Origin of the sequence: Pseudomonas mandelii, from assembly GCF_002251635.1 — a bacterium.
Taxonomy (GTDB): Bacteria; Pseudomonadota; Gammaproteobacteria; order Pseudomonadales; family Pseudomonadaceae; genus Aquipseudomonas; species Aquipseudomonas mandelii_B.
Map to the genome: position 1 here is coordinate 1 of NZ_NMOJ01000095.1, position 57,671 is coordinate 57,671.

Annotated in this window: 49 protein-coding genes and 1 pseudogene (1 of these 50 running past the window's edge); 33 read left to right on the forward strand and 17 right to left on the reverse strand. The window is 60.2% G+C overall.

Features of this window, described 5'->3' with window-relative positions:
* From B7L09_RS32390 to B7L09_RS14260, 9 genes and pseudogenes are all read left to right on the forward strand, one after another.
* A pseudogene (locus tag B7L09_RS32390) lies at positions 1-77 on the forward strand (addiction module antidote protein); the annotation flags it as partial.
* Between the two features lie 98 nt (positions 78-175).
* On the forward strand, positions 176-574 hold the full coding sequence (locus tag B7L09_RS14225; RefSeq protein WP_094469340.1) for a DUF2946 domain-containing protein: 399 nt from the start codon (positions 176-178) through the stop codon (positions 572-574).
* Positions 575-622: 48 nt separating this feature from the next.
* A complete protein-coding gene (locus B7L09_RS14230; RefSeq protein ID WP_094469341.1) occupies positions 623-1,102 on the forward strand; it encodes a copper chaperone PCu(A)C in 480 nt (159 codons plus the stop codon).
* Between the two features lie 21 nt (positions 1,103-1,123).
* Positions 1,124-1,573 (forward strand): DUF2946 domain-containing protein, encoded by a 450-nt coding sequence (locus B7L09_RS14235; protein WP_094469342.1) that lies wholly within the window; start codon positions 1,124-1,126, stop codon positions 1,571-1,573.
* 84 nt (positions 1,574-1,657) lie between these two features.
* Positions 1,658-3,775 carry a TonB-dependent copper receptor gene (locus tag B7L09_RS14240; protein WP_094469343.1) on the forward strand — a complete coding sequence of 706 codons (2,118 nt, stop codon included), beginning with the start codon at positions 1,658-1,660 and terminating at the stop codon, positions 3,773-3,775.
* A 131-nt stretch (positions 3,776-3,906) separates the two neighbouring features.
* Positions 3,907-5,286: a PepSY-associated TM helix domain-containing protein gene (locus B7L09_RS14245; protein ID WP_094469344.1), complete on the forward strand. Its 1,380-nt coding sequence runs from the start codon at positions 3,907-3,909 to the stop codon at positions 5,284-5,286.
* 197 nt (positions 5,287-5,483) lie between these two features.
* Positions 5,484-6,272: an ABC transporter ATP-binding protein gene (locus tag B7L09_RS14250; RefSeq protein ID WP_094469345.1), complete on the forward strand. Its 789-nt coding sequence runs from the start codon at positions 5,484-5,486 to the stop codon at positions 6,270-6,272.
* Complete coding sequence (locus B7L09_RS14255) at positions 6,269-7,216, forward strand: ABC transporter substrate-binding protein (RefSeq protein WP_094469346.1); 948 nt, start codon at positions 6,269-6,271, stop codon at positions 7,214-7,216. The genes B7L09_RS14250 and B7L09_RS14255 overlap by 4 nt, the downstream gene beginning before the upstream one ends.
* The gene (locus B7L09_RS14260; protein WP_094469347.1) at positions 7,213-8,223 is read left to right on the forward strand and encodes a FecCD family ABC transporter permease; all 1,011 of its coding nucleotides are present in this window, start codon (positions 7,213-7,215) and stop codon (positions 8,221-8,223) included. The genes B7L09_RS14255 and B7L09_RS14260 overlap by 4 nt, the downstream gene beginning before the upstream one ends.
* 58 nt (positions 8,224-8,281) lie before the next feature.
* Here B7L09_RS14260 and B7L09_RS14265 read toward each other — a convergent pair whose 3' ends face one another.
* On the reverse strand, positions 8,282-12,829 hold the full coding sequence (locus tag B7L09_RS14265; protein WP_176457706.1) for a hypothetical protein: 4,548 nt from the start codon (positions 12,827-12,829) through the stop codon (positions 8,282-8,284).
* A 294-nt stretch (positions 12,830-13,123) separates the two neighbouring features.
* Here B7L09_RS14265 and urtA point away from each other — a divergent pair, with 294 nt between their 5' ends.
* The 11 genes from urtA to ureC all read left to right on the forward strand — a co-directional run bounded on the left by urtA (position 13,124) and on the right by ureC (position 23,345).
* Positions 13,124-14,389, forward strand: coding sequence for an urea ABC transporter substrate-binding protein (gene urtA / locus B7L09_RS14270; protein ID WP_094469349.1), 1,266 nt, complete (start codon positions 13,124-13,126; stop codon positions 14,387-14,389).
* Between the two features lie 160 nt (positions 14,390-14,549).
* Entirely contained in the window at positions 14,550-16,052 is a 1,503-nt protein-coding gene (gene urtB / locus B7L09_RS14275) for an urea ABC transporter permease subunit UrtB (protein WP_094469350.1), read from the forward strand.
* Positions 16,052-17,131, forward strand: a complete 1,080-nt coding sequence (gene urtC, locus B7L09_RS14280; protein WP_094469351.1) for an urea ABC transporter permease subunit UrtC — start codon at positions 16,052-16,054, stop codon at positions 17,129-17,131. The genes urtB and urtC overlap by 1 nt, the downstream gene beginning before the upstream one ends.
* Positions 17,128-17,997, forward strand: coding sequence for an urea ABC transporter ATP-binding protein UrtD (urtD, locus tag B7L09_RS14285; RefSeq protein WP_094469352.1), 870 nt, complete (start codon positions 17,128-17,130; stop codon positions 17,995-17,997). The genes urtC and urtD overlap by 4 nt, the downstream gene beginning before the upstream one ends.
* A 103-nt stretch (positions 17,998-18,100) precedes the next feature.
* Complete coding sequence (urtE, locus tag B7L09_RS14290; protein ID WP_094469353.1) at positions 18,101-18,799, forward strand: urea ABC transporter ATP-binding subunit UrtE; 699 nt, start codon at positions 18,101-18,103, stop codon at positions 18,797-18,799.
* Between the two features lie 30 nt (positions 18,800-18,829).
* The gene (locus B7L09_RS14295; RefSeq protein ID WP_094469354.1) at positions 18,830-19,669 is read left to right on the forward strand and encodes an urease accessory protein UreD; all 840 of its coding nucleotides are present in this window, start codon (positions 18,830-18,832) and stop codon (positions 19,667-19,669) included.
* A 146-nt stretch (positions 19,670-19,815) separates the two neighbouring features.
* Positions 19,816-20,118 carry an urease subunit gamma gene (locus B7L09_RS14300; protein WP_094469355.1) on the forward strand — a complete coding sequence of 101 codons (303 nt, stop codon included), beginning with the start codon at positions 19,816-19,818 and terminating at the stop codon, positions 20,116-20,118.
* Positions 20,119-20,127: 9 nt separating this feature from the next.
* A complete protein-coding gene (locus B7L09_RS14305; protein ID WP_094469356.1) occupies positions 20,128-20,661 on the forward strand; it encodes a GNAT family N-acetyltransferase in 534 nt (177 codons plus the stop codon).
* 6 nt (positions 20,662-20,667) lie between these two features.
* Positions 20,668-21,201, forward strand: a complete 534-nt coding sequence (locus tag B7L09_RS14310; protein ID WP_094469357.1) for a GNAT family N-acetyltransferase — start codon at positions 20,668-20,670, stop codon at positions 21,199-21,201.
* On the forward strand, positions 21,201-21,506 hold the full coding sequence (locus tag B7L09_RS14315) for an urease subunit beta (protein WP_094469358.1): 306 nt from the start codon (positions 21,201-21,203) through the stop codon (positions 21,504-21,506). Before B7L09_RS14310 ends, B7L09_RS14315 begins: the two co-directional genes overlap by 1 nt.
* Positions 21,507-21,644: 138 nt before the next feature.
* A complete protein-coding gene (gene ureC, locus B7L09_RS14320) occupies positions 21,645-23,345 on the forward strand; it encodes an urease subunit alpha (RefSeq protein ID WP_094469399.1) in 1,701 nt (566 codons plus the stop codon).
* Between the two features lie 65 nt (positions 23,346-23,410).
* Here ureC and B7L09_RS14325 read toward each other — a convergent pair whose 3' ends face one another.
* Entirely contained in the window at positions 23,411-28,696 is a 5,286-nt protein-coding gene (locus B7L09_RS14325; RefSeq protein WP_094469359.1) for an NEL-type E3 ubiquitin ligase domain-containing protein, read from the reverse strand.
* 237 nt (positions 28,697-28,933) lie between these two features.
* Here B7L09_RS14325 and B7L09_RS14330 point away from each other — a divergent pair, with 237 nt between their 5' ends.
* Both B7L09_RS14330 and B7L09_RS14335 read left to right on the forward strand, forming a co-directional pair.
* Positions 28,934-30,061, forward strand: coding sequence for a sensor histidine kinase (locus tag B7L09_RS14330; RefSeq protein ID WP_094469360.1), 1,128 nt, complete (start codon positions 28,934-28,936; stop codon positions 30,059-30,061).
* 245 nt (positions 30,062-30,306) lie between these two features.
* Positions 30,307-31,245: an IS110 family transposase gene (locus B7L09_RS14335; RefSeq protein WP_176457707.1), complete on the forward strand. Its 939-nt coding sequence runs from the start codon at positions 30,307-30,309 to the stop codon at positions 31,243-31,245.
* Between the two features lie 141 nt (positions 31,246-31,386).
* Here the strand turns inward: B7L09_RS14335 and B7L09_RS14340 are convergent, their stop codons facing one another.
* Together B7L09_RS14340 and B7L09_RS14345 are read right to left on the reverse strand one after the other, a co-directional pair.
* Entirely contained in the window at positions 31,387-31,692 is a 306-nt protein-coding gene (locus B7L09_RS14340) for a chaperone modulator CbpM (RefSeq protein WP_094469361.1), read from the reverse strand.
* 23 nt (positions 31,693-31,715) lie between these two features.
* A complete protein-coding gene (locus tag B7L09_RS14345) occupies positions 31,716-32,663 on the reverse strand; it encodes a DnaJ C-terminal domain-containing protein (RefSeq protein WP_094469362.1) in 948 nt (315 codons plus the stop codon).
* Between the two features lie 296 nt (positions 32,664-32,959).
* Between B7L09_RS14345 and B7L09_RS14350 the strand changes: the two genes are divergently transcribed.
* Complete coding sequence (locus B7L09_RS14350) at positions 32,960-34,234, forward strand: Hsp70 family protein (RefSeq protein WP_094469363.1); 1,275 nt, start codon at positions 32,960-32,962, stop codon at positions 34,232-34,234.
* Positions 34,235-34,292: 58 nt separating this feature from the next.
* Here B7L09_RS14350 and B7L09_RS14355 read toward each other — a convergent pair whose 3' ends face one another.
* The 4 genes from B7L09_RS14355 to B7L09_RS14370 all read right to left on the reverse strand — a co-directional run bounded on the left by B7L09_RS14355 (position 34,293) and on the right by B7L09_RS14370 (position 41,276).
* A complete protein-coding gene (locus B7L09_RS14355) occupies positions 34,293-35,306 on the reverse strand; it encodes an AI-2E family transporter (RefSeq protein WP_094469364.1) in 1,014 nt (337 codons plus the stop codon).
* A gap of 237 nt (positions 35,307-35,543) precedes the next feature.
* The gene (locus tag B7L09_RS14360; protein WP_094469365.1) at positions 35,544-35,846 is read right to left on the reverse strand and encodes a PsiF family protein; all 303 of its coding nucleotides are present in this window, start codon (positions 35,844-35,846) and stop codon (positions 35,544-35,546) included.
* A gap of 98 nt (positions 35,847-35,944) precedes the next feature.
* Positions 35,945-40,345, reverse strand: a complete 4,401-nt coding sequence (locus tag B7L09_RS14365) for a dermonecrotic toxin domain-containing protein (RefSeq protein WP_255142021.1) — start codon at positions 40,343-40,345, stop codon at positions 35,945-35,947.
* Positions 40,346-40,493: 148 nt separating this feature from the next.
* Positions 40,494-41,276, reverse strand: a complete 783-nt coding sequence (locus B7L09_RS14370; protein WP_094469367.1) for an AraC family transcriptional regulator — start codon at positions 41,274-41,276, stop codon at positions 40,494-40,496.
* A gap of 97 nt (positions 41,277-41,373) precedes the next feature.
* Between B7L09_RS14370 and B7L09_RS14375 the strand changes: the two genes are divergently transcribed.
* Positions 41,374-42,261, forward strand: coding sequence for a DMT family transporter (locus B7L09_RS14375; RefSeq protein ID WP_094469368.1), 888 nt, complete (start codon positions 41,374-41,376; stop codon positions 42,259-42,261).
* A 28-nt stretch (positions 42,262-42,289) separates the two neighbouring features.
* On the opposite strand, the gene B7L09_RS14380 is transcribed toward B7L09_RS14375, so the two are convergent.
* From B7L09_RS14380 to B7L09_RS14390, 3 genes are all read right to left on the reverse strand, one after another.
* Positions 42,290-43,180 carry an esterase/lipase family protein gene (locus tag B7L09_RS14380; RefSeq protein ID WP_094469369.1) on the reverse strand — a complete coding sequence of 297 codons (891 nt, stop codon included), beginning with the start codon at positions 43,178-43,180 and terminating at the stop codon, positions 42,290-42,292.
* Positions 43,181-43,288: 108 nt separating this feature from the next.
* Entirely contained in the window at positions 43,289-43,594 is a 306-nt protein-coding gene (locus tag B7L09_RS14385) for a DMT family transporter (protein WP_094469370.1), read from the reverse strand.
* Positions 43,594-44,232 carry an FMN-dependent NADH-azoreductase gene (locus B7L09_RS14390; RefSeq protein ID WP_094469371.1) on the reverse strand — a complete coding sequence of 213 codons (639 nt, stop codon included), beginning with the start codon at positions 44,230-44,232 and terminating at the stop codon, positions 43,594-43,596. The genes B7L09_RS14385 and B7L09_RS14390 overlap by 1 nt, the downstream gene beginning before the upstream one ends.
* 117 nt (positions 44,233-44,349) lie before the next feature.
* On the opposite strand from B7L09_RS14390, the gene B7L09_RS14395 reads away from it, so the two are divergent.
* Positions 44,350-45,252: a LysR substrate-binding domain-containing protein gene (locus tag B7L09_RS14395; protein WP_094469372.1), complete on the forward strand. Its 903-nt coding sequence runs from the start codon at positions 44,350-44,352 to the stop codon at positions 45,250-45,252.
* 125 nt (positions 45,253-45,377) lie between these two features.
* Entirely contained in the window at positions 45,378-45,908 is a 531-nt protein-coding gene (locus tag B7L09_RS14400; RefSeq protein ID WP_094469373.1) for a ferritin-like domain-containing protein, read from the forward strand.
* A gap of 91 nt (positions 45,909-45,999) precedes the next feature.
* On the opposite strand, the gene B7L09_RS14405 is transcribed toward B7L09_RS14400, so the two are convergent.
* Positions 46,000-48,075: an AsmA family protein gene (locus B7L09_RS14405; RefSeq protein ID WP_094469374.1), complete on the reverse strand. Its 2,076-nt coding sequence runs from the start codon at positions 48,073-48,075 to the stop codon at positions 46,000-46,002.
* 386 nt (positions 48,076-48,461) lie between these two features.
* Here B7L09_RS14405 and B7L09_RS14410 point away from each other — a divergent pair, with 386 nt between their 5' ends.
* The 7 genes from B7L09_RS14410 to B7L09_RS14440 all read left to right on the forward strand — a co-directional run bounded on the left by B7L09_RS14410 (position 48,462) and on the right by B7L09_RS14440 (position 53,807).
* On the forward strand, positions 48,462-49,016 hold the full coding sequence (locus B7L09_RS14410; protein WP_094469375.1) for a WD40 repeat domain-containing protein: 555 nt from the start codon (positions 48,462-48,464) through the stop codon (positions 49,014-49,016).
* A 175-nt stretch (positions 49,017-49,191) separates the two neighbouring features.
* Positions 49,192-49,824 (forward strand): TetR family transcriptional regulator, encoded by a 633-nt coding sequence (locus B7L09_RS14415; protein ID WP_094469376.1) that lies wholly within the window; start codon positions 49,192-49,194, stop codon positions 49,822-49,824.
* Positions 49,825-50,093: 269 nt separating this feature from the next.
* Complete coding sequence (ureE, locus tag B7L09_RS14420) at positions 50,094-50,594, forward strand: urease accessory protein UreE (protein ID WP_094469377.1); 501 nt, start codon at positions 50,094-50,096, stop codon at positions 50,592-50,594.
* A complete protein-coding gene (locus B7L09_RS14425) occupies positions 50,591-51,265 on the forward strand; it encodes an urease accessory protein UreF (protein WP_094469378.1) in 675 nt (224 codons plus the stop codon). The genes ureE and B7L09_RS14425 overlap by 4 nt, the downstream gene beginning before the upstream one ends.
* Positions 51,266-51,288: 23 nt before the next feature.
* A complete protein-coding gene (ureG, locus tag B7L09_RS14430) occupies positions 51,289-51,903 on the forward strand; it encodes an urease accessory protein UreG (RefSeq protein ID WP_094469379.1) in 615 nt (204 codons plus the stop codon).
* A gap of 29 nt (positions 51,904-51,932) precedes the next feature.
* A complete protein-coding gene (locus tag B7L09_RS14435) occupies positions 51,933-52,505 on the forward strand; it encodes a HupE/UreJ family protein (protein WP_094469380.1) in 573 nt (190 codons plus the stop codon).
* Positions 52,506-52,679: 174 nt separating this feature from the next.
* Complete coding sequence (locus tag B7L09_RS14440) at positions 52,680-53,807, forward strand: AGE family epimerase/isomerase (RefSeq protein WP_094469381.1); 1,128 nt, start codon at positions 52,680-52,682, stop codon at positions 53,805-53,807.
* A gap of 122 nt (positions 53,808-53,929) precedes the next feature.
* Here the strand turns inward: B7L09_RS14440 and B7L09_RS14445 are convergent, their stop codons facing one another.
* The 5 genes from B7L09_RS14445 to livM form a co-directional block, all read right to left on the reverse strand.
* Positions 53,930-54,697, reverse strand: coding sequence for an SDR family oxidoreductase (locus B7L09_RS14445; RefSeq protein WP_094469382.1), 768 nt, complete (start codon positions 54,695-54,697; stop codon positions 53,930-53,932).
* 110 nt (positions 54,698-54,807) lie between these two features.
* Positions 54,808-55,209: a hypothetical protein gene (locus B7L09_RS32395; protein ID WP_255142024.1), complete on the reverse strand. Its 402-nt coding sequence runs from the start codon at positions 55,207-55,209 to the stop codon at positions 54,808-54,810.
* A 329-nt stretch (positions 55,210-55,538) separates the two neighbouring features.
* Positions 55,539-56,255 (reverse strand): ABC transporter ATP-binding protein, encoded by a 717-nt coding sequence (locus B7L09_RS14455; protein WP_094469383.1) that lies wholly within the window; start codon positions 56,253-56,255, stop codon positions 55,539-55,541.
* The gene (locus B7L09_RS14460; RefSeq protein WP_094469384.1) at positions 56,252-57,127 is read right to left on the reverse strand and encodes an ABC transporter ATP-binding protein; all 876 of its coding nucleotides are present in this window, start codon (positions 57,125-57,127) and stop codon (positions 56,252-56,254) included. The genes B7L09_RS14455 and B7L09_RS14460 overlap by 4 nt, the downstream gene beginning before the upstream one ends.
* On the reverse strand, positions 57,124-57,671 hold the 3' portion of the coding sequence (gene livM, locus B7L09_RS14465) for a high-affinity branched-chain amino acid ABC transporter permease LivM (protein WP_094469385.1). 736 nt of this gene lie beyond the right edge of the window; 548 of the gene's 1,284 nt are visible here — the last part of the coding sequence; its start codon lies off the right edge, out of view; it ends in the stop codon at positions 57,124-57,126. Before livM ends, B7L09_RS14460 begins: the two co-directional genes overlap by 4 nt.

Here is a 57,671-nt window from a genome sequence, read left to right on the forward strand (position 1 = left end):
CTGGCAATCCGGAATTCGCGACTATCATGAAGGTTATGAAAGCCTTGGGCCTGCGCTTGCATGCCACGGCTCTCTGATCGCACTGCGACACCACACCGCACGCCGCTTTTTTACTTATCGGCCCTGATCAGGCTAAATAGCCGCGCCTGATCGCCCACCCAACGGATTTTGTCCCATGTCCCGACAACGGCTCGCAATTGCCTGGATCGCCTGCTTCGCAGTGCTGTTCAACATGCTCGCCATGCCGATGACCGGAGCCATGGTGCAGTCGGCGAAATCACCCGCCGAGCAATTGTTGTGGGGCAGTTTCTGTACGTCCAGCGGCACGAAGATGGTGGCGATTTCCCTGGGCGACCTTGAGCAGAAAGCCCCGCAGAACGACGACCATTCCAACATGCAGCATTGCTGGTGCTGTTCAGGTTCCGCGCCATTGGTGGCGCTGCCGGGGCATGTGCCGCAGCTGTATTTCGCTCGCTTCGAGGCCAATCGAAGCGTGCCTGCCAGCACTCTCGACACCCCCACCCCGCGCCAGCAATGGCCGAGCCTCAACCCCCGCGCATCCCCTCTGGTGTGATTCCTTCTCGCAATTGACCTGCGTCTTGAATCGCTCTGGAGAACTGCCATGTTGAACAAACTCATCGTTCTGGTTGCGTTGCTGCTGCCTGCCTGCTTTGCCAATGCCCACGAATACAAAGCCGGCGAACTGGAGATCGCTCACCCGTGGTCGCAGGAGTTGCCGCCCAACGCGCCAACCGTAGCGGCCTACTTTGTCATTCAGAACCCAGGTAAAACCACCGACCGCCTGCTTAGCGTCGACTCGCCGATTGCCGGTGAAGCGCAATTGCATGAGCACATCATGCAAAACGACCTGATGAAAATGCAGCAGGTACCGAGCGTCGAGATTCCTGCCGGTGGCAACGTCACGTTTGCGCCGATGGCCTATCACGTGATGCTCGTGAACCTGAAAGACCGCAGCCTGCTGAGCGACGGCAAGCGTTTCCCGTTGACGATGCATTTCGAAAAGGCCGGTGATGTCACCGTCGAAGTCTCGGTGCAGAAGAAGCCGCCGGAAGACATGCAGATGCACGCCCACGCCCAGTAATCGACTGAGCTGAACACGCCCATGCGCCCGCTTAGCGCCAGGTCATCCGCACACCGTCGTCAGTCGTCAAGCCTGATGCGCGGCAGCTGGATCAGCCTGTTCGCCATGCTGATGATCTTTATCGGTCCGCTGATTTCCCAAGCGATGCCGATGGATCAGCGCGCCTCGTCGATGTCGATGAGCATGTCGATGGACATGAGCATGGACATGTCGGCCATGGAGCACGCCGACCACAGCGCACAAGCCGCCGCCGAACATTGCCCACCCGAAGCCTCGCATCATGCGCTCTGGGAAAAATGTGGCTATTGCAGCCTGCTGTTCAATTGCCCGGCCCTGACCGGCGGCCAGACCTTCGTCACGTTCGACACGCCAACAGCCACCACCTTCACCGCTCCCTCCCCTCGCCTGGGCCATGCCCGGCACACCGTCTTCCCCGGCGCCCGAACCCGCGCCCCGCCCATCGTCGCGTAAACACGCACCTCTGATTTCACACGGTTTTGCAGACAGCCACAGGCTGTCGGCCGTGTCGTTTACGACTGTTCGATGGAAATTGTCATGTCCAGGTTTTCTGCTGACACACGCTTGAGCCCTGCCCAAGCTTCTTTTGCCCCGAACGAATCGAGTATTCGTTTCAGGCACGCCACCGCCGTCCTTTGCGGCGCATTGCTGACACCCACGGTGCTGGCCAACGAACACGCGGGCCACAGTGAAGAACTGAGCCCGACGGTCATCACCGCCATCGCGCCAAGTTCGCCGCTGACCATCGTCACCAACCCCAAGGACCCGCGCCAACCCGTTCCGGCCAGTGACGGTGGCGACTACCTGAAAACCATCCCCGGCTTCGCCCTGGTACGCAACGGCGGTACTAACGGCGACCCGGTGCTGCGCGGCATGTTCGGCTCGCGCCTGAATATCCTCACCAACGGCGGCGTGATGCTCGGCGCCTGCCCGGGCCGAATGGATGCGCCCACCTCGTATATCTCGCCGGAAACCTACGACAAGCTCACCGTGATCAAAGGCCCGCAAACCGTACTGTGGGGACCGGGCGCATCGGCCGGCACCATCCTCTTCGAGCGTGAGCCGGAAAGTTTCGGCGAACTCGGTACCCGTGTGAACGCCAGCGTATTGGCCGGCTCCAACGGGCGCTTTGACAAAGTGGTGGACGCCGCTGCCGGCGGGCCGCTGGGCTACGTGCGCGTGATCGGCAACACCGCGCACGCCGACGATTACAAAGACGGCAATAACCACAGCGTCGCCTCGCGCTACGACAAGTGGAACGGCGACGTCGCCGTCGGTTTCACCCCTGACGCCGACACCCTGCTGGAACTCACCGCCGGGCGTGGCGATGGCGAAGCACGTTACGCCGGGCGCGGCATGGACGGCTCGCAGTTCAAGCGTGAAAGCCTGGGCCTGCGCTTCGAAAAATCCAACATCGGCGAGGTGCTGGACAAGGTCGAAGCGCAGGTTTACTACAACTACGCCGACCACGTGATGGACAACTACAGCCTGCGCACACCGTCGGGCACCGGGATGATGGCTGGCCCCATGGCCTCCAACGTCGACCGGCGCACCTTGGGTGCGCGGATCAAGGCAACCTGGCGCTGGGCCGATGTGCAACTGATCGGCGGCCTGGATGCGCAGACAGACGAACACCGCAAACGCATGGGCATGGGCATCGATACCTATAAGGATGTGCCGNACANCAAGGACGCCAATTTCCATAACTACGGTGTGTTTGGCGAACTGACCTGGTACGCCGCGGACCGCGACCGCCTGATCACCGGCGCGCGCCTGGACCGCGCCTCGGCCAAGGACTTCCGGCAAACCACCGGCTCGGGAACGATGGCCCGGCCCAACCCGACCGCCGACGACACACGCGCCGACACCTTGCCAAGCGGCTTCGTGCGCTACGAGCATGACCTCGCCGACAGCCCGACCACGCTCTACGCCGGCCTCGGTCACACCCAGCGTTTTCCGGATTACTGGGAACTGTTTTCACCCAAGTCCGGCCCCGCCGGATCGGTAAATGCCTTCGATTCGATCAAGCCTGAAAAAACCACCCAGCTCGATTTCGGCGCCCAATACAAAACCGCCGACCTCGAAGCCTGGGCCTCGGGTTATGTCGGCCAGGTGCGCGATTTCATCCTGTTCGACTACAAGCCCGGAATGATGGGCACCACCTCCCAGGCTCGCAATGTCGACGCGCGGATCATGGGCGGCGAACTCGGTACGGCCTACCAACTGACTTCAAACTGGAAAGCCGACGCGACCCTGGCCTACGCCTGGGGCAAGAACAGCAGCGATGGCAACGCGTTGCCGCAAATGCCACCGCTGGACGCGCGTTTCGGCCTGACTTACAGCCAGGATGACTGGAGCGCCGGCGCCTTGTGGCGAGTGGTCGCGGCGCAAAACCGCATCGACCAGAACAAAGGCAACGTGGTCGGCAAGGACTTCGATAAAAGCGCCGGCTTTGGCGTGTTCTCGCTCAATGGTGCGTACCGGATTAACAAAAACTGGAAGGTCAGCAGTGGCGTCGACAACCTGTTCGGCAAGGCGTACGCCGAGCATTTGAACCTGGCCGGCAACGCCGGTTTTGGCTACCCGGCCAATGACCCGCAGGCCATTAAAGAACCGGGACGAACGCTCTGGACCAAGGTGGACATGAGCTTCTAAGCGCTTCGCGAGCAAGCTCGCTCCCACAGGTTCAACGCCGCCCATGTGGGAGCGGGCTTGCCCGCGATCGGTTGCGCAGCAACCGCAAAAACAAACAACTAAAAGATCCAAGCCAAAGCGGAGCACACGTGATGAAACAGCCCAAAGTAAATTTCTACAACCTGGCCTGGCGCTGGCATTTCTATGCCGGTCTGTTCGTCGCGCCCTTCATGGTGATGTTGGCCTTGACCGGCGTCATTTACCTGTTCAAGCCGCAACTCGATCCGTTGATGTACGGCAGCCTGATGAACGTACCGGCCGGGCATCACAGCGTCCCGGCCGACGATCTGCTCAAACGGGTGAAACAGGCGTATCCACAAGCCACGATCAAACAGTACCTGCCACCGGTGAACGCCGAGCGCAGCGCTCAGTTTGTCGTGATCAATGGCGGCACCGAGCTCAACGTATTCATTGATCCCTACCAGGGCGACATCCTCGGCGAGCAAGACGCCAAGATGAATCTGCAAGCGGTGGCGCGAGCGATTCACGGCGAATTGATGATAGGCACCGTCGGTGATCGATTGGTCGAACTGGCCGCCGGCTGGGGCGTGGTGCTGGTGGTTTCCGGCGTGTTCCTGTGGTGGCCGCGTGGCCAGGCGGCCGGTATTTTGTGGCCCCGCCTGACCAGTCGCGGTCGGGTGCTGTGGCGTGATTTGCATGCCGTGACCGGTTTCTGGGGCGCANCGTTTTTGCTGGTGATGCTGCTCAGCGGCATGACTTGGACCGGCTTCTGGGGNNAGNAATATGCGCAAGTATGGAACGTGTTTCCGGCGGCGATGTGGGACAACGTGCCGAAGTCTGACGTTGAGGCCCGCAGCCTGAATACCGCCACACGCCAGACTGTACCTTGGGCGATGGAAAACACCCCGATGCCAACGTCCGGCGATCACGCCGAACACATGGCCCACGAAGGTGCGCAAGCCGCCACCGCCGCGCCGACTATCAGCCTGCAAGACGTGCAGAACATCGCCGTGCAACGCAAGGTCGAACCGGGTTACAGCATCACCTTCCCGAAAAGTGCGACCGGCGTATTCACGNTCGCNGTATTTGCCAACGACCCGCGCAACGACGCCACCCTGCACGTGGACCAGTACACCGGCGACGTACTNGCCGACGTGCGTTGGGAACATTACAACACGGTTGCCCGCGCCACCGAGACGGGCGTGATGCTGCACGAAGGCAAGATGTTCGGCTGGGTGAACCAGCTGATCGTGCTGCTGATTTGCCTGATGATTTTGCTCAGTGCGGTCAGTGGCGTAGTGATCTGGTGGAAGCGTCGTCCACAAGGCAAGTTCGGTGTTCCACCGCTGCGCCACGACCTGCCGAAATGGAAAACCGCGATGGTCATCATGTTCGCCCTGGCCGTGGCGTTTCCGTTGGTGGGCGCCTCGCTGGTGGTGGTGTGGGTGCTGGATCGCGTGCTGTTTTCGCGATTCACCCGGCAAACTGAATCGGCCTCATCTTCATCATGAAGCAGGCGAGATGCGCGGTTTAGAGGGATCTGTAGACTTTCCGCGCTTAGCTGCCGGTGAATTTTAGTGTTACTGCATAACTCTAAATGCACCGCCTGACCCGCAGCCCTGCTNCCACAGGTTTTGCACAGTCCCTGTGGGAGCGAGCTTTCTCGCGATGACATCATCAGCAATACCGAACATTTCAGAGTAGATGCATGACCTCGCTGAACCTCACAAACCTCGCCTGGACGCCCTTGGGCCACGGCCACTGCCATCACCAGTTCCAGCTGCGTGATGCGTCCCTGCAGGTGGCCGCCGGTGAGTTCGTCGGGTTGATCGGCCCCAATGGCAGCGGCAAGACCAGCCTGTTGCGCTGTGCTTATCGCTTCAGCAAACCCGAAAACGGCGAGGTCCGACTCGACCACCACAACGTCTGGAAGCAATCCTCGCGCTGGTGCGCGCAACGCATCGCCGTGGTGTTGCAGGAGTTCCCCGACGCCTTCGGCCTGACCGTCGACGAGGTGGTCGCCATGGGCCGCACGCCGCACAAAGGCCTGTTCGACGGCGACACCATTGAAGACCGACATCTGGCGACTCAAGCATTGGCGTCCGTCGGCCTCAGAGGCTTCGAAGACCACGCCTTCGCCACCCTCTCCGGCGGTGAAAAACAACGTGTGATCCTGGCCCGTGCATTGGCGCAGCAACCTCAGTTGTTGATCCTCGACGAGCCGACCAACCACCTCGACCCGCGCTATCANCTGGAACTGTTGCAGCTGGTCAAACGCCTGAAAATCGGCACCCTGGCCAGCATCCACGACCTCAATCTGGCGGCCGCTTTCTGCGATCGTTTGTACGTGATCAATCACGGTCGCATCGTCGCCAGCGGCACACCAAAAGAAGTCCTGACCGCCCCGCTGCTGCGCGACGTGTTCGGCGTCGAAGCGCTGATCGATGAACACCCCTTGCACGGCTACCCACGAATCACCTGGATAACCCAACCATGACATTGCGTTCCCTGCTTTGCTTCACGCTGTTGCTGGGCAGTGCCCACGCGCTGGCCGAGGCCACGAAATACCCGTTGACGATCCAGAGCTGCAACCGCGAAGTGACCTTCACGCAGGCGCCGAAACACGCGGTCAGCCACGACATCAACATGACCCAGATGATGCTCGCCCTGGGCCTCAAATCGAGCATGGCCGGTTACAGCGGCGTCACGGGATGGAAGTCGGTCACGCCCGAAATGCAGACCATCCTCGACGGCTTGCCGGAGCTGGCAGCCAAATACCCATCGGTGGAAACCCTGCTCAACGCCAACGTGGATTTCTTCTTCGCCGGCTGGGACTACGGCATGCGCGTGGGTGGCGACCTCACGCCGCAAACCCTGCAACCGTTGGGCATCAACGTCTACGAGCTGACCGAATCGTGCGCCTTTGTGATGAAGCGCCCGGCCGCGACCCTGGAAGACACCTANAACGACCTGCGCAACCTCGGCAGGATTTTCGACGTGCAAGATCGCGCCAATGCCCTGATCGCACAGATGCAAGCGCAAATCGCTGAGGTGCAAAAGCACCTGCCCGAAGGCAAACCACGGGTGTTTCTCTATGACAGCGGCGAAGACCGCGCCATGACCTCCGGCCGCCTGGGCATGCCCCATGCGCTGATCGCCGCTGCGGGTGGGCGCAATATCCTCGAAGACATTGACGCCAGCTGGACCCGCGTCAACTGGGAGACCGTAGTAGAGCGCAACCCGCAGGTGATCGTGATTGTCGACTACAGCGAAATCACCGCCGAGCAGAAGGAACAGTTCCTGCTCAACAACCCGGCGCTGCAATCGGTGGACGCTATCAAGAACCAACGTTTCATCGTGATTCCTTACGCGCAGGCCACGCCGGGNATCGACAACGTGCTGGCGGTCGAAACCCTGGCCAAAGGTTTCCACGGCAAATGATGGATCGTCGCTATGCCTTGCTGCTGGTGATGCTCGGCGCGCTGTTGCTGGCGTCGTGCGTGGTGTCGCTGGGCTTCGGCCCGGCGCGGGTGCCGGTGGACGTGGTGTGGCGGATCTTGCTGCACAAGATGCTGGGGGTCGGCGGTCAGGACTGGACCGCCGGGCAGGAACACATCGTATGGTTGATCCGTGTGCCGCGCATGCTGTTGGGTGCACTGGTCGGTGCTGGCCTGGCGCTGATCGGCGCGGTGCTGCAAGCGGTGACGCGCAATCCATTGGCCGACCCGCACCTGCTCGGGGTCACTTCCGGCGCGACCCTAGGTGCAGTGATTGTGGTGCTGCACGTCGGTGAAATCGTCGGCCTGCTGACCTTGCCGATCGCGGCGTTTATCGGCGCGCTGTTGAGCATGTTGATTGTGCTGATGATCGCCAATCGCAACGGTCGGCTGGACAGCGACCGGCTTCTGCTATGTGGCGTGGCGGTGTCGTTCGTGATGATGGCGGTAGCCAACTTGCTGCTGTTCATGGGCGACCACCGCGCAGCCTCGGCGGTGATGTTCTGGATGCTCGGCGGGCTCGGGTTGGCGCGCTGGGAGCTGCTGGCGGTGCCAGCCGCCAGTGTGTTGCTGGGATTGCTGCTCTTGCTCGGCATGGCGCGCCCTTTGAATGCGCTGATGGCCGGCGAACAGACCGCCGTCACCCTCGGTTTGAATGCGCGGACCGTGCGCCTGCGGGTGTTTCTGATTGCGTCGCTGATGACCGGCGTGTTGGTGTCGATCAGTGGCTCGATCGGCTTTGTCGGGCTGATGGTGCCGCACATCGCCCGGCGTCTGGTCGGGGCCGAGCACCGGCGATTGCTGCCGGTGTGCGTGCTGCTGGGCAGTGTGTTCCTGGTGTGGGTAGACGTCGCGGCACGCACCCTGATCGCCCCCGAAGACCTGCCCATTGGCGTGGCGACGGCGGCGATTGGCGGATTGTTTTTCATCGGCCTCATGCGACGCCGCTGAGCCGTTCCAGCCCGGAAGGCACGGCTCATCCGGCGATCAGATCAATGAACGCTGCACTTCACAGTTCGTCACGATCGGGCTTCACCGTCGTTTGCACAGGTGGCTGCCAGGTCGCCTTCAATCGCCCGCGACGTTGCCAGTAGCCATCGGTGTCCAGCACCTCAAGCCGGCCGACGCTGGCGAGCGCGGCGAGGTAGGCAGCGACCCCGTCCTTTGCCTCCTCGTTGAACAAGGCCGTTTCCTGCGGCGAGAAGCTGGGGGTGAATTTGAACAGGGCCCCGCCACGACCGGTGAAATAGCAACGCCCCCCGGAGACGCCGCTCTTTTTCACGACGTCTCTGCAGAACCACAGGTCGGCCAGGGCCAGGTTGTCCATCAGTAACCGATCAGACGCATTGGGGTCCTTCACGAACAGATTGAAGCGCTTGTAGAACTGATGAACAGCCGCCCATTTGTAGCCCTGAGGAAAAACCGGCAACGGCAAAGGCCGCGCACCGGGCACCGTGACCGGTGCAATAGGCCCGCCCGGCCCGGAGTAAAACAGCGCACTGGCAGCCCCACTGTTGGCGCCGTCCTCAAGCGGTTCGACGGCCACGAACGAAGAAGACGCCGGGTGTATCAGCACGCCGCCCAGATACGGTTGGCCGACGTACTCGCCCATCAATCGCTGCGCCGAGCGAGCCGCATCATCGGCACGAGCGAAGACGGGGCCGAGCGCAAACCGGTTGTCCAGCGCCCACTTGATCAACTCGATGCCGGTTTTGACACCCCGGGCATCAACCCTGAGCGGCGACCAGAAAGCGCTGCGCACCACGACTTGCAACTCACCGTTGGCGATCACTTTGCGCAGGTAGTCGATCAGCGATTCCCGGCCTGATTGCACTACTTTCTCGTAAGCCACCGTGGCATGAAACAGCGTCCATTCCGGCGCCTTGGCCCTGGGGGCGTAGCGCAACAAGGCGCCGTCGGCGCAGGAGATGTAGACGTTGAGGTACGTGGATCCTTCAGCCGTGCGCACACCGACAGCGTCCAGCCCGTAAGACAGATCCCGAGGCGATATGAAGCTGTGCGCAATGTCGCGAGGCAATCGTCCCGGACGTGTCGACGGACACAAATAAATGCCCTCGACTCGATACCCCGACGGTAATAACCCTTTGGGAAATACCCGCTCGACCGTGAGATGCCCTTGCCGCCCGTCGATCGGCAGCGTCGTCACGTACCGATCACCGTTCAGCGCCTTGAGCACAAAACCGAACATCAGGCTGGCACGGGCGCCCACCGTGCGATGGACATGGCGCAGGGCATCGTCCATCTGCGTGAAGACCGGGCTGAGCGCCGGCTCGGCAATGGCAAATCGATGCACGTCCGTCGAGATAATCCCCGGATAAGCACTCCAGTGTGACAGTTGCCTGGCCTCGCCCCACAGTCGGCTCCCCTGAATCACTTGCAACCGGCCGGCGCTTGCCACCTGATTGACGTACTCACTCGGCGTTTGCGTGCCGTTGCGCATTTTCAGCTCTATCGGGGTGTGCCGGCGCTGCAACTGGCTGGGTGGCACCAATGCCCGGGCGAGTTGCTTTTCGCTGGCGCTTGCACTGAGGGTGTAGCTGATCAGACTGCCATCGAGCCCCATCAGGTATTCCTTGCCAGGCGACAGAGACGGGGAACGCCCGGAACCGCTCAGGATCTCCGCCATAAAATCCGTGGAAAACATCGCGAGGTATACATCCCGCTCGCGGTTCGACAGCGCGAAAATCGGTTCGACCGGCATTCGGGAATGGTACCGGGCGACGACTGTACTCCCCGCCAGAAACAAACCCTGTTCAGGCAATTCATCCAGACGAATCCAGTTGGCAGGGAAGTTCTCGACCTCGACGGGCACCGGCAGCGTTGCGACAAACAAGCCATCGGCGCGACGCAACACCAGACCGCCGTAGACCCGCTCACGCCGTGAGCCTAACTGCGCCAGCGCATGGCACGCGGCATCGTCCTGCGACACAAAGACCGGACTGAGGGCTCGCCGCTGGATCTGCACGAAAGGTGCCCAGTCTGGGCCGACACTGCCCGGCTCATCCCACAGCTCACTGGTGCGCAGCACCTTTAGTTCTCCGGCCTTGGCAAGCATTTGAATGACGTTGGCATAGGGCGGTGTGTCCTCGCCCTGGACCGACATCAGTTGCGGCAATCCCTGATTGTCGAATTGTGTTGAGGAGGCCGAGTACTGGTAAAGCAACAATGCCCCGTCCAGCGTCGCGATGAAAATGTTCAAGTCCTGAAAATGCGTCAGACGTTGCGTGCCCTTTTCGTCGTAGATCGCTGCGGCCAGATCGCGGATGGACGCAAAATGCCGGGCAAACCAGGCCTCCGCGGTCGATAAATCTTTGGGCATCCAGCTTGCCGCGTGATAAAGCCCGAAGGACCTGAACTCGTCGATCAATACGGGAGCGCCAAAGTCGCTCGCCTGGTTCAATGCCCCCAGGCGCCTGGGCGTAACCATTTCGGTCGCCACGTACTCCTCGCGTTCCTTGTGCTTGAGGATAAATCCCCAACCCGCCGCAGCTGCTCGGTAGTCGAGCCTGGCGCGATGGCGGGCGTTCAGCACCGCGTCTTCGGCGCTGGTAAAAATAGCCCCCAGCACCGGAGCGGTAATGTCTGTGCGGGCGACCTCGTTATTTGACTCATCCCCCGGCACCGTTCCCCGCGGCCCCCACACATCGCTGCCGACCACCACGCGTAATCTGCCCGTGCCGGCCAGTTCGTCGACCACTGCACCGGGCTCAAGTGCGCCGGCCGCCAGCTCCTGGTCTATCTGCGTTTTGCCATCGACGAGTACGGACACCCGCTTTTGCAGACGGTTGCGAGCCGCCACTTTCGATACGTCGGGGCTATAAACCAACAGGGAGTCGGCTGAGCCGGACAGGTAGAAATCGACAACATGCGCACTCTTCTCGAACACCGAGCGAATGTCTTCGGTGGTGAACATTTGTGCGTGGGTCAGTTGCTCTTGCAAGTCAGTACGCACAATGGCTCCGGCATCCGCATGCCAGCGCGAAGCGTACAGCCCATGAAAAGAGTGACCCTCGACCAACATGATCGGTGCGCCAGTGGCATCGAGGGGGCAGAGTCTGTCCAGTGCAAACCGTTTGGCGGCAAACACCGGCTCGGTGGCGACGAAGCGTTGGTTGCGATCCCGCAAAATCATCCCGACAAAACCCTGCTCACGCCGGCTGCCGATATGTTCATGAGCGAAACGTGCAGCATCGTCCGCCATGAGGAAAGCGGGACTCAAACGTCGCGACCTGGCATAGGGTCGCCAATCAGGGCCAACGATCCCGACAACATCCCACAACGCGCTATCTTTCAATACCGCCAACTCGCCAGCCGTTGCCACCTGCCGGATGTAATCCGAAGGCTTGAGCGTGCCTGCCTTCAGCCGGACGTTGAAATCCGCGCTGTCCTTCAGCGGTACTTCACGAAGGTGCGCCGAAGGGCGGTATTGCAACACGGCGCCGTCCCGGGTCCGGGCGTAGACCTTCAGGTAGTCCGGGTACGCCTGCCGATGGACATCCCCTAGCGAAAACCTGATGCCCGTAGCCAACTCCTGCGGTGAAAAAAAACGCTCATAAAGCCAAGGTTCGCTAGCGCTGTGAGTCGCATCGCCCTGCGGCATGAAGTAGACGCCGTTCAGGTCGAAATCGAGCAGGCGCTCCAGCGTGCGATCAGCATTCAACGGGAATGTCTTGAGCAGTTCGGCTGCGGGCTCGCTGGAAAGTACCGGATAGGTCGCCATGCACTCCGCGCTGCCGGCAGAGGTCACGACAAACCCCAGATACACGCTGCCGGTGGACGCGGTTACCGTCGCGGCGGCGGCTTCGATGGCCTTGTCCACCTGGTCGAACACCGCACAAAAAAACGGCTGTACCGACGTCGAACTTCGCACCGCAGCCGTACCGAGCGTCCAGTTCGCCGGCACGTTTCCTCGGACGCCGCCCCACGATTCATTGGCCACCAGTACGCTCAGCGTGCCGGTCCGGGCGACTTTCTGAATCAGCTGCTCAACGTCGGAGAACGGCCCGAAAGCCTCGAAGCCCAGCTCAAAGAGATTTTTCTCTTCTGCAGGCTGAGTTGACTCGTACTTGATCAACGAGCCATCCGGCCCCGACAAATAATGACGCTGGCCATAGGCGCCCGGGTCCTGCATGTGACTCAGGAGATGTGCTCTGGAAAAAAAACCGAGGCTCAACGTGACCTGCTCAGTCGTCCAGCCCGGATGAACCCGCAGGACGTCGGCGTGACTGGCCGAATGAGACAGGTAATACGCCGCGCCACTGTAACCCGGTGGGGCAAACAACTCATTGGGGGTACCGGGAGTCAGCAGAAAGTCGAAATCGAAATGCCCCATCCGACCCGCCACCGGCAATGTAGGCTGAAATTTTCCGTCGCCACGCTGCACGATCACGCCGCCGTAGGCTTTGTCACGGCTCGCGCCGATGTGCCGGTGAACCCAATAGGCCGCGTCATCCGCACTGATGAAGGTCGGTCCAAAAGCAGGAAATGTTGTTGTCTTCCGGGGGGCTGAAGGGGGACTGGTAGAGGTGCCGTTCATACGCTGCTCACTCGATTGAGAAGCCACGATGATCAAGATCCCGGAGCGCAGCGGGTGGTACATATGTATCGCCCTCCGGTTTTTTACTTTTGACGCAGCCAGCACCGATGCTGCGCACGCCGATGCACCGAAAATAAATCTTCGTCCCTTCATGGTGCGCCGCCACCGCGCGCGACCGCTCTAAAACGACATTTCCCTGCCTTTTGCCGACCGGGCACAGCCTTTGCAAAACACCCTTCAGTAGTCCGCATCTGCCAACCCAGAAAAAATTCTAATGTTCATGGAGATCGCACAATGAAGCGTCGTAGCTTGATCAAGGCTTTCACACTCACGGCAAGCATTGCCGCGATGGGGTTGACCTGGACCGTACAGGCCGCCGAGACCATCAAGGTCGGCATCCTGCACTCGCTGTCCGGGACCATGGCGATCTCCGAAACCTCGCTCAAAGACATGGCGTTGATGACCATCGACGAGATCAACGCCAAGGGCGGCGTGAACGGCAAGATGCTGGAAGCGGTGGTCGTGGACCCCGCGTCGAACTGGCCGCTGTTCGCCGAGAAAGGCCGCCAGTTGCTGACCCAGGACAAGGTTGCCGTGGTGTTCGGCTGCTGGACGTCGGTGTCGCGTAAATCGGTGTTGCCGGTGTTCGAAGAACTCAACGGCTTGCTGTTCTACCCGGTGCAGTACGAAGGCGAAGAAATGTCGCCAAACGTGTTCTATACCGGTGCGGCGCCGAACCAGCAGGCGATCCCGGCGGTGGAATACTTGATGAGCGAAGAAGGCGGCGGCGCCAAGCGTTTCTTCCTGCTCGGCACCGACTACGTGTACCCGCGCACCACCAACAAAATCCTGCGTTCATTCCTGCACTCAAAAGGCGTCGCGGATAAAGACATCGAAGAGGTCTACACCCCGTTCGGCCACGCCGATTACCAGACCATTGTTGCCAACATCAAAAAATTCTCCGCCGGCGGCAAGACCGCCGTGATCTCAACCGTGAACGGCGACTCCAACGTGCCGTTCTACAAAGAGCTGGCCAACCAGGGCTTGAAGGCCACCGACGTGCCGGTGGTAGCGTTCTCGGTGGGTGAAGAAGAGCTGCGCGGCATCGACACCAAGCCGCTGGTGGGCAACCTTGCGGCCTGGAACTACTTCCAGTCGGTGGAGAACCCGGTAAACAAGAAATTCGTCGCCGACTGGAAGGCTTACGCCAAGGCGCACAACCTGCCAGGCGCGGATAAAGCCGTGACCAACGACCCGATGGAAGCCACCTATGTAGGCATCCACATGTGGGCGCAAGCGGTTGAGAAAGCCAAGTCCACCGACGTCGACAAGGTGCGCGAAGCCATGGCCGGCCAGACCTTTGCCGCGCCGTCGGGTTACACACTGACCATGGATAAAACCAACCACCACCTGCACAAGCCGGTGATGATCGGCGAGATCCAGGCCGACGGTCAGTTCAACGTCGTGTGGCAGACCGAAGGGCCAATCCGTGCCCAGCCGTGGAGCCCGTTCATTTCGGGTAACGACAAGAAGCCGGACTATGCGGTGAAGAGCAACTAAGCCACTGGGTGTCGGGCCTGAACACACAGTTAAGGCCAGACNCAAANCNNTGTGGGAGCTGGCTTGCCTGCGATGGCATCACCTCGGTGTANCTGATACACCGAGGTGNCTGCATCGCAGGCAAGCCAGCTCCCACATNGNCCGTGCNNGNCGACTAACTATGCCCTCCGCCCTTTACCGTCTTATTCTCGCCATCGCGCTTTTACTGCCGATGGCCGCGCAGGCCGGCGACGCCGAAGACTTCGTCGCCGCCAATCCCGTGCAGCAAGCCAAGCTTCTCGAATCCTGGGCTGCGCAGCCCGATCCGGCTCGTATCGAATTGATCAACGCCCTGCAACAAGGCGAGTTGACCGTCGACGGCCAAGCCAAAACCCTGCGCCTGAACAATCGCCTGCGGGGTCTGATCGACACCGCGCTGGCCAGCCACCAATTGCTCGCCGCCGACGCCAAAATCCGTCTGGCCGCCGCGCAGCAATTGCAGAAAAGTGCCAAACCGGCCCAGCTGAAATTCCTCGACCAACAACTGGCGGGCGAAAAAGATGAAAGCGTCCACGCGGCCCTGAGCCTGGCGCTGGCCAACCTGCAACTGGTCGACACCGACCCCGTCGTGCGCCTCGCCGCGGTGCGTCTGCTTGGCGAAACTGGCGATCCGCTCGCGCGCACCCGCCTCGAAAGCCTGCTGGAGCCGGGCATCGAAGCAGACGCCAACGTGCGCACCGCCGCCGAAACCAGCCTGGCCCAGGTCAAACGCAAATTGCTGATCGGCGAGATCCTCGGCCAGGCCTTCAGCGGCATGTCCCTGGGCTCGATCCTGTTGCTTGCCGCCTTGGGCCTGGCGATTACGTTCGGCCTGCTTGGCGTGATTAACATGGCCCACGGAGAGATGCTGATGCTCGGCGCGTATTCGACTTACGTGGTGCAACTGATGATGCAGCGCTACGTGCCTGCGGCCATCGAGTTCTACCCGTTGATCGCGCTGCCAGTGGCGTTTTTTGTCACCGCCGCCATCGGCATGGCCCTGGAGCGTACGGTGATTCGCCACCTCTACGGCCGCCCGCTGGAAACCCTGCTCGCGACCTGGGGCATCAGCCTCATGCTGATTCAATTGGTGCGTCTGGTGTTCGGTGCGCAGAACGTCGAAGTGTCCAATCCCGAATGGCTGTCCGGTGGCATTCAAGTGCTGCCCAACCTGGTGCTGCCATACAACCGCATTGTGATCATCGCCTTCGCGCTGTGCGTGGTGGTGCTGACCTGGCTGCTGCTGAACAAGACCCGCCTGGGTCTCAACGTGCGCGCCGTCACCCAGAACCGCAACATGGCCGCCTGCTGCGGCGTACCCACCGGGCGCGTGGACATGCTCGCGTTTGGCCTGGGCTCCGGTATCGCAGGTTTGGGCGGCGTTGCGCTGAGCCAGATCGGCAACGTCGGCCCGGACCTGGGCCAGAGCTACATCATCGACTCATTCCTGGTGGTGGTGCTCGGCGGTGTCGGCCAGTTGGCCGGCAGCGTCATGGCCGCCTTTGGCCTGGGCATCGCCAACAAGATTCTGGAGCCACAGATCGGCGCCGTACTCGGCAAGATCCTGATCCTCGCGCTGATCATTCTGTTTATCCAGAAACGCCCGCAAGGACTCTTCGCACTGAAAGGACGGGTGATCGACTGATGAACCAGCCATTGATGCTTACGGCCACGCAAAAGGCCGGCCCCAAGGTCACGATTGCCGTTGGCGCGGTGATCCTCGTTCTGTTGCTGGCGTTGCCGCTGCTCTCGCTGTTATCTCCGGTCAGCGTTTTTCACGTCTCGGCCTACACCCTGACGCTGGTGGGCAAGATTCTGTGCTACGCCATCGTCGCCCTGGCCCTGGACCTGGTGTGGGGTTACGCAGGGATGTTGTCCCTCGGCCACGGCCTGTTCTTTGCCCTGGGCGGTTACGCGATGGGCATGTACCTGATGCGTCAGGCGTCCGGGGACGAGCTACCGGCGTTCATGACGTTCCTGTCGTGGACCGAGTTGCCGTGGTACTGGACCGGCACCAGCAGCTTCCTCTGGTCGATGTGTCTGGTGGTGCTCGCGCCGGGTTTGCTGGCGCTGGTCTTCGGGTTTTTCGCCTTCCGTTCGCGGATCAAGGGCGTGTATTTCTCGATCATGACCCAGGCCCTGACCTTTGCCGGGATGCTGCTTTTTTTCCGCAACGAGACCGGGTTTGGCGGCAACAACGGCTTCACCAATTTTCGCAGCATCCTGGGCTTTGGCATTACCGAGCCAGGCACGCGAGCGGTGTTGTTTTTTGCCACGGTGGTGTTGCTGGTCGCCAGCTTGTACACCGGCTGGCGCCTGGCGCAGAGCAAGTTCGGCCGGGTACTGACGGCATTGCGCGACGCGGAAAACCGTCTGATGTTCTGCGGCTACGACCCGCGGGGTTTCAAGCTGTTTGTCTGGGTCTTGAGCGCGGTGCTGTGTGGTCTGGCCGGTGCGCTGTACGTGCCGCAGGTCGGGATCATCAACCCCAGCGAAATGTCGCCGACCAACTCCATCGAAGCCGCTGTGTGGGTGGCCTTGGGTGGGCGCGGCACACTGATCGGCCCGCTGCTGGGCGCCGGCGTGGTGAACGGCATGAAGAGCTGGTTCACCGTGGCGTTCCCCGAATACTGGCTGTTCTTCCTCGGTGCGCTGTTCATCATCGTCACCCTGTANCTGCCCAAAGGCGTGATCGGCCTGCTGAAAAAGAGAGGTGAGCAATGAGAGTCACTGCGACGGCTGAATTCATGCTCGAACCGGCATTTTTTCCTGTGGAGCCCAACAAGGACGCCGGCAGCAGCCGCGACGCCATCGGCCTCGGGCAGGCCGCAGGCAAGGGTCTCAACACCCGCCACGGCACCATCCTGACCCTGGAAGACATCAGTGTCAGCTTCGACGGTTTCAAGGCGCTCAATGACCTGAACCTGTACATCGGCGTCGGCGAACTGCGCTGCATCATCGGCCCCAACGGCGCGGGCAAAACCACGCTGATGGACGTGATCACCGGCAAGACCCGCCCCAGCCACGGCAANGCCTGGTTTGGCGAAACCCTCGACCTGACCAGCATGAGCGAAGTGCAGATCGCCCAGGCCGGCATCGGCCGCAAGTTCCAGAAACCCACGGTATTCGAAGCCCTGAGCGTGTTCGAAAACCTGGAACTGGCGCAGAAAACCGACAAGTCCGTGTGGGCCAGCCTGCGCGCACGCTTGAGCGGCGAGCAGAAAGACCGTATCGATGAAGTGCTCGAGACTATCCGCCTGACCGCTTCGGTACAGCGCCCGGCCGGGCTGCTGTCCCACGGCCAGAAGCAGTTNCTGGAGATCGGCATGCTGCTGATGCAAGACCCGCAGCTGCTGCTGCTNGACGAACCGGTGGCGGGCATGACCGACGCCGAAACCGAATTCACCGCCGAACTGTTCAAGCGCCTCGCGGGCAAGCACTCGCTGATGGTGGTGGAGCACGACATGGGCTTCGTCGGCTCGATTGCCGACCACGTGACGGTGTTGCACCAGGGCAGCGTGCTGGCCGAAGGGTCGCTGGAACAGGTGCAGGAAAATGAGCGGGTGATCGAGGTTTATCTCGGTCGCTGATGCTGACGTGAACTGCTTTATGTGGGCGCTGGCTTGCGATATTGGCCGATACGCCGCCATCGCCAGCAAGCCGGCTCCTACAGGGGGTGAGGAGAATTCCAGAATGCTGCAAGTCGACAAGCTGCATCAGTACTACGGCGGTAGCCACATCCTGCGCGGGCTGTCATTTGACGTAAAAATCGGCGAAGTCACCTGCCTGCTCGGCCGTAATGGCGTGGGCAAGACCACCCTGCTCAAATGCCTGATGGGTTTGCTGCCGGCCAAAGAGGGCGCGGTGAACTGGGAAGGCAAGGCCATTACCGGGTTCAAGCCGCACCAGCGCGTGCATGCTGGCATTGCCTACGTGCCTCAGGGCCGGGAGATTTTTGGGCGCCTGACCGTGGAAGAAAACCTGTTGATGGGCCTCTCACGTTTTCCTGGTTCTGAGGCCAAGGAAGTCCCGACCTTCATCTACGAGCTGTTCCCGGTTTTGCTGCAAATGAAGCAACGGTGCGGCGGTGACTTGTCCGGCGGCCAACAGCAGCAATTGGCGATTGGTCGCGCACTGGCCAGCCGTCCACGGCTGTTGATTCTCGATGAGCCCACCGAAGGCATCCAGCCGTCGGTGATCAAGGAAATTGGCATGGTGATCAAGAAGCTCGCGGCACGCGGCGACATGGCAATCCTGTTGGTGGAGCAGTTCTACGACTTCGCCGCCGAGCTGGCCGACCAGTACCTGGTGATGTCACGCGGTGAAATCGTCCAGCAAGGCCGAGGCGAAAATATGGAAGCCGAGGGTGTACGCGGTCTGGTTACGATCTAATCTGAAGCGTCCTGACGATAACTAGAAGACATGAACTTACCTCTCCCCACTGCCCTGTTTACCCCGAGCTGGCATGCCGAGCTGGAATTGGGCTACGCCCGGTTCGGCGACAGCACGCGCCCGGTCCAGCGCCGGCACAAAGGCCCGCTGCGGGTGCAGAAGCACCTGTACGCCGAAGGCCCCGAGGTGTGCCAGCACATCATCGTGCATCCGCCCGGCGGGATTGCCGGCGGTGATCGCCTGGACATCTCGGCCAGCGTCGGCCCGGATGCCTGGGCGCAAATCACCAGCCCGGGCGCTGCCAAATGGTATCGCGCGGCGGGGCCTGCCTATCAGCAGCTGACATTGAAGGTGGCGTGCGGTGCGACACTGGAATGGCTGCCACAAGAGACGATCATCTTCAGCGACGCTCAAGCCGAACTCAGCACCTCGATTGATCTGGAGGGCGACGCCCGGCTGTTCTACTGGGACGTGGTCGCCCTCGGCCGCCCGGCCAGTGGCGAGCGTTTCGACCTCGGCCACTTCCAATCGCACCTGGACATTCGCCGCGACGGCCAGTTGCTCTGGCATGAGCGCCAGCGCATTGTAGGCGCNGACGGTTTGCTTGATTCGCCGATTGGCCTGGATGGACAACCGGTGTTTGCGACGTTGCTGGTGACCGGGGAGATTGATAGCGAACTGCTGGAAACCTGTCGCTCGCTGCCCACTGAAGTACGCGGGGATCTGACGCAATTGCCCGGGCTTCTGGTGGCTCGTTGCCTGGCCAGTGAAGCGCTGTTGGCGCGGGGCTGGTTGATTGAATTGTGGCGCTTGCTCCGGCCGGCGTTACTCGGCCGCGAAGCCCTGCCCCCAAGAATATGGAGCACCTGAACACCGATATCCTTGTAGGAGCCGGCTTGCTGGCGATGGCGATGGCGATGGCGCCAGTCAGTACGCCATCGCCAGCAAGCCGGCTCCTACAAGTTGTGTGTTTACAGATCCGATTACTTTTTATCTGCCCAGATGGATTCCAAACGATGGACCTGACCCCACGCGAAAAAGACAAGCTGCTGATCTTCACCGCCGGCCTCGTGGCCGAGCGGCGTTTGGCGCGCGGCGTGAAACTCAATTACCCGGAAGCCATGGCCTACATCTCCGCTGCGCTGCTCGAAGGCGCGCGTGACGGCCAGACCGTCGCCGACCTGATGCACTACGGCACCACCCTGCTCAGCCGCGAGCAAGTGATGGAAGGCATCCCGGAAATGATCCCGGATATCCAGGTCGAAGCGACGTTCCCCGACGGCACCAAACTGGTCACCGTTCACCAGCCTATCGCCTGAGGACGCGTCATGACCTATCAAATTCGCGATGCGCTGCACGCCGACCTGCCGGCGATCCGCGACATCTACAACGACGCCGTGCTCAACACCACGGCGATCTGGAACGAACAACCGGTCGACCTGGCTAACCGTCAGGCGTGGTTCCGCGCCCGGCAAGCCCAGGGTTATCCGATCCTGGTGATCGTCGACGGCGATAACAGCGTGCTGGGCTACGCTTCATTTGGTGACTGGCGGCCATTCGACGGTTTCCGCCACACCGTCGAGCACTCGGTCTACGTGCGCAGCGACCAGCGTGGCAACGGTCTCGGCCCGCAATTGATGACGGTGCTGATCGAGCGCGCCAAAGGCTGCGACAAACATGTGATGGTCGCTGCCATCGAAAGCGGCAATGCCGCTTCTATCCGATTGCATGAACGGGCCGGTTTCGTCACGACCGGGCAAATGCCACAAGTGGGCANCAAGTTCGGCCGCTGGCTGGACCTGACCTTCATGCAACTGACCCTCAATCCTGGCGCGGAGCCGCCACCCGCCAACAAGGAGTAATTGCCGATGAACGCTGCCCAACTGCGCCGCGTCAATGTTGAAAGCTTTGCGCACTATCGTCAGGGTTTGATTGATTTGCTGCTCGACGCCGTCGGCTATGGCGCCAGTGTCGGGTTCATGGCCAATCTGGATGCCACTCAGGCCCGTGCCTATTTCGATGACGTTCAGGACAACCTGAACAAGGGCAACGTGCTGCTGTGGGTGGTGGTCAAGGACGAGCAGGTGCAGGCCAGCGTGCAGCTGACCTTGTGCCAGAAAGCCAATGGCCTGAACCGTGCCGAGGTGCAGAAACTGCTGGTGCGTGAACATGCGCGCCGCCGTGGCCTGGGCCAACAATTGATGAGCGCGCTGGAACAGGCCGCGCTCCAGCACAAGCGCGGCATGCTCTACCTCGACACCGAAGCCGGCTCCCCCGCCGAGGACTTCTACAAAGCCCTGGGCTACACCAAAGCAGGTGAAATCCCTGATTACGCCTGCGACCCGAGCGGCCAGTACAAACCGACCGCCCTCTACTACAAGATTCTTCAGGGAGCCCATTGATGATTCCCGGTGAATACCAGATCCAGCCCGGCGACATCGAACTCAATGTAGGCCGGCGCACCATCACCCTCAGCGTGGCCAACAGCGGCGACCGGCCGATCCAGGTGGGCTCGCATTATCATTTTTTCGAAACCAACGACGCCCTGACCTTCGACCGCGCGGCCAGTCGCGGCATGCGCCTGAACATCCCCGCCGGCACCGCCGTGCGCTTCGAGCCGGGGCAGAGTCGTGAGGTTGAGCTGGTGGACCTGGCCGGGCATCGCCGGGTGTTCGGGTTTGCCGGCAGGATCATGGGTGACCTTTAAGTCATTCGGCGCCAGTACCGGCCCCATCGCCAGCAAGCCGGCGCCTACAGGATCGCACTCCCCTGTAGGAGCCGGCTTGCTGGCGATTAGCGAGCAGCGCGAGCGGTCTCAAAAACAATTGAATCTCAAGGCATGCGCATGAAAATCTCAAGACAAGCCTACGCCGACATGTTCGGCCCCACCGTCGGAGACAAGGTCCGCCTGGCCGACACCGAGCTGTTCGTCGAAGTGGAGCAGGACTTCACCGTCTACGGCGAAGAAGTGAAATTCGGCGGCGGCAAGGTGATTCGCGACGGTCAGGGCCAAAGCCAGTTGCTCGCCCATGAAGTGGTGGACACGCTGATCACCAACGCGCTGATCATCGACCACTGGGGCATTGTCAAAGCCGACGTCGGCCTGAAGAACGGCCGCATTCACGCGATCGGCAAGGCCGGCAACCCGGATATACAGCCGGGCGTGACCATGGCCATCGGCGCCAGCACCGAAGTGATTGCCGGTGAAGGCATGATCCTCACCGCCGGCGGCATCGACTCCCACGTGCATTTCATCTGCCCGCAGCAGATCGAGGAGGCGCTGACCAGCGGCGTCACAACCATGATCGGCGGCGGCACCGGCCCGGCTACCGGCACCAATGCCACTACCTGCACCTCGGGCCCGTGGCACTTGGCGCGCATGCTCCAGGCCAGCGATTCGTTCCCGATGAACATCGGCTTCACCGGCAAGGGCAACGCCAGTTTGCCGGAGCCGTTGGTCGAGCAGGTCAAGGCCGGCGCCATCGGCTTGAAGCTGCATGAAGACTGGGGCACCACACCGGCCAGCATCGACAACTGCCTGAGCGTTGCCGATGAGTACGACGTGCAGGTGGCGATTCACAGCGACACGCTCAACGAATCCGGATTCGTCGAAACCACCCTCGCCGCGCTCAAGGGCCGCACCATTCACACCTACCACACCGAAGGTGCCGGTGGCGGCCACGCGCCGGACATCATCAAGGCTTGCGGCTTCCCTAACGTGCTGCCCAGCTCCACCAACCCGACCCGGCCGTTCACCCGCAATACCATCGACGAGCACCTGGACATGTTGATGGTCTGCCATCACCTGGACCCGAGCATTGCCGAAGACGTGGCCTTCGCCGAAAGCCGCATCCGCCGCGAAACCATCGCCGCCGAAGACATCCTGCACGACCTGGGCGCGTTTTCGATGATCAGCTCCGACAGCCAGGCCATGGGCCGCGTCGGCGAAGTGATCACGCGCACCTGGCAGACTGCCGACAAGATGAAAAAACAGCGCGGCGCCCTGCCCGGCGACGGCCCAGGCAATGATAATTTCCGCGCCAAACGCTACATCGCCAAGTACACCATCAACCCGGCGATCACCCACGGCATCAGCCATNNNGTCGGCTCGGTCGAAGTGGGTAAATGGGCGGATCTGGTGCTCTGGCGTCCGGCATTTTTTGGGGTCAAGCCGACCTTGATCCTCAAGGGCGGCGCCATCGCAGCCAGCCTGATGGGCGATGCCAATGCTTCCATTCCGACTCCGCAACCGGTGCATTACCGACCGATGTTTGCCAGCTACGGCGGCTCGTTGCACGCCACCAGCCTGACCTTCATCAGCCAGGCCGCGCAGGAGGCGGGCCTGCCCGAAGCCTTGGGGTTGAAGAAGAAAATTGCAGTGGTCAAAGGGTGCCGTGAGGTGCAGAAAACCGACTTGATCCACAACGACTATCTGCCGACCATCGATGTCGACCCACAGACCTATCAGGTCAAGGCCGATGGGGTGTTGCTGTGGTGTGAGCCCGCAGAGGTGNTGCCGATGGCCCAGCGATATTTCCTGTTTTGATCGTTCGGTAGGCCTGACAACCCCGGGGGCCTGGCGTACCAGGCCCCCGGGAAAAACAGGTGCAATCAGCTGTCCGGCTGCACGACAAAGGGCAGTTCTACCCTTTGCAGTTTTGCCCGGTCGATCGCCTGTTGGGTGAAGGTTTTGAGCAACGTCTTTTTGTCTTCATCGATCGCATCTAACTCAGCGGCATAGTCCGCTTCGGTCATGACACGGCCCGGCGAAAAGTCGCTTTGCGGTTTCTTCAGTTCAGCACCGAGCACCGTGAGTTCCTCCTTCAACCGAGCCTTTTGCTCAAGGGAAAGCGTTGTGTCATTCGCACGCTGGTCCAGTGCCATATAGAAGTCTGTCGTGGCATCGATCCGGCGCCTGAACACTTTGAAAGCCCGTCGGTTGACACCCTCGACATAGGATGACCAGAACGGCTGCTCGACCAGCAAATCACCGAGCAACTCCCCTTCCTCAAGGTCCAGCACACGCAGATAAGCATCATCGATCATCTGCGATGTAACACCCGCGACCCCTCTAAACTGCATGTTGCGAGACTGCCAGGGCAGGTCCAGCCTTTCGGCAAGATCGGTCATGAACGCCAGGTGAACTTCCACCTCATCAATCGTACCCGTCACCTCCCCCGTAGCGTTGATACGCCTGAACGCCTCGCCCATCGCCTCGCGCTCGGAGATCGTCTTGCGGGCAATCCTGCTCAGTTCATCCAGACGTGACTTGCCTCGCGCCAGCGACACCAGCTCCCCTTCCACCAGCGCGGGATTGGCCAGTTCATAGGCCTCGTGAATCAGCACTTCCAGGCCCATGGCATTGAACAGTTGCGCACCGGCATCGACGCACGCCGTGGGCACCGTGGTCATGGTGAAGAGTTTTTGCCGAAGCTCGGTGTTTTTGGACATCGCCTCGAGCATGCGCCAGACCTTGGCGGTCATATCGACCCGAAACCCGGGGTCGTTCTTGAAATGCCCCGACTCGGTGAGTTTACGGATCTCGTTGAAAAAACCGACCGATCCGTGCTCATCCTCGACGCTGTTCCAGACCGCTTGCTTCGCCACCCATTCCGGCCGGGTCATGCCCGCCTCCCAGTCGAGACTGTCGCGCACACCGCGGGGCGGATACGGTCGATCCGGGTCCAGGCCGACGGACTCGATGTAGTCCCTGAGCGTCTGCAGATTGGCCTCCGCCAACCACTGCGGATCACGGCTCAGCACCGTGCGTGCCAGCAATTCCGCCTGCACGGAGCCCGAGGGCACCGACGGAATCTGCGTGATTTCGTTGCGCTGCATATCCAGGAAAAAGTGCCGGAAGCGCGGTTGTGCGAACAACCCCTGTGGCCAGGTATGAATGCCGGTGTCAGTCAGAATCAGCGTATGCAACATTCTCATGCTGCCGATATCCGGGGCTTGCCCCAACGGATTGCCAAACAGGTCCAGGGCCTCAAGTCGTGTCAGGTTGCGCAAATCCGCGACGCCTTGGGTATCCAGGACAATACGGTTACCTCGCATGTTGAGTTCCGTCAGCCCGCGCATGCGGCGGATGGCACGTGGAACACCGGTGAGCGCATTGCCGTTGACGTTGAGCGAACGCAAACGGGGAAAATGATCGAGGAAGGAGCTGTGTGAGTCGGTCAATTCGGTCAGGGTCAGATTGAGGTTTGTGACGTGATCGAAATGGCCTTCCAGGGCGGGCATGGTGCGTAGATGACGCCCCAGTGGAATGTTTTCCAGGTCGAGCACAACGCCCTGAAGATGACCGAATGAATCCACATGGCGCAACCCGGTGTGTTGCCAGCATTCTCTGACCGCTTTGTACAAGGCGTTTCTGGATTGCCATTCGGCGACGCCGGCAGGCGTGAAGCTGTACGCTTCGGTCGGCGATTTCAACCAGCGTTGAAAATTGGCGTTGAGCCGATCGAATTCCGCTTCGAGTGCGCTCGCCCTCTGCGCCGGGCTGAGTTCGCTGCCACTCACCTGCAGATAGGCCAAAGCTTCGTCCTCGGTCCATCCGGGACGCACGACACGCACCCGCTCTTGCGGCGTGATGGGCTCGTTGACTCTGTGCAGCCCATGAGCAATCCCACGCATGCCGCCCCGCAGACGCATTGTGGCTGGGTCATACGCCGGTTTGCGCACAGGGTTATCCGCCAGCAGCGCGCTGAACGTGTCCCGTGGCAGCGGCGCGTTTTGAACGGCGAGCTTGAGCGTGGCGCCTTGATTGACGTGATACCCCAGCGCGTTTCGTTCGGCGTCAGGCAGGGCGTGCAACACCGAAGCATAAAGATCATCGGCCCCGTGCAACTGCAGATCATCGGCATCACGTGCCTGGTACTGGCCGTCCTCGCTGACCAGGATTCTGCGGTGGGTGGCATCCGTCGGGCCGACGCTGTCGCGCAACGGTCCGTCGAAAGAAAACGCACGGATTTCAATCCTGAGGTTCGCGGGCCAGTCGGGTAGCGCCTGCAACGAATGCAAGGCCAGCCGCTCGGTGTCCACACCGTAGGGCGCATCGAGGAAGAGCCCTTCATAAGCGCGCGCGGTTCGTATCGCCTTCAAGGTGACGCTCACCCGTTCCTTGAGTTGCAAGGGGATGCGCGACGGCTCGGTGATGTTGAGCAGGTCTTGCGGCTCAATGTCAGCGAGCAACTCCCGGGCTACCGCAGTGGGGAGCCCATTGAACGCGTCCTGAAGCACCCGAACCTGCGGGTTGTCGGTCAGCTGCAAACGACGATTCAGCGCGTCAAACAGAGGTCCGCGACGACTGCCTGCTCGCCCGGCCAGCAGGTTTTTCAAGGCGTTGATGCGGACTCGCTCGTCCGTTGAAATGCCCTGCCCGAGCATCGCGTGAATGTCGCTCTCGTTGGCAAACTTCACGGCACGCTCCGGCAGTTTTCCTACGCTGACCTCGGCACGGTTGATCTTCAGCGTGTCAGCCGGCAGTGCATCGGCGTTGCCAAATTTGATCGAGCGCCCGCCGTGCCCAGGGCCGTCAAACAACTCGATGCTTTTTTGCTCCGGCCATCTCGGCAATTCAACCAGCAACTGCGGCACTTGCTCGACGAACGCTGGCGGAACCTCGTTGAGCCTTATCTGCCCGGGTAGCTTTTGCACCTCGGCCCAGGCCTGGAAGCGTTCGATCGTGTCGTTCAGCAACGCGGGCGGCGGGTCGCTGACGACATGCAACCGACGCAATTCGTCCTCCCCCATGCCGCTGACGAGACGAATCTGTTCCAGGGTGTTATCAGAGAAGCCCTCGACCGTCGGGCCCAGGCGCCGCATGAGGGTGGTTTTGTCCCACTCGATGGGGCGGTCGAGTTCGGTCTTCCACGCGCCGCAACCGTTGTGCTCCAGTGTTGGCTGATAAGCCTTTGGCCGAGTCGGATGTTGCAGGCGTGGCTGGCCGGTGCGTGGATCGGTTATGACTTCGAAGTGTTGGTTTTCATGCTTGAGGATGTCCTTTTCGCTTTGCCGGTACAGGCCCTGCTCGCTTGGCTTTGCCTCTGCGGGCAACACCCTGTCATGGGCGTAGGGCGAAAGGTCCGGGTTCCAGAGGCGCGTCTTGCCGTCCGCCAGCTCAATCTTTTTCAACCGGTCGATAAATGCCGAGGGTTTGACGGCCGCCGCCGCGCCGGACGGCAAGACATGCCCGGCGCCCATAATCGCCAACTGTGCGAAATTGATCATGACGCTGGTGAGATGGGACGCTGCTTCTTCCTTGTCCCCTTTGCTCCAGTCCTCGAAGCCTTCCAGGGTTTCCAAAACCATCTGCCCGGCCATGACGGCCAGCATCGCTTCGCCCAGACCGGGAACCAACATGGCGCCGAAGTTGAACACGTTCCAGCCGATGTTCAGATAGCTGTTCAACCGGTTCCAGCGGGTGGTGGCATCTTCATCGCCAGTCGGCACGGCGATTTGCCGCGCATCTGCAATCGCCTTCTCCCTGCGCCACAGACTTGTTTGCGTCCAGAGATCGCCTGAAATGAGATGGGTGACAGGCTCTGCGTTGGCGTTTTCAACTGCGGTTTCCCGCCACCACGGCCCCATGTCCAGCGGCTCGCGCTGTTTCCAGGTGTATATCGAGAGACGCTCGCGAACCCGGGCAAAAAACTTGCCCTGGTCTTTTTGCGCCACGAAACGGCTGAAAAACTGCTGGTAGCCTGGCGAGCGCAACTGGCTCGTCAGTTCCTTCATGAAATCAGTGAAGGACTGATATTCCTTGAGGGGGTGGTCGGGATCATCGGGAACATACGCAAGCAGCGTCCCCTCCAGACGACTTTGTTGATAAGCATCATCCCGTTGCAACATGGCCTCAACGAGACCAGTGGGGCCATTGGCGAAAAACGCCTGGAGCAGCTTGAACTGTTCAAACTCCTGCCCCGGGAGCAGTGCCAGACGTTGCGACCATTCCAGCATCGTTTGTTGATGTTCTGGAATCAGCGCGTCGTAAACCCGTTTGATTTTTGAAGGGTCCGCCACCGCACTGAACAACACAATGCCGGACAGCCTGAAGCCCATGATTGAAAGCCGATGGCTTTGCAGGGGCCGACGCCCGATCAGAATGCCTTGTTCGTTGTCACGGATCTGCCGAAGTTTCCCGTAGCCATAGAACGTGATGTCTTTCTTCAGATACGCGATCAGCGCCGATTCGTGAAACGCGGCTTTTTCACTGGCCATGCATTCCCGCACGACGGTCGCCCTCGCCGTGACCGCCTCGGGCATCAGTAATGCGTTGATGTGACGTTGATATTGCGTACCGATATCGAGCGTCCGGCACAGGGCGGCAAATCTCTCGACCGTGAGCGTATGTCGCTGAAGTTCGTTTTCGTCGTCCCGGGTGAAGATGCCCGAGCCATCGCGAAACGCGCCCGCCTGCGTTTCGGGGGCCTCAAAATTGTGCAGGGCCGCTTCCAGCAATGATGATTGCCTGAGCCGACTGGCATGGGTATCGATGCCAATGGCCAGATTGGCGGGGACGTACAGCCGAATCAGCGTCGCGTTGACGTCCAGTTCCAGGTTCAAATGCTCTTTCAATGCCTGGACCAGCAAGGGCTCGGCGAAGGCAAGAATGTCCTGCTGCACATTCTTCAGCGTCTCGTCCAATGGCCCCTGCAGGCGCCAGCGCTCGTCGATCAACTCCTTGAGGTACTGGCGATCCATGGCCCTTGAATTCAAATACCATTCCGCAAATTCCGGTTTCGAATGGGCAAAGGCAACCAGGCGCGAAGCGGGGGCGTCTTTTACCGGCGGGGGCAGTTTGCCCAGCAGATAATCACGATAAACATTGCGCTCCACGTCTCTTGCCTGCCCGGCAATGACGGGTCGATCTGGCGTATCCGAACGTTCGCTCATTTCGCAAATCCTTATGCGATGAATTGAACCACCAGATTATTGAGAGGCGACGAAAACAAAAGATCAAAAAACAGCGCCGAAATCACGAATGCATCAACGTCGCATCTGATTTAAGAATCTAAAAAACAATTAATTACCACCCGCTCCCCGCGCAAAGGAGCGTCCCCGCGTAATGGTAGTTTTTAGCGAGCGTCAAAGGGGCTAAGATGCGCCAGACTTCCCATCAGGAAACCGGACATGCGTCTACCCGACTTCATCAGGCTACACGTGGACCGTATCGTCGATGAATGGGAGCAGTTCGCCAGCACCATTACCCCGGCGGCCGAGCACATGGACAGGGTCGCCCTGCGCGATCACGCCAAGGCCATTTTGCTGGCCGCCGCGCGTGACATGACCACCGCGCAAACCACCCGCGAACAGATGGCCAAGGCCAAGGGCGAAGGCCCGGAAAAAACCCCGAGCCTCGACGAAGCCGGCGCCAGCCATGGCGAACTGCGGCATACCGTGGGGTTTGATCTGGTGCAAATGACGTCGGAGTTCCGCCATTTGCGTGCGTGCGTCATCCGTATGTGGGTCGACAGCCTGGCGTCACCGGACCTGGCCTATTTCCAGGACATGATCCGTTTCAACGAAGCCATTGACGAGGCACTCGCCGAATCCACCGCGGCCTACGCCGAGCAGGTCAATCATTCGCGGGATATCTTTCTGGCGATCCTGGGGCATGACCTGCGGGCACCCTTGCAAGCGGTGAGCATGTCCACCGAATTGCTGATGCGCAAAACCACACTTGAAGGCGATGCCCTGGCCTGCGCGGTCAACATCAAGCACGGCGCGCGGCACATGGCGGCGATGGTCAGCGATTTGCTGGAGCTGGTGCGCAGTCGCCTGGGTAAAAGCCTGCCGATCGAACCGGCGCCCATGGACCTGGCCGATGCCGCCCATGCGGCGATTGCCCAAGCCTGCGCCGGTAACCCGGAGTGCGATCCGACGGTCCACGTAAAGGGTGATACCCGAGGTGCCTGGGATGCCGGACGAGTGAGTCAGCTGTTGCAGAACCTGATCGGCAACGCCTTGCAGCATGGGTTGAACAAGCGTGACGTGACGCTGACCCTGACAGGCGAGCCGGACACGGTCCGCCTCACGGTGCATAACTACGGCGCTCCGATCCCCGAGGAAGCGATCGGCACGATTTTCGATCCGCTGGTGCGCAGCGCTGACGAGGAACTTGGCCAACCCTCTACCAGCCTTGGCCTGGGGTTGTTTATTGTCAAGGAAGTGGTCGATGCACACGGCGGGACGATAGAAGTCAGTTCCAGTGAGGCGGATGGCACGATGTTTACGGTGGTGTTGCCGCGCAAGTTCTGACGGCGTGAGACCGCGTCATCGTTCATCGCGGGCAAGCCCGCTCCCACAGTTTTTCTGTGAATGCAGAACGCGTGAACGACAGAGATCCCTGTGGGAGACGCAGTACAGACTGTGGGAGATTTCGCCCCTCCTCCTTTCACCCAAGCGCCGATAAAGAATGCATCTGGCTAGACCGACGATAGGAACAAGCCTGCGCCTCTGAGTGAGCCCTTCAAGTGCTCAAACCTTATCTCGGAGGAAATCCTATGGCAATGCCGGTCTCTCTATCAAAACCGATCGTGGGCGTGGATGTCGCCAAGAATGAACTGGTGATTTATCAGGCTGATAACGATTTGCTTAAAGAGATTCCCAACACTAAAACATCCATCAAGCAGTGGCTGAATACGTTGCCGGGGACGGTGGCTATTGCCATTGAGGCGACCAACATCTATCACCTGGACTTTGCTGATCTGGCCTATGAGGCCGGATGTGCGATTTACATGGTGGGAGGCTATGAACTCAAACATTATCGCGAAGGCGTGAAAATCCGCGCCAAAACCGACGCGCTGGACGCCAAGTTGCTGGCCCGTTACCTGAAGAACGAAGCCGAGGAGTTGCGCCCCTGGACCCCTCCATCACCGCTGTACCGCCAGCTCCTGAGCCTCTTCCGCCGCCGGGCTGCCTTGGTCCAGGCTAGGGTTGGCCTGGTGCAGAGTTGGTCGAATGAGCCGCTGCTGAAAGCGGCTTTTGCAGAACAAGTGAAGTCCATGCAGCAGCTTGAAACGCTGATCGAAAAGACGATCAACGATCAGCTCAAAGAAGCCGGTTTACTCGGTCAACTGAAACGTTGCCTGAAAGTTGAAGGCATTGGATTTTTGACTGGGGCTCGCTTGATAACTGCATTTCAGCGCGGGGATTTTAGAAACGCGGATGCGTTTATCGCCTTCCTGGGCATGGATTTACGGGTGTCTAAATCAGGACAGAAGGACGGTCGCCGCAGTTTGACCAAGCGCGGTGACCCCGAGGCCCGCCGGCTTCTGCACAATGCAGCGATGTCGGCTAGCCGTACGAAAGCCTGGAAAGGGTTTTACGAAGCCCAAAGAGCCCGGGGCTTCAGCACTACTGAGGCGCTGGTGATGCTGGCTCGCAAGCTTGCGCGGGTGGCATTCGCTTTGCTGAAAGGGCAAAGCGAATATCAGTCATGAGACCGCGTCATCGTTCATCGCGGGCAAGCCCGCTCCCACAGTTTTTCTGTGAATGCAGAACGCGTGAACGACAGAGATCCCTGTGGGAGCGAGCTTGCTCGCGAAGAGGCCATATCAGGCAACACAAAAACATCAGGTCAGCTACTCGACCACCAACCGCCCCAACCGCTGCTTGAGCATGCGATTCTCGGCCCGCAGCTGCTGGACCTCTTCAAGCAGGTCCAGCGCCAGGGCGACGCCTTCCCACTCCAGTTCCAGATCGCGCCGCAGCTTGGCGGCGCGCTTGGCCAGTGCCAGCTCATAATCGTTGAAAACCCAATCCTTGGGCTGCTTGCCCTGAGGTTCGAGGATGCCGTGCTCGACGATTTCGATCACGTAGACGTCCGACAGGTCGGTCGCCTCACAGAATTCTGCCATGTCCAGTTGAACGATCAGGGGGTTGCTCATGATGGGCTACTCCGTCTCTTGGATCAGAAATTTTCTCTCGGGTCGAAAGCGGCTTTTTTCGCCAGTTCCTGCCACAGCGCCTTGACCTCATCGCTCGAGGTCTTGGGCATGACCGCCTTCAATTGCACGAACAGGTAGCCACGCTGCCCGGCTTTGTTGAGTAAGCCATGGCCCTTAGCGCGCATACGCTGGCCGTTCTGGCTGCCGGCCGGCACCTTGAGGTTGATCTTGCCGGTGAGNGTAGGCACTGCCACTTCGGCACCCAACGCCAACTCCCAGGGAGCCAGCGGCAAGGTAATGATCAGGTTCTCGCCTTCGACGTCGAATTTCGGGTGCGGCGCAAAGCGAATGATCAGGAACAAGTCGCCATTGGCGCCGCCACCGATGCCTGGAGCGCCCTGGCCCTTGAGGCGGATGCGCTCGCCGTCGGTCACGCCGGCCGGGATTTTCACGTTCAGGCTTTTGCTGGTGTTGCTGACATGCTGGCCGGCAGCGTTGTATTGCGGCACCTGGAAGGTGACCTTCTTCGACTCGTTCGAAAGGGTTTCTTCCAGGAAAATCCCAAGTTCCATTTCCACGTCTTGCCCCCGACGTCCGGCACTGCGACGCGACTCTCCACCGCCAAAACCAGGACCACGGTTGCCGAAGATCGAACTGAAGAAGTCCGAAAAATCGCCCGTGTCCTGACCACCACCAAAACCACCGCCGCCACGACCCTGCCAGCCCGGCGGGCCCTGGAACGGCTGGCCATGCTGGCCGTATTTGCGCAGTTCGTCGTATTCGGCGCGCTTATCGGCGCTTTTCAGCGCCTCATAGGCTTCCGAGGCGTCCTTGAACTTGGCCTCGGCGTCCTTTTCCTTGCTGACATCGGGGTGGTATTTGCGCGCCAGTTTCCGATAAGCCGCCTTGATGGTCTTATCGTCCGCGGTCGGTTCCACACCGAGAATCTTGTAATAGTCTTTGAAGTCCATCGAGGGAATCACCATCCGTTATCGAAATCGCGCCGTCACCGGCAGTCTGCGCGTATTTCCAGTCGCCGGGTTGACCGATCTCAAGTTTGTGACCGGGTAGCGCGTCAGAAGTTTATCGGCAGCGGTGGGCGGTTCTTGCGACCGTCCGATGGCTGCCAGGCTCAATGCAGACAAGTTTGGGGCATCCGGCCATCTTATCAAGGCGTCATTGGTGTATTTAGCGGATAGTCGGCCTTCGAATCTGCGCCGCACTGACATACACTGCGCGGCCGTTTTTTAACCGGAACCCGATAGACATGAAAAACCCATCCCCAGCCCGTGCCTGCGGCATCGACTTTGGCACGTCCAACTCCACCGTCGGCTGGATCCGCCCCGGCGAGGANACGCTTATCGCGCTGGAGGACGACAAGATCACGTTGCCGTCGGTGGTGTTCTTCAACTTCGAGGAGCGCCGCCCGGTGTACGGTCGACTGGCGCTGCACGAATACCTGGAAAACTACGAAGGCCGGCTGATGCGCTCGCTCAAGAGCCTGCTCGGTTCCAAGTTGATCAAGCACGACACCAGCGTGCTCGGCACGGCAATGCCCTTCACCGACCTGCTGGCGCTGTTTATCGGCCAGCTCAAAAGCCGCGCTGAAACCACCGCCGGCCGCGAGTTCGAAGAAGTGGTGCTGGGCCGCCCGGTGTTCTTCGTCGATGACGACCCGATGGCCGACCAGGAAGCTGAAAATACCCTGGTGGATGTAGCCCGCGCCATTGGCTTCAAGGATGTGTCGTTCCAGTACGAACCGATTGCGGCGGCATTCGACTACGAGTCGACCATCGAAAAAGAAGAGCTGGTACTGATCGTCGACATCGGCGGTGGTACGTCCGACTTCTCGCTGGTGCGCCTGTCCCCGGACCGCCGCCACAACGACAACCGCCACGACGACATCCTCGCCACCGGCGGCGTGCACATCGGCGGTACCGACTTCGACAAACAACTCTCGCTGGCCGGCATGATGCCGCTGTTCGGCTACGGCAGCCGCATGAAAAGCGGTGCCTATATGCCGACCAGCCACCACATGAACCTGGCCACCTGGCACACCATCAACTCGGTGTACTCGCAAAAATCCCAGCTGGCCCTGGGCAGCATGCGCTACGACATCGAAGACACCGGCGGCATCGACCGCCTGTTCAAGCTGATCGAACAGCGCGCCGGGCACTGGCTGGCAATGGAAGTGGAAGAAACCAAGATCCAGCTGACCCACGAAGACAGCCGCCATGTGCCGCTGGACCGTATCGAGCCGGGCTTGAGCGTAGAGCTGAGCCGCGCGCTGTTTGAGTCGGCCATCGACAACCTGCTGGAGCGCGTGCGCAACAGCGTGACCCAACTGCTGAACGACGCCAACGTGCGGGTCGATCAGGTCGACACGGTGTTCTTCACGGGCGGTTCGAGCGGGATTCCGGCGCTGCGCAACAGCGTGTCGGCGATGTTGCCGAATGCGCGGCATGTGGAAGGGAACATCTTCGGCAGCATCGGCAGCGGGTTGGCGATCGAGGCGATGAAGCGTTACGGCACGATGGATTGATCCAAGACCGAGGCGCCCCCATCGCGGGCGTCAGATCAGGCGATGCATATCGACCTGATCAAACCATCCCCACCTGCTTCAACTCGCTCTTCAGGTACGCGTAATAAATCGGCCCCGCCACCACCCCCGGCAGGCCGAACGCGGCCTCAAACACCAGCATCGCCAGCAACAATTCCCACGATTTGGCACTGATCTGCCCGCCCACGATGCGCGCGTTGAGGAAGTACTCGACCTTGTGAATCACGATCAAATACCCCAACGCCGCCACTGCCACCCAGATCGACAGCGACAACGCGACGATGGTGATCAGTGTATTGGACATCAGGTTGCCGATTACCGGCAGCAGGCCGAGCAGGAAGGTCAGCACGATCAGGGTTTTGGTCAGCGGCAGGTGAATCCCGCACAACGGCAGCACCACCGCGAGGAAAATCGCCGTGAACATGGTGTTGAGCGCGGCAATCTTGATCTGGGCGAAGACGATGTTGCGAAACGCCTGGACCAGCAGGTGCAGGCGGTCGAACAACGCAGCAGCCAGCGGCTTGCGCTTGGTCACATCCGGGATGCGCTGCAAGGCGATGATCGCCCCGAGCACCATGCCGATCAGCAGCGTGACGAACATGTGGGCGGCGTCTTTGCCGACCAGTTGCAGCTCGCTCAGGTGCTTGCTCAGCCAGTCGCCGATGGCCACGCGAAACTCGGCGGCGCTGGCAGGCAGGTAGGCGTCGAGGAACGGCGGCAGTTGCCCGCGCGCGCGGTCAACCACGTGCATGAACTTGTCGAGGGACGCGCCGGGGTTTTCCGCCTCGTGCAGCAAAAAGCTGATGGCGCCGGCAAAAATCAGGGTCAACACGCTGACCACTAACGTCCCCAACAACGCCACCGCCAGCCANCGCGCGCGCCGGCCTTCGATCAGCCGTTGCAACTGCGGGGTGAGCATATTGACCAGCTCATACACCAGCAAGCCGGCCAGCAGGCTGGGCAGCAGCTTGAGCGGCAGAACCAGCAACAACCCACCGAAAATGATGACGCAACTGACCAGCAATAACACGTGACGCTGAGAAAACGTTGGCATACAGCCTCAAAACGAACGACGTAAAAGGATTGGCAGTCTGCCAGCGTTCGCAGGCCAGCACTAGGGATTGTGTAGGGCGACTTTAGTGGGGCTTTCCGTGTCCTTTCTGGCCTCATCGCGGGCAAGCCCGCTCCCACATTAGTCCTGCGAACACAGGGCAAAATGTGGGAGCGGGCTTGCTCGCGAAGAGGCCGGATCAACCAANGCTCACCGCAAGTAGCCGCCCCAATCAAAGTTTTATTTTTTCTTCAGGCAATCGCTCATGAAAGCTTTACGTGCATCACCTTTCAAAGCCTGGGTGGCAGCGGTGGCGTTGCAGGTTTTCATTTTCTCCTGCTGTGGGGTCAGGGTCTTGGCGTCGTTGGCGGCAGGCGCCGACAGGCAGGTCTTCATGAAGGCTTTGCGCTCGTCGCCCTTGAGGCTTTTCGCGGTAGCGTCAGCGTTGCAGGTGGTCATCTTGTTCTGTTGCGCAGTGGCGGCGAAACCCTGGGCACTAAGCAGCAAACCGATCATCAACAATGGGACACGCAACATCTTCATGGAGTTTTCTCCTTGTTGCCGCACCGAGGGGTGCGGCCTCAATCTGGAGTGTAGACAAGCCCTGTTACACCTTCATCCGCCGATGCAACAGATGGCCCTCAATCAACCACCGGATCCAGAAGATCCTTGAAGGCTTCCCGGTATCGCTGATAGGCATCAACCCGCTTATCAATGACCGATGCGGGCATCCGCTCGAACAAGATCGGCGTGCCCCCTTCGACAGCATAAGTCTGTCCAAGCTCACGTAACGACGTCCATTGAGCGTATGCCGCGCCCTCCTCATAGAGCTTGTTGATTTTTATCTGCCGGAACGTGTTCGCCTCGGAAATCGCAGGTAATGCCGCAGGCCCTGTCGGTGCTTCATTGATAAAGTTGTATTCAGCCACGGCCGGTCCGGGGGCTAGTGTGGTCACTGGCGGCATTTCAAAATCGAAGTGTGCATTGCTGGCCACGTGCGCTGCGGGAAATTCCGGCCAGGAGTCAGCGACGACCAATGCATCGAGATTGCTCAGATCATCCCCTATCACTACATATTGATGGTCAAAAAGGGTGGCCCTGACAATGTGAACACTGGACGTCCGGGGCTGGCTCGCCAGAATCGAAAACGTGACCTTCGAATTCTCCGAACAATTGCCCCCTTTGATCTCGATGGCTTTGCGAGCGGCTTCGGCGGTGGTCAGTTTGGCGGAGAATCCGCCCTCCTCAAGGTCCATCCCTCGCAGGCCTTTGATTTTGGCAATCGCCGAACCGCCGTTTTCCCACATGCTCGGCAACTGATTACCGGACAACGGCAGAAGCTCCTTGGCTCGATAGATCGCTTCCTGCGCCATTTTCAAGTTGGCCATGGTTTGAGCCGACACCTGAATCGGTTCCCCGGGCGTGGCTACGTCTGCGGACAGCAGCTCTCCATATTCACTTAAATCCCTTAGCTCCGGACTTGGCGTTAAACCGTTCTCCCGGACTGAACCTAATAACGCCTGGTAGGCTTTGGCCCGCCCGGTCTGTTCCAGATTGCGCGCATTCAAACCCAGGTTTCGTTCCAGTTCCGAGAGCGGTACCAACCCCTCTACGGTAAACAGGCGCCCGGTCAACGCGTTGAACTGCTCTGGCAGCATCAGCTTCTGCAGATCGGGCAACGCCTCGATGCTTTGAACGATGTCCAGGCCTGGCCCGGCCTCGCCAGTCGCATTGGCGGCGTTCAGGGCCTCGAACAGATCAAAGAGGTAATCCTGTGGAAAGCTGTCGTGAATCAGTTTCAGGCCACGCAGATAATCGAATTGCTTGAACGCTGCAACAGAAGGATGGAACGCTACCGTGACCAGGTCGCTGTATTGCACACCGATGTCTTCCAGAGCTGCACGTTCGCCGCCAGCAGCCGGCGCGCCGCCACGCAGGCGCATCCATTGAGGATCGTAAGTGAGCGGGTCAAGAACCGGCAGACCGTCCAGCACCTTCAGCAACTGATAGGGCTTCAACGCGTTGTCGCGCAGGGCCAGCTTCAGTTTGGGTCCCTGGCCGATATGGATGTTCAGCGCGTTACGCTCGGCATCCGGCAACGCCTGCAAAATAGCGGAAAACAAATCCATGCCCGAATGCAGGGCGTTACCGTCTTCGTCATAAGCGACGAATGTCGAGTCGTGAAGCTCGACGAGCGTGCGGCGAATCCCCGCGTCGTCCTGGCCAATACTGTCGAGCAGGTGACCGTTGTACTCGAACCGCCGGACTTCAATGCGCACATCGGGATTCCAGCCGCGAAGATGCTCAAGGGAGTGCAGCGCCAGTCTGTCCAGGTCAGCACTCTCGACCGAGGCCAGGTAAAAACCTTCATAAGCACGGCTCATGCGCACGTCTCGAAGCGCCCAACGCGCGAGGTTTTCCAGCCTTGCGGGCAACTGTCCGCGCTCAATCGCCTGGACTTCGGAGGACCTGGCGATGGACAGCAACTCGCGGACAACAGTGCCGGGAAGGCCCGGCACTTTGGCCTGGATGGTTTTGGCGCTGTCACTCGTGGCGGCTTCGATACGCCGATAACGCGCGTCGAATAGCGACGTGCGCTTGCTCTTGGCCCGTTTCGCCAACTCGGCCCGCAGATTTTTGGCGTTCATTTCCTGCGTGCTGGGCGCAATACGAAACTCGACGTTCAACAAGGTGTTCAGCTGTGCGTCATCCAGGTGCGATAACAGCCGCTTGACCAGATCAACGTCAGACAGACGATTGCTGTTTATCCGGACACGCGGCCCATCCACGCGACCAATGACCCGAAGCACTTCGCCACGGGCGTCTACCAGTTCAATCGCATTGCCCGGCCACAGACCATCGAGCAACTGAAATTGCATCTCGGGATCGGCGCTCAAGTAATCTTGCGCACGTTCGCTGCCCATCTGCTCGATGAAGGCCTGAATGTCGCGATCGATACGGAACCGGGTCACGGTATCGCTGAGCAAGGGCGACGGCCGCTGATTGTCGGCATACATTCGGCGGATCGCGCTGGCGTCGGTCTGGCTGACCATGCGGATGTCGCCGTAGGATTCGGCCAACTCACCCATGTCTGGCCCGAGTCGCGCCATCAAAGTCGAGTCATCCCAGGTGTGGGGCTGCTCGCCTTCAATCACGAAGGCACCTTCGCCGTTGCTGTCCACCACGGGTTGATAGGCATCGGAGCGGGTCGGATGTTTAACCCGGTGTTTGCTGCTCTGTGGATCTTTCGTCAGTTCGAAGTGCCGGGTGTCCAGCTTGAGAATCGGCTTGCCCTCATGCCGGTGCAGCCAGGTTTCATCAGGCTTTGAATCCGCAGCCAGGGTCAGGTTTTTTTTCTGATAGGGTTCCAGGTCGCGGCTCCATAGGCGTTTGGCGCCGTTGGCAAGCGTGACCGGTGTTGTCGACTCGATGAACGATGACAACCTGGGCAGTACAACCTCCCTGCCGATTTTCATGCCGCCGGCGAAGGCCGCTAACTGGATCACGCTTTCGACAAACCCAATGATGTGCTCGGCCCCCTCCAGATAGAGACCTTCAGCCAGATCCACAAGGCCTTCGACGACCTCGCTGACCAACTGATAAACCATGTAACCCATCATTACCTCGCCCACAAAGGGTATGAAAGGCCCCACCACCATCAACGCAGCATTGAAGATGTCGGAAAGCATTTTTTCCAGGTTGTCGAACCACGCCCAGCGCTCCATTCGATCGGCATCTTGCGTCGAGATCACCATTTCCCGGGCATCGTTCAGGATTTTGTTTTGCTGTTGCTGGTAGAGATAGCGCCAAGGGTCGCCACTAAACAATGTATGGGTGTCGTTCTCGAACCGAACGTGGTCAAAATGCAGGCGCGGATTCTCGATGGGCGTTTCGCGCCACACCGGCTGATCGACGCCCGGGACTTTGTCGTGCTGGGTGATTTCCACCAGCGCGGCGTTGAGTGCTGCGAAGAAGCGCCCCCGTTGTTGATGGTCGACAAAACGGCTGAAGAACTGCTGATAGCTGTTTGTCGAATCCTTTGGGGAGTCACGCAATTGACGAGTGAGCTCACGGGCGAACTCGGCCTTCGAGGCGTACTCTTTCAGTGGATGTTCCGGATCGTGCGGCACATAGGCAATGACTCGCCGGGCGGCGCTGTCGTGGAGATGCAGATCAGGCGCGATCAGCACGATGCCTCTCAACTGTACATCGAGCATTTTCAGCTGATAGTAATGAACGGGAAGACCGTCCATCTTCCACGCTTTAACATCTTTGAGCAGACTTTGTACGGCCAGATAGCCACTTCCCGAGATGTCATTTTTGAGGCTGGCCAGATACAGGGCTGCTTTTAACGCAGCCTTTTGGCTTTTACTGATTTTTTGCTGCACCACAGCACGCGCCAGTCCATCGACCGGGCGCACATAGTCTTCGAGATGCACTTTATATTTAGCACCGATATCCAGACGTCGGCACAGCGTCTTGAATTGATCGATACTCATGTTGTTGCGAATACCGGTGATGTCGAATCGATTCGACTTGTCGGGCCGGGTAATAAACTGCGAATCAGAGGTTAATACTTCTTTATCCGAAAAATTATGCAATGCCGCATCCAGCAGCGAAACAATGCGCGATTCCACGCCGTTATTGAAATTATTGGCCCATGGCGATAAGTGAGGCGGAGAAAACAACTGCAAAAACGTTTCCTTCACATCGACGTCCACACCGTATTGGTCTTTCAACGCCTGACGAAGCAGCGGTTCAGCAAAGGCGTAGACGTCTTGCGCCTCGCTCAACATCCGGTCGACATCGTTCTGCGCGCGCCAGCTTTCCTCCGACGCACGCTGCAGGGCGGCGCGCTGCATCGGTGAAGCGGAGATGATCCATTCTGGAAGAGGGGCTATCGCGCTTTTTAACGCGCTGATCCTATGGGGTGAAGTCTGGCGTATCCATTCGGGGATAGCTTTTTTTATAAGTTCGTGGTGAATGCTTTTTTGTTGTGTAGCGGTTACTGATGTTTCATCGATTCGGGTTGAAGTGGTCACATTGATACTCTGCATAAGTAAGCTGAAGAAGAACGGCTTATGCAACTAGCGTACAACGTTAAACACTTGATCAAATGAAGTGCAATTCCGATTAGCCTGTAAGAAACTTCACCACTTAAACCTTCTAACACAAACTTACTTCCTTACCTCAGACAACCCGTTGCCGCCGATATTGCTCAGGCGTACACCCGGCCTGACGTTGAAACATCGCAATAAATGCCGACCCCGTGCTGTAACCCATGTCAAAGGCAATGTTCTGAACACTGCGTTGACTGTCCAGCGCTTCGATCGCCGCGAGAAAGCGCAAGCGTTGCCGCCACTCGCCGAAACTCATGCCCAGCTCACGGACAAACTGCCGCGCCAAGGTGCGTTCGCTGACGTGGACCTGCGCGGCCCAGTGTGCCAATGGCCGATTGTCCCCGGGTTCGGCTTGCAGGGCTTCAAGTATTACGAGCAGTCCCGAACTGCTGGCGTAAGGCAAATAACACTCTTGGATGGGCACCTGTTGCAACTGGTCCACCAACACCTGCGCCAGACGTTTGTCCGCGTCGTGTTCGGGAATTTTCACGTCACGGGCGGCGAAGTCCTTGAGGATCGCCTTGAGAATGTCGCTGATCGCCAGCGTGCATGCTTGCTGCGGCAACGCGCGGCACAACGCCGGCGCCAGGCAGACCGCACGATAGTTGATCGGTTGATTGCTATAGAAACTGTGCTCGGTCTCAGGCGGCACCCACACGGCGTATTGCGGCGGCGACATGAAACGGCGGCTGCCGATTTCCATGTGCAACACACCGTTGGCCGAATACTCGAGGGTGCCCCACGGGTGACGGTGGGCCGAGGCATATTCGTGGGTGTCGAAATCGGCATAACGGAAATAGACCGGGGACGGCAATTCTGCGAAGTCGAGCAGGTCGATGTGTTTACTGGTCATGCTGTCCGTCATTCGGGGCAGGTTGTCTGGATCGAAGTATAGGCTTGCATCCAGACAAGCGGATAATCGCTCCTCACTAACGTTGATGGTTTTTCTGATGCAATACGCTTATCCCCTGCTGGCCATTTTTATTTGGGCCGGCAATACCGTGATCACCAAGATGTCAGCCGGGGTGATCTACCCCGCGGAAATCGGCTTCTATCGCTGGCTGCTGGCCGGGATTCTGTTCACGCCGTTCATGCTCAAGCCGGTGATTGCCCATTGGCCGATGATTCGCCCGAACCTGGGCAAGATCTTCATCCTCGGCGTGCTCGGCATGGCCGTGTATCANAGCCTGGCGTACTTCGCCGCAACGCTGACTACCGCCACCAACATGGGGATCATCCTGTCGCTGATGCCCTTGATGTCGCTGGCCATGGCCATCGTCAGCCTCGGTCAGCGCCTGACGGCGGGCGCATTGGCCGGCGCGGTGTTGTCGTTCGCCGGGGTGTTGGTGGTGGTGTCGTCCGGCAGCCTGGGCGCGCTGTTGGAGCATGGCGTGAACCTGGGTGACGCGATGATGCTGATCGCCACGCTGGCCTATGCGATCTACAGCACGCTGCTGAAAAAATGGCAGCTGCGCTTGCCGCCGCTGGTGTTGTTGTATTTGCAGGTGCTGGTGGCGGTGGTGGTGCTGTTTCCGCTGTTTGTTGCTTCACCGAAGGTCGGACCGACCTTGCAGAATATTCCGCTGGTGCTTTATGCCTGCTTGCTGGCTTCGATGCTGGCGCCGTTGGCGTGGATGCAAGCCGTGGTGCGTCTGGGACCGAGCCGGACCACGCTGTTCTTCAATTTGCTGCCGTTGATTACGGCGTTGATTGCGGCGGTAGTGCTGCATGAACAGCTGGCGCTGTATCACCTGGTGGGTGGGGTGTTGACGCTGGGTGGGGTGGTGCTTTCGGAGCGTTGGACCACCGTGTTGGCCCGCAAGGTTAGCGTCGCCTGACCNAACGATAACGCGGTCCAACTGACGTTTACACGCCAGCCGCTTTCAACCGGGCCGCATGCTCGACAAACAACCGCACCGGATCCGCCCCTTTCCCCACCAGCCCCAGCGACTGATTGACGATGTCGAAGTGATCCATCGGATATTCATCGCCAATCACCGTCCCCAGGTGCGAGCTGTAACGCCCGACCATCCCGTCGCAATGGCCCTTTTCGCGCACAAAACTGCGGGCGAACAGCCGGCAACTGCGGTTCGTGCCGTCCAGCAGGTTGCGCCCGCGATCAGTCTTGCCCGGCTGCAAGGTGCCGGACCATGAGTAATAGCGCACACCGTTGGCCACTTCGGCGCCCTGCCCGCCCCACGTTTCAGGCAAGCCCTGTGGATAACGTTGATTGAACGCCGCCACGCCTGCACTCGTCAGGGACTCGTGGGAGGCGTGGATATCCACCGGTAATTTCGGCCCGCGATAACCAGTTTCCAACAGACTCATCAACGCGCCGATAAACCGCAGCAATACCGCCAGCAGCCGACCTTTGGCGGTGTCCGCCGGGTAATGTTTTTCCAGATAATCCGCCAGCTCCGAGCCATGATTCGGCCCTGCGACCGACGTGACGGACGCCACGCGATCCGGGCGTTTGGCGGCCGCATAACGGGCCGTGAGCGAACCTTGGCTATGACCGATCAGGTTGACCTTCTCGGCCCCCGTTTCCCGCAGAATCTCTTCAATCTGTGCCAGCAACTGCTCACCGCGCACCTCGCTGGAATCCAGCGGCGNCACCTGCACCGCAAACACCGTCGCCCCGCCCCGGCGCAACGCCGAAATGATCCCGTACCAGTACGGATACAGCACCAGACGGATAAACCCGAGCATTCCCGGGACCAGCACCAACGGATAACGCGTGGCAGAACCTTGCGACATGGGCGGACATCCTTGTGATCGGTGAGATGAAGCAAGGCGCGATGCAAGACATTAGCCAAGCATCGTCACCCAAGATGACAACTCGACGACCAGTCTATGACATCCACCCTACTTCAGCCCCACCACGCCCACCACGATCAGCCCCACCGACACCAGTTTGATCGCCGTGAGGCTTTCGCCCAACAGCGCAAAGCCGAGAAACACCGTGCCCAGTGAACCGATGGCGGTCCAGATCGGGTAGGCGATGCTCACCGGCAACTCGCGCATGGCCAGGGTCAGGAAGTAAATCCCGCCGACGGCGGCCACCACCGTGATCAGCGATGGCCAGAGCCGGGTAAAGCCTTCGGCGTACTTCATGCCCATGGCGAAGGTGACTTCGAACCCGGCGGCGATCAGCAGAAACAGCCAGGCCATCAGAACGCCCGGGCCAGCGCCAGCAAACGCTGCTCGGCCTCGGCCAGCGAAATCGCGAATGTGCGCTCGGCCGACTCTTCGCCTTCGGCGGCCACCACGGTGATGTCGGTGATGCCTATGAACCCCAGCGCGGTGCGCAGCAACGGATCGGCATGGTTCATTGCCTCCAGTTCGCCGCCGGGCCCGAAACCGAAGCCGCCGCGACTGGTGACGATCAGCGCTTTTTTGCCGTGCACCAGCGGCTCGTACTGCGCCACGCCATTGTCCAGAGTGTGATTGAACGTCAGCCCGAGCCGCACAATCTGATCGATCCACGCCTTGAGGCCACTGGGTACGCTGAAGTTGTACATCGGCGTGGAAATTACCAGCAAATCGTGACCGAGCAACTCGCCGACCAGTTCATCGCTGAACGCCAGGTCGGCCTGCATCGACAAGGGACGTGCGTGGGGCTCGGGGTAAAACGCCGCAGCCACAAAGGCTTCGTTGACCGGCGGTATCAATGCCCGACCGATTTCCCGGCGAGTCAGCTGCGACTGCGGATGTCGCGCCTGCCAGGCAGAAAGAAACACTTCCGCCAGACGCCGGGAGTGGGAACGCTCGCCACGAGGGCTGGCATGGATCGCAAGAATCTTGCTCATCTGAATCTCCTTAAGGGCTAAACTGCCTGTGGCCTGCAGATTGATGCTCGCAGCCGCCCTTCTTCAACTGAGCAGAAATCAGTCTGGATGAGTTTATTTCATCCATGGAGTATTTAAATGTTCGCCTCGCTGCCGCTGACCGCCCTGCGCGCCTTCGAATCTGCCTCGCGCCTGCTGAGTTTCAAGGCGGCCGCCGAAGAACTCTCAGTGACACCGACAGCGGTGTCCCACCAGATCCGCTCGCTGGAGAGTTGGCTCGGTGTGCAGCTGTTCGAGCGGCTGCCACGGCAAGTACGCCTCACCGACGGCGGCGAACGGTTGTATCGCAGCCTGCACGGCGCGTTGCTGGAAGTGGCGCAAAGCGTCGACACCTTGCGCCCGCAACGCAGCAGCGCGAGCCTGACGATTTCCACCACGGCCGCCTTCGCAGCGCTGTGGCTGGTACCGCGGTTGGGTCGGTTCTACGCCCGCCATCCGAATATCAGCCTGCGCCTGGACACCCATTGCGAGGTCATCGATCTGCATCAGGACGCCAGCGTCGACCTGGTGGTGCGCTACAGCCTGGGTGATTACCCAAACCTGTATGGACTGTGCCTGTTCGACGAATCGTTCGGTGTCTATGGCTCGCCCGAGCAAGTGGCGCTGGCGGCCGACCGGGCGCCCACGCTGATCAGCGTGCGCTGGCACAACTCCAAACTGTACGCCCACGGCTGGGCGGCCTGGTGCGCGCAGTCCGGCGAGACCTGGCTGACCGGGCAACCGGCGGTCCGTGAATACGACGAGGAGCATTACGCCCTGCAAGCGGCGATCGCCGGGCAAGGCCTGGTGCTGGCGAGCAATATCCTGGTGTCGGAAAGCGTGGCCAGCTGTTTGCTGGTCGCCTACCGGGGCGACGTTCAGGTGGATGGCGCCGGCTACAGCGCGCTTTGCGTACCTGGGCGCGAACGACATCCGCCGGTGCGGGCGTTCTTTGCGTGGTTGCGCGAGGAGGCGTTGCTGTCCGGGCATGCGCTGGCTTGATGGCTGACATTCTGAAAGACCTTTAGCGCCTTTCAGATNNTTTTTGCCCCGCCCAAGACTCACAACTTGGAGCGATCACGCCGGCAGAGCGTGGCGCAAAACCGGATTAGCACCAGGAGATTGAGATGACTGAAGCACATTTGACTGACGTTGCGACCCTGCGCTCACGCGCCCGCCAGAACGTCGAAAACGGCGCCGTGACGGAAGGCTATGACGCCGACCGCGAGGAAATCATCCGCCTGCTCAACGCATCGCTGGCCACTGAGCTGGTCTGCGTGTTGCGTTACAAGCGCCACTACTTCATGGCCAACGGCCTAAAAGCCAGCGTCGCCGCCGATGAATTCCTCGAGCACGCGACCCAGGAAGCCGAGCATGCCGACAAACTGGCCGAGCGCATCGTGCAACTGGGCGGCGAGCCGGAGTTCAACCCCGACCTGCTGTCGAAGAACTCCCACGCGCAATACGTGGCGGGCAAGAACTTGAAGGAAATGGTCTACGAAGACCTGGTGGCCGAGCGGATCGCGGTGGACAGCTATCGCGAAATCATCCAATACATCGGCGACAAAGACCCGACCACGCGTCGCATCTTCGAAGAAATCCTGGCCCAGGAAGAAGAACACGCCGACGACATGGCGGATATTCTGAAAGACCTTTAGCGCCTTTCAGATCGCCTTCGCGGGCAAGCCTCGCTTCTACAGGTTCAGTATTCCCCTGCAGGAGCGAGGCTTGCCCGCGAAGGCGCCCACACTATTTTGTGGGCTTGACGGTCACCGGCGCCTTCCCCGCCTTCATCTGCTCCAACAACGGCGCACACTGATTTGGCTCACCCCCGCTCGGTGCCACCAACGCCAGCAGCCCCGCCGCCGGCGCTGCAATCACGCCCAGCGCAACCATCCCCGCGCCACGCAAAATCAGCGGCACCGCCTTCACGCCCGCATCCGGCTTGATGAACTTGCCCCGCACATACAGCGGCGACCGCAACGAAATCAACCGCCAGCCTTTGGATTCCGGGGTAATCGTCAGGTCNAGCTGTTCGGTCGCCATGTTTGCGGTGCCATCGATGTAGATGATCGCGTTCTCGGTATCGAACACAAACAGGCGAGTGGTCGCAAGGCCGGTCTTGATGCCGAAGTCCGCGGCCGCGCAGTTGATCTTCACTTCTTTGTCGCCGAACAGGCGGCCCACCACATAGTTGCCCACGTTGAGCCCGGCGATTTCCATCAGGCCACGGCTGATCGCGCCGTCGTTAATCAGCATTTTCAAGTTGCCATTGGCGCTGCCCAACAGCTTGGCCACCGAGTTGCCGCGCCCGGAAACATCGGCATCGCCGTTGAGTTCACCAAAGCTGGTTTTCATCGGTTCAAACGTTGGGAACAGCTGCTTGAGCTTGAAGTTACGCGCGGTGAGTTTTGCGCGGCCTTCCATCGGTGTGATGCGGCCGTTCAGGCGAATCTGTGCATCCAGCTTGCCNCCCGCCACGCCGAAACGCAGGGGTTCAAGACTCAGGACGCCGTCTGTCAGTACCAGATGCGTGTAGAGGTCCTTGAACGGCAGTTTTTCGCTGTGGACGATGCGCTTGCCGGTGAATTCGACATCGGCATCCATGTCGCGCCAGCGCTCGGTGCGGAACTCTTCCACCGGCAGCACCTTGGTCGCCGGTTGTTTGCTTTCGCCGCCACGGGCTTTCTGCTTGGCATTGGAGTCGGCACCGATCAACGGGGCAAGGTCGGTCATCAGCAGTTGGTTGGACACCAGTTTGCCGCTGAGTTTGGGCCGAGGCTGACTGGCGACATAGCTCAGGTCGCCGTGGATATCACTGTTGCCGATCTTGCCGTTGAAGTTTTCATAGCGGAACACCGCGCCACCGGGCTCATGCAGTTTGGCGATCAGATGCCCGTCGGTCTCGTAGGGCGGCGTATCCGGCAGGGTCACACCGGTCAGCGGATAGAGATTACCCAGGCTGGTGCCGGCCAGCTTCAGGCGCAGGTCCAGGGCGCCGAGGTTCAGCGGATCGGTCAGCGTACCGGCCAGTTCGACGCGGGTATCGGCGATTTTCACTTGTGCCTGGAGCGGGAACGGCCGGGCCGCGTCCTGCAACGCCAGCAACCCGCCGATCTTGCCTTCGCCCGCGAGTTTCTGGTCGTGGTATTGGCCTTTGACCTTCAGCGCGAACGCGTAATCCTGGGGAGCCGCGCCTTTCTCCTGCGCCGTTTTTGCGGCTTTGTCGCCGACGATATCGCTGAACGGAATCGGTTTGCCCAGCGGATCAATCAGCACATCGAGCTGAGTCTTGAGGTTCTGGTCGTCGAGGGTGACGTGGCCCTTGTCGAAGCCGATGGCACCGATGTCCACCACCCAACTGGACGGTTCAGCGTTGGGGTCTTTGGGGTCGAACTTGAAAGTCCAGTTGGCGCGACCATCGGCCAGGCGCTGCAAGTCGGCACTCGGCTCGGTCAGATCAATACGCGGGATCACCACCCGCTGCGCCAGCAAAGCCAGGGGTGAAATACGCAGTTCGACGCGTTTGAGCGTGACCATCTGTGGTTTTTTCGACCAATCCGGGTTGCCCAGGCTCAGGTCNTCGGCCACCACGTGCGGCCACGGCACCCAGGCCCGCCAACCGCCCTCGTCGGGCTCGCGCTGCCAGACCACCGCGAGGTTGCCATTAATGGCGAACGGACGATGCAGCTCTTCAGAAACTTTGGCGTTAAGGGGCGGTTTGATCCGGTTCCAATCGAAGAACACGATGATCAGAACCAATACCGCCAGCAAGACAATCAGGCTGGCGAAGGTCCAGGTAACAATTTTACGAGTGCGCGTCATTGCACAGGGCTCCTGATACGACTGAGCGTCCTGACTGCGACGCACGTGTGAAACGTCAGGCCAGAACCGGCCTGCCATGGAAACTACGACTGGAAAACGGCCCACAGGTTTAAACCAAACACCGATTAATCCTCAAATAATCGACCGGGGAGAGACTGCCCCCGAATCCGGCGTTACCGCCCCCGCACTTTTGTGCGGCACGAGTGGGTCGAAAATACCCATCGCAGGGCAAAAATGATCGCCGGAGACGCCCGTTCTAGAGCGCTTCGACGGAACAATCAATTCCGTTGATTATTACCATTGTGTTTATGAACTTTTATATCGACTTATCGAGAGTAGCATTAGCCCTGTACCCACTTTATCGCCCTCCCAAGGAGCAACCCATCATGAAACGCCAATTACTGCTTAGCCTTACCCTCTCAATGCTGGCCAGCACCGCTTTCGCTCTGCCTGCTGCTGACCAAGCCACTCCACAAGTCAAAGACAGCCGCTCGGTGTTCAGCCAAACCGTCGCTGCCGATGGTTCCGACCGCACTCCACAGGGCCAGACCCTTGCCGAAGGTGGCAATGATCGCCTGAAAGAAAAAGGCCTGATCACTCAGGATGGCTCGGACCGCACTCCACAAGGCCAAACCCTGGCTGCTGATGGTTCCGACCGCACTCCACAAGGCCAGACCCTGGCTGCTGACGGTTCCGATCGCACTCCACAAGGCCAGACCCTGGCTGCTGACGGTTCCGACCGCACTCCACAAGGCCAGACCCTGGCTGCTGATGGTTCCGACCGCACTCCACAAGGTCAAACCCTGGCCGAAGGCGGTTCCGACCGCACTCCACAAGGCCAGACCCTGGCTGCTGATGGTTCCGACCGCACTCCACAAGGTCAAACCCTGGCCGAAGGTGGTGGTGACCGTGTAATCAAACGCAACAGCGCTTTGAGCTGAGCCCATGGCGGCCCTGAAAAAAAGCCCAATCCCCGGATTGGGCTTTTGACTTTATAGGGTTTGGCCTTGTTGGAAGTTGCATATCCCCGCTTGATCCCCCGATTAGTCGTTCGACGCCAGCGAAGCCGATTTGCTAGAGTGCGCCGCTGTCCCTGTCCAGAAAAACACCCTTGCGATGCTGCCCCGCGCCGAACAGAAACAACAAACCCGCAACGCCCTGATGGACGCTGCCCGNCACCTGATGGAGTGTGGCCGTGGGTTTGGCAGCCTGAGCCTGCGCGAAGTGGCCAAGACCGCCGGGATCGTGCCGACCGGGTTCTATCGTCATTTTGACGACATGGACCAGCTTGGGCTCGTGTTGGTGAGCGAAGTCGGCCAGACCTTCCGCGCCACCATCCGCCTGGTGCGCCACAATGAGTTCGTCATGGGCGGCATCATCGATGCGTCCGTGCGGATCTTCCTCGATGTGGTCTCGGCCAATCGCTCGCAATTCCTGTTCCTGGCCCGCGAGCAGTACGGTGGATCGCTGCCCGTGCGCCAGGCCATTGGCCGCCTGCGTGAAGACATCAGCTCGGACCTCGCGGCCGACCTGTCCTTGATGCCGAAATTGCAGCATCTGGACATCGCCGGCCTGAGCGTCATGGCGGACCTGATCGTCAAAAGCGTGTTCGCGACCTTGCCGGACATTATCGATCCGCCGCCCGAGGCGCTACCCGAGCACCTGACACCACAGGCAAAAATCACTCAACAACTGCGCTTCATCTTCATCGGCCTCAAACACTGGCAAGGCCTGGGCAGCACCGAATAAATCCTGCTCGCGATAGCGGAATGTCGGCCACATCAATGTTGATTGTGCCGACGCTTTCGTGAGCACGTCGAATCGTCGCACCGCCGCTCCCACAAAAACCAGTCAAGGCATCAATTTGGTGCCGCCGAAAAATCCTCGCACCATTGCAGGTCAGAATCCTGCAGCCTCCTGAAGCACCCACTCCGCTCCGACAGGTATTTCCTACGTATCGCCCGATTGGCAAGCCCCTTGCTCTAGCCTGAACATTGTCCAATGCTGGAAGCCTCCCGATGCTGGTGATTCATCGCAGAATCGACCCTCAACCCGTCTGGGCCGCCGAGTTGCACCTGACCTTCGAGGCCCGGAGCAAAAGCCGTTTGCGCTGTTTCAGTGCCGAAGGTGANGACGTCGGNTTGTTTTTGGAGCGCGGTCAGCCGCCACTGTATGACGGCGAGTGCCTGCAAGCCGAAGACGGGCGCATCGTCCGTGTCTGCGCCCGCCCCGAGCAACTGATGCATGTCACTTGCGCCAACGCGTTCGAACTGACTCGCGCGGCTTATCACCTGGGCAATCGCCACGTCGCCCTGCAAGTCGGTGATGGCTGGTTGCGCCTGCTCGATGATTACGTGCTCAAGGCCATGCTCGAACAATTGGGCGCCCACACCGAAACCATTGAAGCACCGTTCCAACCGGAACACGGCGCCTATGGCGGTGGCCATCATCATTCACGCCACGGCGACGAGGACTTCAACTACCCGCCGAAACTGCACCAGTTCGGCGTCCGGTTATGAACCCGGCCTGGGCGCTGCTGCGCCTGGCCAGTCCGCAACTGCCGATTGGCGGCTATAGCTATTCACAGGGCCTGGAAATGGCCGTGGAAAATGCGCGCGTCAATGACGCCGCCAGTGCGCGACGCTGGATCAGCGATCANTTGCTGCTGAACCTGGCACGCTTCGAAGCGCCGCTGCTACTCGCCCATTGCACCGCCGCCACCGAAGAAAACTGGACTGAGTTGCTGCAACGCTGCGAAGAACATCGCGCCAGCCGGGAAACCCGCGAGTTGCACCAGGAAAGCCGGCAGATGGGCTATTCGTTGCAACAACTGCTCAACGGCTTGCCGGAACTCGATGCGCCGGCCCGCGCCTTTCTCCAGCAGCGTCCTGAGCCACATTTGGCCCTCGGCTGGGCGCTTGCCGCTCGCGCCTGGCAGATCAGCCCGCAAGATGCGCTGGCGGCGTGGCTATGGAGCTGGCTGGAAAACCAACTCGCCGTATTGATGAAGACGCTGCCCCTGGGCCAGCAAGCCGCCCAGCGCCTGACCAGCGAACTGCTGCCGCTGCTGCAACAAGCCCAGCAGGACGCCGGCCGACTCGCCCCCNAACATTTCGGCAGCGCCGCGTTCGGCCTGTCCCTGGCGTGCATGGCCCACGAGCGCCAGTACAGCCGACTGTTCCGTTCCTAAGNCCTTTTTACTTGGAGAAGCACATGAATACACAACCCTTGCGTGTCGGCATCGGCGGCCCGGTGGGTTCCGGCAAGACCGCCCTGACGCTGGCGCTGTGCCTGGCCCTGCGCGATCGCTATAACCTGGCCGTGGTGACCAACGACATCTACACCCGCGAAGACGCCGATTTCCTGGTNCGCAACGAAGCCCTGGCGCCTGAGCGCATCATCGGCGTGGAAACCGGCGGCTGCCCGCACACGGCNATNCGTGAAGACGCCTCGATCAACCTCGAAGCGGTGGATCAACTGAACCGTCGCTTTCCGGGGCTGGATCTGATTCTGGTGGAGTCCGGCGGCGACAACCTGTCGGCGACCTTCAGCCCGGAACTGTCCGACCTGACCATTTACGTGATTGACGTNTCTGCCGGCGACAAGCTGCCGCGCAAGGGTGGGCCGGGGATCTGCAAGTCCGACTTGCTGGTGATCAACAAGGTCGACCTCGCGCCGCTGGTGGGCGCGTCGCTGGAAATGATGGACAGCGACACCACGCGCATGCGCAACGGCAAGCCGTTTGTCTTCAGCAATCAGAAAACCGGTTTGGGCCTGGAAGCAATCATCGCCTTCATCGAACGCCAAGGCCTGCTGACCGCAGCCTGATCTCGACTTATCAACAAGGAAGCTTATCCATGACACTGAAACGCATCCTGGGCGCCCTGGCCCTGCTGCTGACCCCGGCCATCGCCTTCGCTCACCCGGGCCACGGCGACAACGGTTTGATCGCCGGCATCAGCCACCCGATTGGCGGCCTTGATCACCTGCTGGCGATGTTGGCGGTCGGCTTGTGGGCAGCGCAGCAGAAAGGCGCCGCGCGCTGGGCGCTGCCGTGCACGTTCGTCGGCACCATGTTGATTGGCGGACTGTTGGGTTTTGAAGGACTGAACCTGCCGGCGCTGGAAGGCGGCATTGCGGCGTCGGTGCTGGCGCTGGGCCTGGCAGTGGCACTGGCGGTGCGGCCGCCGTTGAGCGTGGCAGTCGGTGCGACGGCTTTGTTTGCGCTGTTCCATGGTGTGGCCCATGGGTTGGAGTTGCCGGACATGTCGAGCCCTTGGGCGTATGCGGCGGGGTTTGTCGCGGCGACGGCTGCGTTGCATGCCGCGGGTTATGGCGTGGTGCGCGTGTTGCCGCAAGCGGCGGCACCGTTGGTTCGATTGGCCGGTGCGGCTTCGGCGGCGACCGGAGTTTGGTTACTGGCGGGCTGATTCTCTANCGCTTGAACCGGCCTCATCGCGGGCAAGCCCGCTCCCACATTTGATTNGCGNNCACCTGTGGGAGCGGGCTTGCCCGCGATAGCGNCNGNACAGACACCGCCTCTCTCAAGCCTGGCTCTCTGCTAACATGTCGCGCAATCAACCCTGCCGTGACGACGCCAGCCAATGCCGCCTGTTTCCCGCTCCGCCTCCCAGCCTGAATTGACCGCTCTGTTCGCCTCGGTGCAACAGCATTTCCAGGACGTGATCGTGTCGCTCTGGCAAGGCCCCGGCTGGAATGCCGACATGGCGTTGCCTTATGAAGCGCTGGACGCCGGGCATCAACCGCTGCCCCCCCAGCGCTATCGGGCGATGGCCTGCGCGCGACAGCTGTATCTGTTTTCCAGCCTGATCGGCCAGGTGCCGGCCGCCGAGGAACGCGCCGCTGCGCTGTTCCGTTCCTTGCAACAGCATTTTCACGACGCCGAGCACGGCGGCTGGTTCTACAGCATCGACGCCCACGGCAAGCCGCTGGACAAGCGCAAAGACCTCTACACCCACGCCTTCATCATCTTCGCCTGCGCCCACTACTGGGCCAAAGTGCGTGAGCCGCTGGTGGAGTCGGTGCTCGATGCTACACTGGAAGTGCTGGCCCAGCGCTTCGCCACGGGCGACGGCCTGTATGAAGCCAGCCTCGAGCGTGACTGGTCCTCGCTCGACTCTGGCCCCCTGCAAAACCCCCTGATGCACTTGGCCGAAGCTTTCCTCGCGACCCTGTCGGTGCGCGAAGACATCGCCGTACAGCGCGCGCTGGTCGAGTTATGCACAGCCATGCAGAAGCGTTTTATCGACCCGCAACACAGCGTGTTGATGGAGAAGCCGCTGGGCGCTGTGGATAACTGGTTTGAACCGGGGCATCAGTTCGAGTGGTATTTCCTGCTGGAGTCTTCGCCACTGCTGCACGGTTCAAAACTGCATGTTTCGCTGGACCGTGCATTTGTACTCACCGAACAACTGGGCGTTGATCCGAAGACGGGTGCCGTAGCGGCAATGCTTGGTCTCGATGGCTCGGCGAAGGATGCCACCCAGCGCATCTGGGCCCAGGCTGAATACCTGCGCGCCCTGACCCTGCGTCCAAACAGCGAAGGCACGGTGCAACGCCAATTGCAGGCATTGCAGCAACGCTTTTTGCATGCAGGAGGGTGGTATGAATGTCGCGATGAGCAGGGCGAAGTCAGCCGCAAGGACATGCCATCGACCACGCCTTATCACCTGGCTACTTGCTACAGCGGGCTGGTCGATTATCTTCGCTGACTGATCGACCGCCTTCGCGAGCAGGCTCGCTCCTACATTTGATCTCTGTTGTTCACAAATAATGTGGCCAAAGAAAATCTACTGTGGGAGCGAGCCTGCTCGCGATTGGCCGTTACACGGCCTTAAGCCTTGGCATTACGCTCAATCGCAAACCCAGCCCAGGTCTGGCTCACCGGCATCAACTCAAGACGGTTGATGTTGACGTGCGCCGGGGTGTTGAGCACCCAGAAGATGGTGTCGGCGATGTCCTGCGGCTGGATCGGCTCGGCACCGGCGTAGGTGGCGTCGTAGCGCGCCTGGTCACCGCCGAAGCGCACCAGCGAGAACTCGCTCTCGCACAGGCCTGGCTCGATGTTGGTCACACGCACGCCAGTGCCTTGCAGGTCGCAACGCAGGTTCAGCGAAAACTGCTTCACGAACGCTTTGGAGCCGCCATACACGTGGCTGCCGGGGTACGGATAGTTGCCGGCAACGGAGCCGAGGTTGACGATACCGGCACCGCGACCGTGGGCAATCAGGCGTGGCAACAGCAGGCGAGTGGCGTNCAGCAGGCCTTTGATGTTGGTGTCGACCATGGTTTCCCAATCGTCGAGGCTGCATTTGGGCGCAGGGTCAGCGCCCAGTGCCAGGCCAGCGTTGTTGATCAGCCCGCGCAACTTGGCAAAGGACGGCGGCAGATTGGCGATCGCCTCCTCCATGGCCTTGCGATCACGCACGTCGAGCACCAGGCCATGCACCTCGGTCTGCTTCGACAACTCGGCGCACAGGGCATTGAGGCGTTCTTCACGACGGCCTGTCAGCACCAGTTTCCAGCCGGCCTCGGCAAAACGACGGGCACAGGCTTCACCAAAACCGGAGGTCGCGCCGGTAATAAACAGGGTGTTGGACATCGTGTTCTCCTTGCTTCGGCTAATGGACAGCCATTGGAATAGAAAATCAGCTGGCAGCATGCCCGGCCCCGCTCCCACGGGCAACCATCGTGTTTTTGTATAAAAAGTAATCAATCATGGCAACGCCTTGCCGGGCGTGGCCTGCAGCTATGTACGCGCACGTTATCCACAGGCAGGTCCACAATTTCCGGGGGCAAGTGGAAAAGCCGGGAGCCGCTATCCACAAGGCTTTGCGGGCAGATTACAAAGTTTTTCGCTTGACCCTCGAATGCCAGCGGTGTAGCCCATGGCATTTTGCACGATGGACTGGTCAAACCGACGATGGCGCCAAGCCAGTAACTACGGCCTTCAGCCGAGTCTTTCCAGAGTTTAACCACAGACTTATCCACAGGCTGGTCCATCACATTTTCAGCCGATGTGGTCGCCAACAAAAAGGTTGACAAAGCCTGTTCCGGGTCAAGCAAAAACAGCTGATCAAAAAACAACCACATCGCTGCAAGCCACGGATTCAAAGGCTCTCAGACAGCTACTCCCACGTTATTCACAGCCAGCTCCACAGCAAACGGGGACAAGTCAAAAGCGTGACAAAACAACTATTTGCAGCGGCTTTATGTCGCGCTTTGAGAGCTTGTGAATATTGTTTTCCACAATTTCCGGGAAGCACACGGCGGACACCTGTGGGAGCGAGCTTGCTCGCGATGGCGGTGGGTCAGTCACCACAATTGTGACGGTGATGACGCTATCGCGAGCAAGCTCGCTCCCACAGGGATCAGGGGAGTATTGGGGATGTAAAAAAGCCCCGGCGATTGCTCGTCGAGGCTGTGGATATTTCAGCGGAGCATCAATGCCCGCCGAGATAGGCGTTACGCACCTCCTCGTTGACCAGCAGCTCCTTGCCGGTGCCCGTGATGCGGATCTCGCCGTTGACCATCACGTATGCCCGGTCCGACAGCTTCAACGCGTGGTTGGCGTTCTGCTCGACCAGGAAGATGGTCATGCCGGTACTCGCCAGTTCCCGCAGGGTCGCGAAGATCTGTTTCACCACGATCGGCGCCAGCCCCAGGCTCGGCTCATCGAGCAACAACAGCTTGGGCCGACTCATCAACGCACGGGCGATGGCGAGCATCTGCTGTTCACCGCCGGACATGGTCATGGCGCGCTGGTTACGGCGCTCCTTGAGCCGCGGAAACAGCTCGAACATGCGCTGCATGTCCTCGNNGGCGAATTTATCGCCAATCGGGATGGTGCCCATCAGCAGGTTTTCCTCGACGGTCATGTCGGGGAACACCCGCCGCCCTTCCGGCGACTGAGCGATGCCGTTGGACGCGATGTAGTGCGACGACTTGTGGGTGATGTCCACGCCCTGATAAATGATCTGCCCGGACTCGGCCCGTGGCTGGCCGAAGATCGACATCAGCAGCGTGGATTTACCCGCGCCGTTGGAGCCGATCAGGCTGACGGTTTCGCCTTCGTTAATGTGCAGCGAGACTTTTTTCAGGGCCTGGATCGGCCCGTAAAACACATCCAGATCCTTGAGTTCGAGGATGGGTTGACTCATAGCACCACTTCCTCTTCATCAGCGCCCAGATAGGCCGCAATCACTTTCGGGTCGTTGCGAATCGCTTCCGGGCCGCCCTCGGCGATGACGTTGCCGTGGTCGAGCACCACGATGTGGTCGGAAATACTCATTACCATGCCCATGTCGTGTTCGATCAGCACCACCGTGAGATCGTGTTCGTCGCGCAGCAGGCGAATCATCGCGCTGAGCGCTTCGGTTTCCTGCGGGTTGAGGCCCGCTGCCGGTTCGTCCAGGCAAATGATCTGCGGCCGGGTGCACATGGCCCGGGCGATTTCCAGGCGGCGCTGCTGGCCGTAGGAAAGCTCACCGGCCAGGCGGTTGGCGCAGTCCACCAGGTCGACCACTTCCAGCCAGTAGAACGCGTGGTCGAGGGCGTCGCTTTCGGCCTTGCGATAGCCTTTGGTGTTGAGGATGCCCGCAAGCATGTTGCGGTTGACCCACATGTGCTGGGCCACCAGCAGGTTTTCCAGCACCGACATTTCCTTGAACAGGCGAATGTTCTGGAAGGTCCGCGCCAAGCCGGCGCGGTTCACCAGGTGGGTGCCGCCGAACATCTTGTAATACACGCGGCTGAGGAAGCTTTTCGGCGAAACGAAATCCGTGGCTTTGAACGATTCGCCCAGCAGCTGGATGACATCGGTGCGCTCGCCGCGGGTATTGAGTTCGATCTTGCCGCCACTGGCTTTGTAGAAGCCGGTGAGGCAGTTGAACACGGTGGTCTTGCCGGCGCCGTTGGGGCCGATCAGGGCGAAGATCGAGTTGCGTTGAACCTTGAGGCTGACATCGCTCAACGCCTTGATGCCGCCGAAGTGCATCATCAGCTTCTCGACCGAGAGTACGACTTCGCTCATGGCGCTACTCCTTTACGCGGGGTCACACCGGTTCGGCTGATTCGAATCAGGCCGCGCGGTCGCCAGATCATCATCACCACCATCAACACGCCAAACAGCAGCACGCGGTATTCCGCAAAGCCGCGCAGCAGTTCCGGGGCAACGGTCAGCACGAAGGCTGCAATCACCACGCCGATGGTCGAGCCCATGCCGCCGAGGACCACAATGGCCAGGATCAGCGCCGACTCGAAGAAGGTAAACGACGATGGGTTGACGAAGCCCTGGTAGCTGGCGAAGAACACCCCGGCCAGACCGGCCGTGGACGCACCGATGGTGAACGCCGACAGCTTGACCAGTACGTGGTTCAGGCCCATGGAGCGGCAGGCGATTTCATCTTCGCGCAAGGCTTCCCAGGCCCGGCCGACCGGCATGCGGGTCAGGCGATGCTTGATATACAGCACGGCCAGCACCACCAGGAACAACACCGCATAGATGAAGTAATACTTCACGTCCGGGTTATAGGCGATGCCGAAGAATTCATGGAACGGGACGCCCCCCTCCTTCG

Excerpts from the sequence above, each read along its gene's own strand:
- B7L09_RS14330 (WP_094469360.1), top strand. The coding sequence starts at position 28,934 with ATGCGTCTACCCGACTTCATCAGGCTACACGTGGACCGTATCGTCGAT.
- urtB (WP_094469350.1), top strand. The coding sequence starts at position 14,550 with ATGCCCTCCGCCCTTTACCGTCTTATTCTCGCCATCGCGCTTTTACTG.
- B7L09_RS14390 (WP_094469371.1), bottom strand. The coding sequence starts at position 44,232 with ATGAGCAAGATTCTTGCGATCCATGCCAGCCCTCGTGGCGAGCGTTCC.
- urtA (WP_094469349.1), top strand. The coding sequence starts at position 13,124 with ATGAAGCGTCGTAGCTTGATCAAGGCTTTCACACTCACGGCAAGCATT.
- B7L09_RS14265 (WP_176457706.1), bottom strand. The coding sequence starts at position 12,829 with ATGAACGGCACCTCTACCAGTCCCCCTTCAGCCCCCCGGAAGACAACA.
- B7L09_RS14310 (WP_094469357.1), top strand. The coding sequence starts at position 20,668 with ATGAACGCTGCCCAACTGCGCCGCGTCAATGTTGAAAGCTTTGCGCAC.
- B7L09_RS14325 (WP_094469359.1), bottom strand. The coding sequence starts at position 28,696 with ATGAGCGAACGTTCGGATACGCCAGATCGACCCGTCATTGCCGGGCAG.
- B7L09_RS14235 (WP_094469342.1), top strand. The coding sequence starts at position 1,124 with ATGCGCCCGCTTAGCGCCAGGTCATCCGCACACCGTCGTCAGTCGTCA.
- urtE (WP_094469353.1), top strand. The coding sequence starts at position 18,101 with ATGCTGCAAGTCGACAAGCTGCATCAGTACTACGGCGGTAGCCACATC.
- B7L09_RS14340 (WP_094469361.1), bottom strand. The coding sequence starts at position 31,692 with ATGAGCAACCCCCTGATCGTTCAACTGGACATGGCAGAATTCTGTGAG.
- B7L09_RS14225 (WP_094469340.1), top strand. The coding sequence starts at position 176 with ATGTCCCGACAACGGCTCGCAATTGCCTGGATCGCCTGCTTCGCAGTG.
- B7L09_RS14400 (WP_094469373.1), top strand. The coding sequence starts at position 45,378 with ATGACTGAAGCACATTTGACTGACGTTGCGACCCTGCGCTCACGCGCC.
- B7L09_RS14335 (WP_176457707.1), top strand. The coding sequence starts at position 30,307 with ATGGCAATGCCGGTCTCTCTATCAAAACCGATCGTGGGCGTGGATGTC.
- B7L09_RS14440 (WP_094469381.1), top strand. The coding sequence starts at position 52,680 with ATGCCGCCTGTTTCCCGCTCCGCCTCCCAGCCTGAATTGACCGCTCTG.
- B7L09_RS14410 (WP_094469375.1), top strand. The coding sequence starts at position 48,462 with ATGAAACGCCAATTACTGCTTAGCCTTACCCTCTCAATGCTGGCCAGC.
- B7L09_RS14370 (WP_094469367.1), bottom strand. The coding sequence starts at position 41,276 with ATGACCAGTAAACACATCGACCTGCTCGACTTCGCAGAATTGCCGTCC.
- B7L09_RS14385 (WP_094469370.1), bottom strand. The coding sequence starts at position 43,594 with ATGGCCTGGCTGTTTCTGCTGATCGCCGCCGGGTTCGAAGTCACCTTC.
- B7L09_RS14260 (WP_094469347.1), top strand. The coding sequence starts at position 7,213 with ATGATGGATCGTCGCTATGCCTTGCTGCTGGTGATGCTCGGCGCGCTG.
- B7L09_RS14435 (WP_094469380.1), top strand. The coding sequence starts at position 51,933 with ATGACACTGAAACGCATCCTGGGCGCCCTGGCCCTGCTGCTGACCCCG.
- B7L09_RS14230 (WP_094469341.1), top strand. The coding sequence starts at position 623 with ATGTTGAACAAACTCATCGTTCTGGTTGCGTTGCTGCTGCCTGCCTGC.
- B7L09_RS14360 (WP_094469365.1), bottom strand. The coding sequence starts at position 35,846 with ATGAAGATGTTGCGTGTCCCATTGTTGATGATCGGTTTGCTGCTTAGT.
- B7L09_RS14300 (WP_094469355.1), top strand. The coding sequence starts at position 19,816 with ATGGACCTGACCCCACGCGAAAAAGACAAGCTGCTGATCTTCACCGCC.
- B7L09_RS14315 (WP_094469358.1), top strand. The coding sequence starts at position 21,201 with ATGATTCCCGGTGAATACCAGATCCAGCCCGGCGACATCGAACTCAAT.
- B7L09_RS14460 (WP_094469384.1), bottom strand. The coding sequence starts at position 57,127 with ATGAGCGAAGTCGTACTCTCGGTCGAGAAGCTGATGATGCACTTCGGC.
- B7L09_RS14395 (WP_094469372.1), top strand. The coding sequence starts at position 44,350 with ATGTTCGCCTCGCTGCCGCTGACCGCCCTGCGCGCCTTCGAATCTGCC.